At 45.6% G+C, this 57,671-nt stretch carries 51 protein-coding genes, 1 other RNA gene and 1 pseudogene (1 of these 53 running past the window's edge); 24 read left to right on the plus strand and 29 right to left on the minus strand.

Annotated features, from left to right (window positions below; all coding sequences use genetic code 11):
- The 7 genes and pseudogenes from JGK39_RS13950 to JGK39_RS13980 form a co-directional block, all read left to right on the plus strand.
- Positions 1–2,515 (plus strand): annotated as a pseudogene (locus JGK39_RS13950) (Ig domain-containing protein group 2 domain-containing protein); the annotation flags it as partial.
- A 4-nt stretch (positions 2,516–2,519) separates the two neighbouring features.
- The gene (locus tag JGK39_RS13955) at positions 2,520–2,711 is read left to right on the plus strand and encodes a cytoplasmic protein (protein ID WP_293248086.1); all 192 of its coding nucleotides are present in this window, start codon (positions 2,520–2,522) and stop codon (positions 2,709–2,711) included.
- An 86-nt stretch (positions 2,712–2,797) separates the two neighbouring features.
- Positions 2,798–2,971, plus strand: a complete 174-nt coding sequence (locus JGK39_RS13960; RefSeq protein ID WP_293248089.1) for a hypothetical protein — start codon at positions 2,798–2,800, stop codon at positions 2,969–2,971.
- A 4-nt stretch (positions 2,972–2,975) separates the two neighbouring features.
- A complete protein-coding gene (locus JGK39_RS13965; protein WP_293186102.1) occupies positions 2,976–3,230 on the plus strand; it encodes a cytoplasmic protein in 255 nt (84 codons plus the stop codon).
- Positions 3,215–3,616, plus strand: coding sequence for a hypothetical protein (locus JGK39_RS13970; RefSeq protein ID WP_293248092.1), 402 nt, complete (start codon positions 3,215–3,217; stop codon positions 3,614–3,616). The genes JGK39_RS13965 and JGK39_RS13970 overlap by 16 nt, the downstream gene beginning before the upstream one ends.
- Before the next feature lie 321 nt (positions 3,617–3,937).
- Complete coding sequence (locus tag JGK39_RS13975; protein ID WP_293248095.1) at positions 3,938–4,138, plus strand: cytoplasmic protein; 201 nt, start codon at positions 3,938–3,940, stop codon at positions 4,136–4,138.
- A gap of 168 nt (positions 4,139–4,306) precedes the next feature.
- Positions 4,307–4,858 (plus strand): opioid growth factor receptor-related protein, encoded by a 552-nt coding sequence (locus JGK39_RS13980; protein WP_293248098.1) that lies wholly within the window; start codon positions 4,307–4,309, stop codon positions 4,856–4,858.
- Positions 4,859–5,094: 236 nt separating this feature from the next.
- Here the strand turns inward: JGK39_RS13980 and JGK39_RS13985 are convergent, their stop codons facing one another.
- From JGK39_RS13985 to JGK39_RS13995, 3 genes are all read right to left on the minus strand, one after another.
- Positions 5,095–10,554 (minus strand): AAA family ATPase, encoded by a 5,460-nt coding sequence (locus tag JGK39_RS13985; protein WP_293322239.1) that lies wholly within the window; start codon positions 10,552–10,554, stop codon positions 5,095–5,097.
- A gap of 680 nt (positions 10,555–11,234) precedes the next feature.
- A complete protein-coding gene (locus JGK39_RS13990; RefSeq protein ID WP_293248104.1) occupies positions 11,235–12,566 on the minus strand; it encodes an ATP-binding protein in 1,332 nt (443 codons plus the stop codon).
- Between the two features lie 250 nt (positions 12,567–12,816).
- The gene (locus JGK39_RS13995; protein ID WP_293248107.1) at positions 12,817–14,028 is read right to left on the minus strand and encodes an RNA-guided endonuclease TnpB family protein; all 1,212 of its coding nucleotides are present in this window, start codon (positions 14,026–14,028) and stop codon (positions 12,817–12,819) included.
- Positions 14,029–14,260: 232 nt separating this feature from the next.
- On the opposite strand from JGK39_RS13995, the gene JGK39_RS14000 reads away from it, so the two are divergent.
- Complete coding sequence (locus JGK39_RS14000; protein ID WP_293248110.1) at positions 14,261–15,160, plus strand: FtsQ-type POTRA domain-containing protein; 900 nt, start codon at positions 14,261–14,263, stop codon at positions 15,158–15,160.
- A 381-nt stretch (positions 15,161–15,541) separates the two neighbouring features.
- On the plus strand, positions 15,542–16,816 hold the full coding sequence (ftsZ, locus tag JGK39_RS14005) for a cell division protein FtsZ (protein WP_293248113.1): 1,275 nt from the start codon (positions 15,542–15,544) through the stop codon (positions 16,814–16,816).
- Between the two features lie 285 nt (positions 16,817–17,101).
- Here ftsZ and JGK39_RS14010 read toward each other — a convergent pair whose 3' ends face one another.
- On the minus strand, positions 17,102–17,881 hold the full coding sequence (locus JGK39_RS14010) for an MBL fold metallo-hydrolase (RefSeq protein ID WP_293248116.1): 780 nt from the start codon (positions 17,879–17,881) through the stop codon (positions 17,102–17,104).
- A 248-nt stretch (positions 17,882–18,129) separates the two neighbouring features.
- Here JGK39_RS14010 and JGK39_RS14015 point away from each other — a divergent pair, with 248 nt between their 5' ends.
- The gene (locus JGK39_RS14015) at positions 18,130–19,050 is read left to right on the plus strand and encodes a hypothetical protein (protein ID WP_293248119.1); all 921 of its coding nucleotides are present in this window, start codon (positions 18,130–18,132) and stop codon (positions 19,048–19,050) included.
- Between the two features lie 114 nt (positions 19,051–19,164).
- Positions 19,165–19,983: a bifunctional hydroxymethylpyrimidine kinase/phosphomethylpyrimidine kinase gene (gene thiD / locus JGK39_RS14020; RefSeq protein ID WP_293248122.1), complete on the plus strand. Its 819-nt coding sequence runs from the start codon at positions 19,165–19,167 to the stop codon at positions 19,981–19,983.
- Between the two features lie 84 nt (positions 19,984–20,067).
- Here the strand turns inward: thiD and dndE are convergent, their stop codons facing one another.
- The 5 genes from dndE to JGK39_RS14045 form a co-directional block, all read right to left on the minus strand.
- The gene (dndE, locus tag JGK39_RS14025) at positions 20,068–20,448 is read right to left on the minus strand and encodes a DNA sulfur modification protein DndE (protein WP_293248125.1); all 381 of its coding nucleotides are present in this window, start codon (positions 20,446–20,448) and stop codon (positions 20,068–20,070) included.
- A gap of 301 nt (positions 20,449–20,749) precedes the next feature.
- Positions 20,750–22,747 carry a DNA sulfur modification protein DndD gene (gene dndD / locus JGK39_RS14030; RefSeq protein ID WP_293296902.1) on the minus strand — a complete coding sequence of 666 codons (1,998 nt, stop codon included), beginning with the start codon at positions 22,745–22,747 and terminating at the stop codon, positions 20,750–20,752.
- A 289-nt stretch (positions 22,748–23,036) separates the two neighbouring features.
- The gene (locus tag JGK39_RS14035) at positions 23,037–23,600 is read right to left on the minus strand and encodes a GxxExxY protein (RefSeq protein WP_293248131.1); all 564 of its coding nucleotides are present in this window, start codon (positions 23,598–23,600) and stop codon (positions 23,037–23,039) included.
- Positions 23,601–23,727: 127 nt separating this feature from the next.
- Complete coding sequence (gene dndC, locus JGK39_RS14040; protein ID WP_293296900.1) at positions 23,728–25,434, minus strand: DNA phosphorothioation system sulfurtransferase DndC; 1,707 nt, start codon at positions 25,432–25,434, stop codon at positions 23,728–23,730.
- Between the two features lie 34 nt (positions 25,435–25,468).
- Positions 25,469–26,437 carry an HNH endonuclease gene (locus JGK39_RS14045; protein WP_293248137.1) on the minus strand — a complete coding sequence of 323 codons (969 nt, stop codon included), beginning with the start codon at positions 26,435–26,437 and terminating at the stop codon, positions 25,469–25,471.
- A 237-nt stretch (positions 26,438–26,674) separates the two neighbouring features.
- On the opposite strand from JGK39_RS14045, the gene JGK39_RS14050 reads away from it, so the two are divergent.
- The gene (locus JGK39_RS14050) at positions 26,675–27,286 is read left to right on the plus strand and encodes a hypothetical protein (RefSeq protein WP_293248140.1); all 612 of its coding nucleotides are present in this window, start codon (positions 26,675–26,677) and stop codon (positions 27,284–27,286) included.
- Positions 27,287–27,360: 74 nt separating this feature from the next.
- Here JGK39_RS14050 and dndB read toward each other — a convergent pair whose 3' ends face one another.
- The gene (gene dndB / locus JGK39_RS14055) at positions 27,361–28,503 is read right to left on the minus strand and encodes a DNA sulfur modification protein DndB (RefSeq protein ID WP_293296898.1); all 1,143 of its coding nucleotides are present in this window, start codon (positions 28,501–28,503) and stop codon (positions 27,361–27,363) included.
- 441 nt (positions 28,504–28,944) lie between these two features.
- Here dndB and JGK39_RS14060 point away from each other — a divergent pair, with 441 nt between their 5' ends.
- Together JGK39_RS14060 and JGK39_RS14065 are read left to right on the plus strand one after the other, a co-directional pair.
- On the plus strand, positions 28,945–30,537 hold the full coding sequence (locus JGK39_RS14060; protein WP_293248146.1) for a DGQHR domain-containing protein: 1,593 nt from the start codon (positions 28,945–28,947) through the stop codon (positions 30,535–30,537).
- 98 nt (positions 30,538–30,635) lie between these two features.
- Complete coding sequence (locus tag JGK39_RS14065; RefSeq protein ID WP_293248149.1) at positions 30,636–30,887, plus strand: DUF2281 domain-containing protein; 252 nt, start codon at positions 30,636–30,638, stop codon at positions 30,885–30,887.
- Positions 30,888–30,929: 42 nt separating this feature from the next.
- Here JGK39_RS14065 and JGK39_RS14070 read toward each other — a convergent pair whose 3' ends face one another.
- The 12 genes from JGK39_RS14070 to JGK39_RS14125 form a co-directional block, all read right to left on the minus strand.
- The gene (locus JGK39_RS14070) at positions 30,930–31,976 is read right to left on the minus strand and encodes an endonuclease/exonuclease/phosphatase family protein (RefSeq protein WP_293248152.1); all 1,047 of its coding nucleotides are present in this window, start codon (positions 31,974–31,976) and stop codon (positions 30,930–30,932) included.
- Between the two features lie 10 nt (positions 31,977–31,986).
- Positions 31,987–32,457, minus strand: coding sequence for a DNA phosphorothioation-associated protein 4 (locus JGK39_RS14075; RefSeq protein ID WP_293248155.1), 471 nt, complete (start codon positions 32,455–32,457; stop codon positions 31,987–31,989).
- 151 nt (positions 32,458–32,608) lie between these two features.
- A complete protein-coding gene (locus JGK39_RS14080) occupies positions 32,609–32,941 on the minus strand; it encodes a nucleoside triphosphate pyrophosphohydrolase (protein WP_293248158.1) in 333 nt (110 codons plus the stop codon).
- 12 nt (positions 32,942–32,953) lie between these two features.
- Positions 32,954–33,610 carry a Uma2 family endonuclease gene (locus JGK39_RS14085; RefSeq protein ID WP_293248161.1) on the minus strand — a complete coding sequence of 219 codons (657 nt, stop codon included), beginning with the start codon at positions 33,608–33,610 and terminating at the stop codon, positions 32,954–32,956.
- A complete protein-coding gene (locus JGK39_RS14090) occupies positions 33,600–35,666 on the minus strand; it encodes an AAA family ATPase (protein ID WP_293248164.1) in 2,067 nt (688 codons plus the stop codon). Before JGK39_RS14090 ends, JGK39_RS14085 begins: the two co-directional genes overlap by 11 nt.
- A complete protein-coding gene (locus tag JGK39_RS14095) occupies positions 35,663–35,908 on the minus strand; it encodes a hypothetical protein (RefSeq protein ID WP_293248167.1) in 246 nt (81 codons plus the stop codon). The genes JGK39_RS14090 and JGK39_RS14095 overlap by 4 nt, the downstream gene beginning before the upstream one ends.
- Positions 35,909–36,289: 381 nt before the next feature.
- Complete coding sequence (locus JGK39_RS14100; protein ID WP_293296896.1) at positions 36,290–37,693, minus strand: DNA phosphorothioation system restriction enzyme; 1,404 nt, start codon at positions 37,691–37,693, stop codon at positions 36,290–36,292.
- A 61-nt stretch (positions 37,694–37,754) separates the two neighbouring features.
- The gene (locus tag JGK39_RS14105) at positions 37,755–38,324 is read right to left on the minus strand and encodes a Uma2 family endonuclease (protein ID WP_293248173.1); all 570 of its coding nucleotides are present in this window, start codon (positions 38,322–38,324) and stop codon (positions 37,755–37,757) included.
- A 24-nt stretch (positions 38,325–38,348) separates the two neighbouring features.
- Complete coding sequence (locus JGK39_RS14110) at positions 38,349–38,792, minus strand: hypothetical protein (protein WP_293179265.1); 444 nt, start codon at positions 38,790–38,792, stop codon at positions 38,349–38,351.
- Between the two features lie 198 nt (positions 38,793–38,990).
- Positions 38,991–39,374: a hypothetical protein gene (locus JGK39_RS14115; protein WP_293248176.1), complete on the minus strand. Its 384-nt coding sequence runs from the start codon at positions 39,372–39,374 to the stop codon at positions 38,991–38,993.
- Between the two features lie 23 nt (positions 39,375–39,397).
- Positions 39,398–39,494, minus strand: an RNA gene (ffs, locus tag JGK39_RS14120) — signal recognition particle sRNA small type.
- Between the two features lie 23 nt (positions 39,495–39,517).
- Positions 39,518–39,784 carry a YciI family protein gene (locus JGK39_RS14125; protein ID WP_293248179.1) on the minus strand — a complete coding sequence of 89 codons (267 nt, stop codon included), beginning with the start codon at positions 39,782–39,784 and terminating at the stop codon, positions 39,518–39,520.
- Positions 39,785–39,912: 128 nt separating this feature from the next.
- Between JGK39_RS14125 and JGK39_RS14130 the strand changes: the two genes are divergently transcribed.
- Positions 39,913–40,494 (plus strand): 2'-5' RNA ligase family protein, encoded by a 582-nt coding sequence (locus tag JGK39_RS14130; RefSeq protein WP_293248182.1) that lies wholly within the window; start codon positions 39,913–39,915, stop codon positions 40,492–40,494.
- 322 nt (positions 40,495–40,816) lie between these two features.
- Here the strand turns inward: JGK39_RS14130 and JGK39_RS14135 are convergent, their stop codons facing one another.
- Positions 40,817–41,503 (minus strand): ComF family protein, encoded by a 687-nt coding sequence (locus JGK39_RS14135; RefSeq protein ID WP_293248185.1) that lies wholly within the window; start codon positions 41,501–41,503, stop codon positions 40,817–40,819.
- Between the two features lie 73 nt (positions 41,504–41,576).
- Between JGK39_RS14135 and JGK39_RS14140 the strand changes: the two genes are divergently transcribed.
- Both JGK39_RS14140 and JGK39_RS14145 read left to right on the plus strand, forming a co-directional pair.
- Positions 41,577–44,021: a putative PEP-binding protein gene (locus JGK39_RS14140; RefSeq protein WP_293248188.1), complete on the plus strand. Its 2,445-nt coding sequence runs from the start codon at positions 41,577–41,579 to the stop codon at positions 44,019–44,021.
- A 221-nt stretch (positions 44,022–44,242) separates the two neighbouring features.
- Positions 44,243–44,689, plus strand: coding sequence for a hypothetical protein (locus tag JGK39_RS14145; RefSeq protein ID WP_293248191.1), 447 nt, complete (start codon positions 44,243–44,245; stop codon positions 44,687–44,689).
- Positions 44,690–45,090: 401 nt separating this feature from the next.
- Here JGK39_RS14145 and JGK39_RS14150 read toward each other — a convergent pair whose 3' ends face one another.
- Both JGK39_RS14150 and JGK39_RS14155 read right to left on the minus strand, forming a co-directional pair.
- On the minus strand, positions 45,091–45,378 hold the full coding sequence (locus JGK39_RS14150; RefSeq protein WP_293179249.1) for an RNA-binding protein: 288 nt from the start codon (positions 45,376–45,378) through the stop codon (positions 45,091–45,093).
- A 477-nt stretch (positions 45,379–45,855) separates the two neighbouring features.
- Complete coding sequence (locus JGK39_RS14155) at positions 45,856–46,074, minus strand: hypothetical protein (protein WP_293150155.1); 219 nt, start codon at positions 46,072–46,074, stop codon at positions 45,856–45,858.
- Between the two features lie 14 nt (positions 46,075–46,088).
- Between JGK39_RS14155 and JGK39_RS14160 the strand changes: the two genes are divergently transcribed.
- The 4 genes from JGK39_RS14160 (at position 46,089) to egtD (ending at position 49,825) form a co-directional block, all read left to right on the plus strand.
- Positions 46,089–46,229 carry a hypothetical protein gene (locus tag JGK39_RS14160; protein WP_293150157.1) on the plus strand — a complete coding sequence of 47 codons (141 nt, stop codon included), beginning with the start codon at positions 46,089–46,091 and terminating at the stop codon, positions 46,227–46,229.
- Between the two features lie 34 nt (positions 46,230–46,263).
- Entirely contained in the window at positions 46,264–47,052 is a 789-nt protein-coding gene (gene egtC / locus JGK39_RS14165; protein ID WP_293248194.1) for an ergothioneine biosynthesis protein EgtC, read from the plus strand.
- Positions 47,024–48,436: an SUMF1/EgtB/PvdO family nonheme iron enzyme gene (locus JGK39_RS14170; protein ID WP_293248197.1), complete on the plus strand. Its 1,413-nt coding sequence runs from the start codon at positions 47,024–47,026 to the stop codon at positions 48,434–48,436. Before egtC ends, JGK39_RS14170 begins: the two co-directional genes overlap by 29 nt.
- 345 nt (positions 48,437–48,781) lie before the next feature.
- Positions 48,782–49,825, plus strand: a complete 1,044-nt coding sequence (gene egtD / locus JGK39_RS14175; protein WP_293248201.1) for an L-histidine N(alpha)-methyltransferase — start codon at positions 48,782–48,784, stop codon at positions 49,823–49,825.
- A gap of 322 nt (positions 49,826–50,147) precedes the next feature.
- Here egtD and JGK39_RS14180 read toward each other — a convergent pair whose 3' ends face one another.
- The 4 genes from JGK39_RS14180 to JGK39_RS14195 form a co-directional block, all read right to left on the minus strand.
- A complete protein-coding gene (locus JGK39_RS14180; protein WP_293248204.1) occupies positions 50,148–50,759 on the minus strand; it encodes a hypothetical protein in 612 nt (203 codons plus the stop codon).
- Positions 50,760–51,162: 403 nt separating this feature from the next.
- The gene (locus JGK39_RS14185) at positions 51,163–51,477 is read right to left on the minus strand and encodes an RNA-binding protein (protein ID WP_293248207.1); all 315 of its coding nucleotides are present in this window, start codon (positions 51,475–51,477) and stop codon (positions 51,163–51,165) included.
- Positions 51,478–51,936: 459 nt separating this feature from the next.
- On the minus strand, positions 51,937–52,785 hold the full coding sequence (locus JGK39_RS14190) for a hypothetical protein (RefSeq protein ID WP_293248210.1): 849 nt from the start codon (positions 52,783–52,785) through the stop codon (positions 51,937–51,939).
- A 328-nt stretch (positions 52,786–53,113) separates the two neighbouring features.
- Positions 53,114–54,796, minus strand: a complete 1,683-nt coding sequence (locus JGK39_RS14195; protein ID WP_293248213.1) for a tetratricopeptide repeat protein — start codon at positions 54,794–54,796, stop codon at positions 53,114–53,116.
- A gap of 848 nt (positions 54,797–55,644) precedes the next feature.
- Here JGK39_RS14195 and JGK39_RS14200 point away from each other — a divergent pair.
- The 3 genes in view from JGK39_RS14200 to JGK39_RS14210 are tightly spaced (at most 7 nt apart) and all read left to right on the plus strand, a layout consistent with a single transcriptional unit that may run on beyond the window.
- Positions 55,645–56,463, plus strand: coding sequence for a hypothetical protein (locus tag JGK39_RS14200; protein ID WP_293248216.1), 819 nt, complete (start codon positions 55,645–55,647; stop codon positions 56,461–56,463).
- A 7-nt stretch (positions 56,464–56,470) separates the two neighbouring features.
- Positions 56,471–57,097 (plus strand): IS607 family transposase, encoded by a 627-nt coding sequence (locus tag JGK39_RS14205; RefSeq protein ID WP_293248219.1) that lies wholly within the window; start codon positions 56,471–56,473, stop codon positions 57,095–57,097.
- A protein-coding gene (locus JGK39_RS14210; protein ID WP_293248222.1) for a transposase crosses the window boundary here: on the plus strand, positions 57,018–57,671 show its 5' portion. 555 nt of this gene lie beyond the right edge of the window; the window shows 654 of its 1,209 coding nt (coding positions 1–654); the start codon lies at positions 57,018–57,020; the stop codon falls past the right edge of the window. Before JGK39_RS14205 ends, JGK39_RS14210 begins: the two co-directional genes overlap by 80 nt.

The following is a 57,671-nucleotide window of genomic DNA, read 5'->3' on the forward strand; positions in this document are numbered from 1 at the left end:
GAATGAACCCTGCGGTCTTCCTGGTTTTAAGCCTGATACTGATGTCGATAAGGTCAATCTTTATGTAAGCGTTTTTCCGCAAGGGAAGGGCTTGTTGCCCGATGATAGGTGGGATGGGTTAAATTCGGCTGGCGACCAAGATTACAATCCGAATCGGGTTCTGACTGCTGAATGGAACAATGGTATCTGGACTTGGGATGGCGGCACTAAAGCTGGTTCTTCTGAGGAGTTTACTCTTTCTAATGACCGAATGTTGACGGCGGGTCAGGAATATCATTGGGCTGTGGAAGCTGTGACGAATGGAGAGGAAAGAAAAGTTGTTACCAATCAGTTTAAAACTTTACTGCCGGCTCCGATGACTGGTAGCAATACTTTCAGTAGCGTTACGGTATTAACGCGGGGCTTAGAATCTCAACCTAATTTGATAGATCGCCAATTCGAGCAGATGGCTTCTCACCTGACTAAAGAAAATGGTTTGGTCATGCGTTACGATCTGGCCACTAACAAATGGGGGTGGCTGAATTTTGATGGCTCCACAACCTTCTCCCCTCCAAGTCATAAATTTGGCGCACCACTGATACTAATCCCTGGATGGGAACAGTCGCCAGAAGCAACCGCATTTAACTCTGGCTTTACTGAGGCAGCCGCAGATGCCTTTTTTGCTTCACTGGTAGCTTTAAATCAAAATTTGGTAAACACCCTTTTCAATTCACCTATGCACTTTATGGGGTTTGGTCAGGGTGCAGCGATCAACAATGAAATTGTCCAGCGTTTGGGGAGTTATTTTCCCTTCGCTGGTGGTACTAGCCTTGTAAACCGCGACCTCCAGATGACAACGATCGATCCTCATGCTTTCGACCCAAATGAGTCGGTAGCCTCCTTAAACAGCTTCCGCGATCCAGAAGTGCGAATCTGGGAAAATGTTACCTATGCCGATAACTATTATCAAGACGTTCCCGCTGTAGATACACAGGAAATTAATACCCCTGCTGGTCGGCGAATTGCGGAGGCGGATTGGAACGTACACCTTGGTGGTTCTGATGACTCGATCCGGATTGGATTTACTGAAAATAGCACGCATCGAAGGCCTCACCAAGCTCTAACTTGGTATGGAGGAACAGCTAACCTTAGCGGAAGTCAAATCCCCTCAAAGAATGGAGAGAAGATTTACCGTCGGCTTGGAGATCTGGAATTAGATAGTTCAGGGAATCCAACCACACCTACGTGGTACACACCCGACCATACTAATGCTAATTTTACTCACGGTGAACAACGAGCTCCTTGGGAAGGTATCGGTACTGGCTGGTTTTACTCGGTACTGGGTGGTGGCTCTCAATTACGCCCCTATGATGCTAACGTAAGTAACCGTGTCCCCGTAACTGAGGACAATACCTACACAGACGAAATTATAGGTAACAAGATGCGAGGTGACTATGCAGTTCCCACCCTTTTCAATGGTAATTTTGACGCCAGCAAACGTTTTACAGATCAGAGCGTTCCAGGCTGGTCTTTTTACAACTCTTTAAGTGTATCCGACAATCCTAATGTGTCGCAAAGACATCTGCATGAACGGGATGAGATTGATACCTTCTTAACCGAAGAGCAAAGAATATTAAACTACGGTTTGGCGGGAAAAAACTATACCTTGAAGATGGGAGGAACCGATGGACCTAAAGAAATAATTCATAATCTCTTTCTTGTCCCCGATCAAAACAGCTTACACGATAGTTTGAAGTTCGACCTGCACGTACCCCAAGACCAACTCGGTGCGGGAAGAAAAATTACGGTTTCTATGCAAGCAAACGTAGCTGGTTACGAACAGTTTACGTCAATAGGAACTATCGATTTAGAGCGAGGAGTATCTGGAATAAATAGCTCTCCGGAGGATCTCGACAGCAACATTCGCAAGATCGGTTATGGTACTGAAGGCTTGGAAACTTTCTACCTAAATCTTCCGGAAGAACTGCGCGGTAAGGCAGCTTTACTCAAGTTTGAAATCAATGACGGCACTGTTTACCTTGACGATATTTCTTTTGGCAAGAAGTGGGAACCTTCTATGACTCTCGCTGAGGCTGAAGAATATATAAAAAATAGCGACTACAGCGGACGCGTGTTCCATCATGGAACTAACCCAGATGGTGCTGCTAGTATTGCGGGGGCTGGTGTAAATCCCGCTAGGTTCACAAGAGGTTTCCTCGGAATAGGTTTTAATGTGACAAATCGGGAGGAGAGGGCTAGGGATTTTAGCAGCGATGAGAATGGCAATCCAAGGGTGGGTCCGGTATTAAAGATCCTGCTGAACGTAAAAAACCCCAAAGTTTATCAGGATTTAATTGAATTTGATAAGGAGGTAGCTAATTACGGTCTGGAAACTGGTCTACAAGAACCAGAACGGACTGTTAGATATGCAGAGTATCTCAAATCTCAGGGGTATGATGCGATCTCGACTACCTCAACAAGCATGCAACATCATTTAGTTTTCGACCCCAAACAAGTAGTAGTTGTTGAGGATTAATCAAATGGCTGAATATGGAGGATGCCGTGCCTGCCGTCACTTGTTTTATGGCGTGTATATAGACGAGATTCCAACTTGTCGCGCCTTCCCTGAAGGAATACCACTAATGATTGTCGTCGGAAATATAGAACACACAAAACCTTTACCCGACCAAGACAATACAATTGTTTATGAACCAGCCGAAGCAGCCAAGTAGGCAGTACCCAAAGGCTAACTCGGTGCGGGAATAAAGATTATGCTGAACGTAAAAACCCCAAAGTCTATGTTAGTGTGGAGGAATTTATGGCTCACGTAAATAATTATGGTCGGGAAACTGGTTTACAAAAACCAGAACTGACTGTTAGATATGCAGAGTATCTCAAATCTCAGGGGTATGATGCGATCGCGACTACCCCAGAATTCATGCAATATTATTTAGTTTTCGACCGCAAACAAGTAGTTGTTGTTAAGGAGTAATCAAATGGCTGAATATAAACGATGCCTTGACTGCCGTCACTTGTTAGATGGCATTGTAGACGAGATTCCAACTTGTCGCGCCTTCCCTAAAGGAATACCACTAATTTTTGTCGTCGGAGGTGGAGAACATATAAAACCTTTACCCGACCAAGGCAATACAATTGTTTATGAGCCAATAGAACACACAAAACCTTTACCCGACCAAGACAATACAATTGTTTATGAACCAGCCGAAAAACCTTTTTGGCAGACGGAGTGACAACCGAGTCAAAAGCCCCATCGGTAGCGGATTTGGTAGATCCTGCTTACTTTAACAGAGGATACTCATTGTTTGGACCGGGACTTTATTTATCAAATGATATAAGGGTAGCCGAAATCTACAGCACCGATGATGCCGTATTAGATATAACGTTAAATGTAAAAACTCCCCAAATATATTCACATGATTTTGCCTACAAGTCCAGCTTAGAAAACTACCGTTTAACTAATGGTTTACAGTTGTCAGACCAAGAGTTAATTAATCAATATGCAGAATATTTAAAATCTCAAGGTTACGATGCTCTTCAAATAGGAAATGCTCTAGTTCCTTGGAGAAAAAGCATCCTAGTTTTTGACCCAAAACAGGTAGTAGTTGTTCGCCCATAATCTTCCAATGAATAAAAATCAAATGAGCAAATATGAAGGTTGTCGTTGTTGTCGGCATTATTTAGTTGAACTAACTTGCAGTGCCTTTCCTGAAGGAATACCTCTGGTAATAATATCAGGGCAAATTCAACATACTGAAATTCTACCCAAGCAGGGAAATACAATTGTTTATGAGGCAATTAAAAAAAGTACAACAGACCAAATGGAAGAGTAAAAATAAAATTGGCTGGGCAGAGCCAGACGCTAAAAACGTAAAAAATGATACGATCTGTAAAAGTTTAGATTAATTTATAGATCGTATTGTTGTTAAGGAGTAATCAAATGGCTGAATATGGAGGATGCCTTGCCTGCCGTCACTTTTTTTATCGCGTGTATGTAAACGAGATTCCCACTTGTCGCGCCTTTCCTGAAGGAATTCCACCAATTATTATCGTCGGAAAAGAACATACAAAACCTTTACCCGATCAGGACAATACAATTGTTTATGAACCAGCCGAAAAACCTTTTTGGCTGACGGACTGACAACAAGAGTCAAAAGCCCCATCGGTGGCGGATTTTGACTCTTGTTATTGGCGAGGAAAATATAGAGGAAAACAGGAGGATGAAGGTTGGTATCTTTTGACCAGTGTCGGCACCTTAAGACAATCGATCGATATCTTCAAATGTCAGTAAATCATTTCCAAGGAATTAATGAGTTATTTAAGCGAATCAAATCCAATTTTAGATTTTTATCTCGACCAGCAGCCAAATTCGCAAGGCCGGGCGATCGAGGATATTTGGTCGTGGGATTACCAGAAGTTAGAAGCGATACACGACTACATTCAATGGCTGTTTCCGCTGACAGAAAAAAGTTACTTTAATACGAGCGATCCTACTTTGAATGAGCGGGTAATTCAAGCTTTTAGAACAAGCGATGAATTGAGAAATCGCTTAATTAAATCTCTCAAAGTCATGCTGGCTTTTTACGGGTTGGAATGCCGCACAGAAGAAAACGCGGAAATTGTCATTGCCAAATCTGAGGAATATTTGTCGAGAAGCCGAAAGTGGATTGAAAGATTGAATCACAATTACCTGCGCCTGACTAGGATACTGAAAAGTTTGACAATTTTGGGATTGGAAAATTATGCTTTAGCTCTTTTTAATTGTTTGGATGAGATATATAATGAAAACAAGGAAATTATTGGTTTAACGACTTATAAGTATTGGAAAAACGCTGTAAAGCGAAGTTCAATAACAAATTGAGGACAATACTATTTTACCTCGATTATTTTAAGTAATGAGTTCAAGGAGACAAGATTATCCATATGTTACTGGCAGAATTACTCGATAGTTATAATGCTGGCGATCGCAATTTCGCCGGGTAGCTCAATATGGTATTTCTACTGAGTTAGCCCGAGCTAACTTAAGCAACATTATTTTAAGTGGAGCTCACAGACTTGATTGGAGCCGACTTAACTAATGCTGATTTAAGTGAATGACTAAAACTGAGATTTAGGCGCTACCCCGTCACAAAGACGCCGATCGCGATCGCTCACATTAGGATTAGTTCTGAGATAATCCCCCACCCAATCGCAGCCCCTCACCAGCAAATCATCAAGATCCAAATTCCACCTAGCAGAAGCTAGAATTTTCCCATCCGGGCTAAAACTCAAGCCCATCACACTATCCTTGTGACCGGTCAAAGTTTTCAGCAAAGTCCCGCTGCGGCTCCACAGCTTCACCTTATGATCGTAACTGCCCGAAGCAACCAACAAACCGTCCGGGCTAAAACCCACGCTAGTCACGCTGTCGCTAGAACCCTTCAGCAGCGTCGCCACCAAAGTTCCGTCCACCTTCCACAGCTTCACCGAATTGTCGTAACCAGCCGAAGCCAGCATTTTGCTATCAGGACTAAAAGCAACCCCCAACACAAAACTATTGTGAGCCCCTTCAAACGTCCTCAACAAACCACCGTCCCGATTCCACACTTTAACAGTACCGTCATCGCTTGCAGAAGCCAGCATTGAGCCGTCAGGACTGAATGTCACCCCAGTTACCCAACCTTTGTGTCCCGTCAAAGTCTTAATCAACCTGCCGTGTCTCGTCCAGAGTTTCACAGTCTTGTCCTTGCTCGCCGAAGCGATAATCTCGCTGTCGGGGCTAAAATTCACGCTCATCACGCTGTCGCCGTGTCCTTCGAGGGTAAACAGCACAGAAGGCGAACACGGAAATAGCGGCGCCGAAGGACAAGGGAGACTATTACTCGTCGCATCTTTGTTCAGACTCCAGACTTTCACCGTTTTGTCGTAACTCCCAGAAACCAGTAGCTGTCCGTCGGGGCTGAAACTGACGCTGGCGACTCTCTGAGTGTGTCCTTCCAAGGTTTCGAGCAAAATCCCGGTGCGGCTCCAGAGTTTGATAGTTTTGTCCGTAGAAGCAGAAGCCAGCTTTTGACCGTCGGGGCTGAAAGTAACGCTTTGCACCCGGTTTTGGTGTCCGTCAAGGGTTTTGAGCGGCACATCGTCGAGCCGCCAAAGTCGGACTGTTTTGTCAAAACTTGCCGAAGCTAGAGTTTTGCCATCCGGGCTAAAACTTACCTGAGTAACTCGATCGGCGTGTCCCTCAAAAGTTCTGAGCAAACGACTGTCCGGTTTAATATTGCTAGCATCCGTCGGGCGTTTGTCGCCAACACCGGCTAGACTCCAGAGTTTGACTGTCCCGTCTGCGCTTCCCGAAGCAAGTATTTTGCCGTCGGGGGAGTAACTGACACCAAATACCCACTTGCTGTGTCCCCGCAAAGTTGTTAGCAGTTCGCCCGCCTTTGCCTTGGCTGATTTTTTTCGGGCTGGGTATTTTATGGCAGCGATGCTCCAGATTTTGACTGTTTTGTCTTCACCGGCACTGGCGATCGTTTCACCGTCTGGGGAAAAACTGACTGTGTATACTTTGGAGGGTTTTTTGTTTTCGCTGTGCCACAAATTAGCGATTAACCTGCCGTCAGAGTTCCACAGTTTGACAGTACCGTCATCGCTGGCGGAGGCGATGATTTTACCGTCGCGGCTGAAGCTGAGCCAATTTATGGGAGCTCGTTGTTCGATCGTTTGCAGCAGCGTACCGTCGGTTTTCCAAATTTTGATAGTTTTGTCTGTGGATGCGCTGGCGATCGTTTGACCGTCCGGGCTAAAAGCAACGGCGGTAACACTGTTAGTATGTCCCGTTAAAGTGGTCAGCAAAGTGCCGTCAGTTTGCCAAATTTTGACAGTTTTATCTAAACTTGCCGAGGCGATCGTTTTATTGTCGGGACTGAACGCGACACAGGAGACGCTGTTAGTGTGTCCTTTGAAAGTAGCCAGCAAACTGCCGTCGCGCCGCCAAAGTTTCACGGTTTTATCTACGCTAGCAGAAGCTATTGTTTGGCCGTCTGGACTGAAACTCAGACCCCAAACTACGTCACCGTGTCCCTCCAAGCGGTTGCGTTCTTTGACGCCATAAACTGCCTGCTGGAGGGCAGCAGCAATCAGAATTTCGGTGTCCTTGAGCGTGTGCATTTCTTGGGAGTGTTCGATCTGTCTCCACTTTTTACCCGCTCTCAAACTTTCGAGCATGGCGTCAAATTTGTTGTTTGAGAAATAAAGTGCTTCTGAAGCTGCTGTGAGGGTACTGATTTCGGCTCGCTGAGTTTGAGCGACAGCTAGTTGTTTTTGACCGACTGCCCGCCACCAAAAGTTGACGGCGGCGATGGTGGAACTCGTTAGCAATAGGACGCCGATCACTGCTACTCCTAGCATTTGTTTGAGAAAAGTATTGGCTCGGTAGAGCTGTGCTTGACTCATCTTTTTGTCGGCTTCTGCTTTGTGGAGTCTGGCTTCTAAGCCGAATCTTTGGCGGATCGGCCGCACTAAATAGTCGTGTACCAATTGATAGCGGTCTTCGGGCGATTCCCGCAGCAGAAATAGCAAACCGTGACCGACTAAAATGTCTAAAATTAAGTCGAGGTTGTCGGTTTTCTTTTGTCCGCTTTCTGGTTCTTTTGCGAACTGTCGCTGTAGGGAAACTCTGCCTCTGCTGCCGATCGCCGATAATTCACTTTCGCCCCCATCTGCCGGCTGCTGGCCTGTCACTAAGGACAGTTCGTGTTTGGTTTTAATCAGCCTCACGCCTCTTTCATCGGTGAGGGCAAACAAGATTTTCCAAGCTGCGTCTTCGTTAACCAGGCCGCAGTCAGAGATAACTCCTTCGAGCGATCGCTTCACCAATTCTGCTTTGGGATTGGCGCCCAATTGCTGGTATTGTGCTAGAGTGGTAATACCTTCTTCTTGCAGTTGCGCTCCCACTACCTGCAATTCGATCGGTCGCACTTCTTGCAGTTCGTCTGCTAAATCTTCCACGAAGGCATCGATCAGTGCCGGTTCTAAATAATATTCTGCCCGTTTCGTTAAGTGTCCGATTACAGCCCGCGCGTCTTTGATCGAAAAACTTCGCAGTTGGTAGCGGATGCTTTTGTCGAGAATATTATTGTTAATGGCGTCGAGATCGGGGAAGCGATCGCAGTCGAGCAAATAGTGCAAGTAATCTTCGCGCAAGCACAGAATTATCTTGACATAAGGCAGGTTCAAAAACAAGCGCAAAAAGTTATAAAAAAGTTGTCTTTGTGCCACTGAAGTCGAAACAAAGAAAAATTCTTCAAATTGATCGAAAATTAGCACAGTTAACAAATTATTTGTGGCATTTTCGCGCAACTGCTCTATAAGAAAAGAAGAAGTTTCCGAGCAGCCTTCTGGGGAAATAGAGCAACTGCTTTTATGGATTTCCTGTACTCCTTGGGCGATTAATTGCGTTTCATCTTCGGCTTGTTTGTCGTACAGCGCGCTGTTCAAAGCCTTTTCTAATTCCACCAGCCAGTCGGTGTAAACTTTGATAACTACGGGCAAGGCATCCCGCGCGCCCGGAGTAATATTTTTTAAAGCAGGTACTAAGCCGGCATTGACTAGAGAACTTTTCCCGACTCCGCTGGGCCCGTGAATAATAGTTAATTTATGGTCGTCCCTGCTAATTCTTTCGAGCAATCTATTGATATCTTTTTGGCGGGAATAAGCTGTCATTTCCGCTGCGATCGCAGCTTGATTTTGAGCTGAGGGGCTCGAAGGATTGACCGCTTGACGCTGCTGTTGCAATTGGCTGGCTCCGATAAAAGCTCTAAATCCGTATTGATACTCGATCGATCGCTGGGTTTTTTTAATCCGGAAAGCTTTGAGATACTCTCCCTGCTCGAAATAAACCGTTTGCAGTTCTGTCAAAATATCGATGTAAAGTCGGGGATCGTACTTGGGTTCGCTTTGAGTTTGAGCCAACTCCAAGGAATGAACCGCCGCTTCCCACTGGCCTAGCTCCCGCAAACTGCGAGCTAACAGTAAAAGATACGAACTGCGATCGGATTTGGGATGTTGGATTTTAGATTTGGGATCGTTGCTGGACTCGTTAGTACCCACGAATTCTGGATAATTTCCCGCAAATCCCAATCTCAAATCTTCAATCAACAATCTTAAATCATTAGGTGTTTGATCCAAAATCGCCAAGGCTAACTCGGCTAGCTGGCGGGCTTGACTCCACCTCGACTGTTGCAGGGCAACTTCAGCCAAAAATCCGTAATCTTGAGCTAGTTGGCTGGCAGTACCGTAAGTGAAGTGCAACTGCAAAGAATTTTCAGCTAATGCTTGCAACTCTCCCCAAGCTTTCAGGCGTTGCAAGACTTGTCCGAGGTGTGCTGTTACCTCAGCTACCAATTCCGGGCGATCGGCAAGGGAGAAAGCATTTCTAGATTGTTCCAGGCTAATCCAAGCTTGTTCCCAGTGGTGGCGGTTGGCTACCGGATTTCTGGCTGCTTGCAAGCGGTGGCACAAAGCTATGTGAAACAGCACTATGCCTTCTCTCTCTAAAAATAAAATGTTGGGGACAGGATTCGACAAGGAGGAGCAGAGGGTCGATCGATTTTCGGCATATTCCCAGTTTGCCAGTTCCCAGTTGCCGGTTTGCTGCTGCCAAAATATTAAGCTTTCTTGGTAGTGAATTAATGCTGTTTCGGTTTGGTCGCTGACATAGTAATCTCGACCCAGAACGAATTGCAGGCTGGCTTTGAGGGCAGGTTCTAATTCTTGACCGCGATTGTGTAAATCTCTTAAAGCTAATTCTAGTTCTCGGCGCGACAAAGAGCCGATCGCCAAATCCAGGGTATTGCCGGGACTCAAGGGCGAATAGGAGTGGACATCTAATTGTCGTCCGTTTTGGAGTTGAGAGTTAAAGGTGAGAAAGCGTTCTCCAGAGCTGATTTGAGGCTCCAATGCCGGTTTTTCCCAGTCGGTTTCGCAGGTGTAAAAACCCGATCGGGTGCCGGCTGTACTGCTGCCGAGTTCTTGATTGATTTCGCCTACTTTAAATATGGTATCGGCTTGCTGTGCCAGGAAATTAATTAATTCGTCAACAGCCATTTCAAATTTAATGGTGGCGGCGGCCCAACTTTTGAAGTCCGGGGCCAGACGAATCATTTTGGTCACAATGTCATCTGTTACCCACAAAACCACCGGGCAGGAAAAATTTTTGCGAAATTCGTCTCGCACTTGATTGGTAGACGCCATCAATTCGTCGATCGCAACTACTGTTTCTAAACCAAATACCATTAAAGCCGAGGGGGAACCTACAGCCGAAGCCCCGCTAGGAAGGAGCGTGTTTGCCTGGAGGGTAGTGTAAAGGGTTTTGACGGATGCTGGCAGGACGAGATCTTGAATTGGAACTGCGGACATTTCTCGCAGCCGCTGGGCTATTTGCTGGCGCAACTGCTCGTAGTTGCAGCGCACCAAAATTAGCGAAAATTGCTGCTGAGACATGGCGATGGATCTTACCAGAGTTTTGAGCGATCGCTCGTTGTATCTGGCAGTTTCTTGTTGTTTAAGTAGATCGGTCATGCGTGCACCCCTCTTGCAGAAATCAATTACCTAACGATTGCCGATCGTGACTGAAACAGTATCTACTTAGAGATGCCCGTATCGGTCTGGCGCTTTATATCTGTAGGAATACGTAGTTTTTCGTACTTCTACTATGAATACTTACATAGTCATCAGGTTTAATCTAAAAATATCATAGCTCTCAATCTCAGAGAATGGGAAACTTGACAATAAAAATTAAACCTAGATTAAATATTTTTTAATCAGCTACAGATAAATTCCTCCCAGTCATAAAGATCCGACCGCGAAATTATGGATTATATCGGCGACTACCTATTAGCAAACGATAGGTGTATCTGTAGCATCTATTTAGCCGAAAAGCAAAAAAAAATGATCGCGGAGGATCCATCTAGAAGAAGAGCAACGGATAAATACATAGCTGCACGGTCTGGCATGGCAGAGGCGAAAGTTGAGATTGGGGACAGTTATTGGGTGGTTGCAAATATTTACAGGGCAATAATATTGACCGCGTACAGACCGCATCAAACAGAAATCAGCCAGCGGCGAAAACCGCTGACTGCGTGCTATATTCGATTGTAGGAATTAGGAGTTTTGAGCGGTAAATATTAAGTTAAAGAGTTTCTAATTCACTCGCCACAAATCATTTTTAGAGTCGATGGGAGCGAGTTCAAAAATCCCAACTATTCTTGGTGAGTTCGCTGTTGCCACTCCTGATATTTTTTGGTTTCTGCTAAGGCTGGATTGATACCAAACCAGCGACCTTCTCGATCGCGGTATTCAAAGACAAACATACTTCGCAACAAAATTTGAGATTCTTCTTCACCGGTTACACTTTGTCGGTTGACGACTTGAAACAGCAGTTCCCATTCCGTGTCATTGATGGCTCCCAAAAGGTCATCGCGATATTCTTGAATGACGCTTTCGAGGCATTCGCTAGAGAAGGGAGGATCTTCATGTTGCAAACAGCTATACAAAAGCATCAGTAGATTGCGAACATGGCCGCCGCTAATCCGGCAGAGCCTGTCTAAAGTTTCGGGAGAGTCAAAGACTTTGGAAATCAAATCGATGCGTTGAAGGGGAGCAACTGTGGGGAAAGCTCTAGCCAATACGAGCTGCCGCAGCAGTGCCATTCCTTCGATGTGATCGTCGCCCGATCGCCTCAGCACCGGTACCATCGGCATCACCTTGGGTTTGACTCCAAATCGACTGGCGAGACGGCCAAAGTCGTTGGAAAAAATCAAAGTCAGGGGAATCGTGTAGACGACGTGGCAATTGAGTTTTTTCAACTGTTCGCCGCGGTCTAAAAACAGGTATTCTGGCTGGGTGCGTCCGCTGGGCTTGAGGGAGGCGTCGAGGCGATCGAGATTGTCAACGATGACTGCGAGGCCTTTTTTGCCTTGTTGCTTGAGTTCGGCGTTAGCTCTGTCGAGGAGTTCTTCGTTGATCGACTGCAAGATGCTGTTGGTGCGGGGTTCGAGATATTGCCTCAGTTGCGATCGCAGTTTGGGAGAATCTTTAGTTTTAGCAGTAACTCGAGCAATGCCTATAGATAACTCCGCTTCTGCTGACAAATCTATGGGAGTCTGCAAAAATTCTGCCACTTCTGCAAACAGATTTGTAAAATAGCTCGGTCTGAGTTTGATTCGGGCCGATTCCATAGTTTCGCTGACTTGGCGGGCTATGCTCAGCAAAATATCGCTGATGTCTACATCGCCCATGTCTAAGTCTTGGGAAGACTCGAAGTAGACGACGCAAAAACCATCTTGCTCTAGCTCAGCTTTGAGTCGAAACAATTCGGTAGATTTGCCGCAGCCGATATGCCCTGTAAATAGCTGACAGGTTGGCTCGTCGGGGGAGATGCGGGTGATGGTTCGCTGTAAAGATTCAATGATTTTGCCGCCCCGCACGGAACCAAAATCGATGTAGTATTGATAATCTCCTGGGTCTCCCGCGACAAGGGTCTTACTCGGGTTGCAGGCTTTATAGAATCTGTCTAATTCGAGTGCGATCACAATTGAAGCCGGCTAAAAGTTAAAAAGTTAATCGAAAGTCTAAACTTTCTTTTGTTGAGTTTAGTTTGATTTGTCACCATTTGCCGTGTGGGGTAATGCCCTAAATACCCAAACAACCTCTATCTGCTAATCAACCGGACGGCGCGGGAATTTGGAATTTTTAATTAAGAAATTTTAATTACCTAACTGAATCGGTGAATTTACGGATATTTGCCCTGCTTATGGGTAATTTCGCGGGGATCTGGGTGAACTACTCATCGTCAAGCGGGATACCGCTATGACGGGAGCTTCCAACTTCAAGCGGAACAGCATCCAGCAAGACCGAAATCTTACCAGGTTGACTTACATTCCGTCCATTGGCAGTAGCACTGGTTCCCAATGCCAAAATCCGCAAGGCTTCATCTCTAATATTCTTCGCCGCGTTCACGTCTCTATCGTTACGGCTATGACACTTAGGACAATCCCAATGACGAACATTCAAAGGCATGGATGATACCTTGTGGAGACAATTATTGCAAGTCTTAGAGCTAGGAAAAAAGCGGTCTACCTCGATGTAGACCTTACCTAGTATCTGGGACTTGTACTTTAACATTGTTCCAAACATTCCCCATCCTGCATCGCTAATAGCTTTTGCTAGACAGTGATTGCATACCATACCTTTGATGTTGAGATTTTCTACTGCAATAACTTGGTTTTCGTCTACTATCTTGCGGGACAGCTTGTGCAGAAAATCTTCGCGCACTCTTTTGATTTTTGAATGAACTTTGGCTACTAATTTTTTAGCCTTTTGTCTGGTGTTACTCCCCTTTTGTTTATGATTTAGTTTCTGTTGTTTACGCTTCAGATTGCGGCTATGCTTCTTGAGATGTTTGGGGTTGACATACTTGCTGCCATCACTGGTAACACAGAAATCTATCAGCCCAACGTCTAAACCTATCGCCTTGCCTGACGCATCACTTTCAGGGGTTTCTTGTCCACGATCTACTGAGATTGAGGCATAGTATTTACCATCAGTATTTTGAGAAATAGTAACGGTTTTGATGATGCCCTCTAGCGGTCGATGAATCCGACAATGTACCTCACCGATGATCGGCAGCTTGATGAAACTATCGCCTACTTTAACATTCTGAGGGTAACTAATAGACTGTCTTCCATGCTTAGATTTGAAGCTCGGAAAACCGCCTCGCTTATCAAAGAAGTTTTTGTAGGCAGTAGATAGATTTAGCGCCACTACTTGAAGTGATTGAGAATAAGCTGACTTTAACCAAGTATATTCTTTTTTGAGGCTTGGAAGCAATCCTTGTATTGCACCTCTACTCAGTCCTTTGCCAGTATCTTTATAGGTTTGCTGGCATAGATTCAAGCTGTAATTCCAGAACCAACGACAACAACCGAAAGCACCCGCAAAATACGTCTGCTGCTCGGCTGTTGGGTAGATTCGGAATTTATAGCTTTGATACATTATCGGCAATCCACATCTCTGCTAATATATCAGAGATGCTAGGGAAATACAAGAAATTTGCGATACCCTGAACCCAACGACTGCGTTTATCCGCTCGCCTAGTCGAAGGGCGAGCGAATAAACTCCGCCGAAGGTTTCGCTGGGTACAACTCACGCGCCTTTCATCCCCTATTAACCGACTACGGTATAGTGGGAGAATTCCCGTCTGTCTAGTTAAATTGTCAAGAGGTAGATGGCTAGTTTTGGAGCGGTTTCTCAAAAAGAGTTAGGGCGCAGGCGCGAAGAGTTGCGGCGGCAGCGCCGCGCTCGATCGGCAGCCCTGCTGTGGCAAATGCTGGCTGCCTGCGCGATCGCCGGCGGTTTGCTGTGGTGGATTGCACAGCCGGCTTGGTTGATTGCTCGATCGGAACAAGTGAAGGTGGAGGGCAATCAGTGGCTGTCGGACAAGGCGGTGCGCTCTTTGGTGCCGCTGTCTTACCCGCAGTCGCTGTGGGGAATTCAACCGCAGGCCCTGGCCCAAAAGCTGGAGTCAACCGGGCCGATCGCCAAAGCAAAGGTGACTCGCAACTTGTTTCCGCCTTCTTTGACGATAGAAGTGGCAGAAAGGCTGCCGGTGGCGGTGGCGCAGCCGGCTGCGGTGTTGAAATCTAGCGACAAGGAAAAGGTGGGGTGGCTGGATGCTCGCGGGGGTTGGATGCCGTCGGATAGTTATAATGCTGTGCGATCGAACTATGGTGCGATCGAACCGGGCAGCGCTGGGGGATCTGGACCCCAGCATTCTTTGCCCACTTTAAAAGTCATCGGGCCTTTGGAACTGTATCGCGCCTCTTGGCCGAAGTTTTATCAAGGACTCAGCGGCTTGACTGTGAAAGTGTTTGAGATTGATTGGCAAAACCCAAATAACTTGATCTTGAAAACAGAGATCGGTACGGTACACTTAGGGCCGTACAGTTCCAAGACGAGCGAGCAGCTTAAGGTTTTAGACCGAATGCGACAATTGCCAAAACAGCTTTCTTCAAGCAAAATAGCCTACATTGACTTGAGAAATCCTGCGGCCCCGATCGTCCACTTGCCAGAACCCCCTCCTAGTTTGGAGAGTTCAACTACCGCACCAACTCCGGCTCAGAATTGAGCCTGTGTCTGCCAAAGGTAGAAGGTATCGGCGACGATCGACAATCAGAATTTTTACCTCTGGGCATCAATACGCAGGAGTGGAAATCAGGGCACTTTTTTGATACCGATCTGCACCGGCAAAAAAATTGATAACTTTGGGTTCGATCCGATGCGTGCGGGGCTAGTATCCATTTTTTTCATTTTGCCTTGCCCAGAAGTGCCTCCTGCACAAGCACCTAGATGGGGTATGCAAGCTATGGGCGAGCAACAGCGGCCAAATCCGAGATTGCTAACATTGAGCCTCGATCGGTGTTAGTTTTTCGCGCAACATAGCCTATAGTTGATCGTGAATTGGCGTTTAGTTAAGTTAAGAAGCTGTAATCTACTATCCCCGACTCTAATGAATCTTAATAATAGTCAGGGGTCTGACCAAGACAGTCCCCCTTCGGAAGAAGTAAAAAATTTTCCGGTGGCCCTCGATTCCGCCAATCCCTTTAGACGCAAGTCTGGTTATGTAAATGTAGATAGTATTGATATCGATCCTATGGTCAATCCCAAAGACATAATGCCCAGCAGTGCCGCCAAAATCAAAGTAATTGGCGTCGGCGGTGGTGGCGGCAATGCCGTTAACCGGATGATTGCTAGCGAGGTTTCTGGCGTAGAGTTTTGGTGCGTGAATACGGATTCGCAAGCTCTGGTGCTCTCAAATGCTCCGAAACGCTTGCAAGTCGGGCAAAAGTTGACGCGAGGTTTGGGCGCAGGGGGCAATCCGGCGATCGGACAAAAGGCTGCCGAAGAGTCTCGCGACGAAGTTGCTAATGCTCTCAATCACGCCGATTTGGTGTTTATCACGGCCGGCATGGGCGGCGGTACGGGCACGGGCGCGGCTCCAATTGTCGCTGAAGTGGCTAAGGAAATGGGCGCTTTGACTGTGGGCATAGTAACGCGGCCTTTCACGTTTGAGGGACGGCGGCGCACCAGCCAAGCTGAAGAAGGAATCGCCGCTTTGCAAAGCCGGGTGGATACGCTGATCGTGATTCCTAACGACAAGCTGCTGTCGGTGATTTCGGAACAAATGCCTGTACAAGAAGCTTTCCGAGTTGCTGACGATATCCTGCGCCAAGGGGTTCAGGGTATTTCTGACATCATTACAATTCCCGGTTTGGTGAATGTTGACTTTGCTGACGTGCGGGCTGTAATGGCGGATGCGGGTTCGGCTTTGATGGGTATCGGCGTGGGATCTGGCAAGTCGCGGGCTAGGGAGGCTGCAATGCAGGCGATTTCTTCGCCGCTGCTGGAGGCTTCGAGCATTGAGGGCGCTAGAGGTGTGGTGTTTAACATCACGGGCGGTACAGATATGACGCTGCATGAAGTTAATGCGGCGGCTGAGACGATTTACGAAGTTGTCGATCCGAATGCCAATATTATTTTTGGAGCGGTGATTGACGAGCGGCTTCAGGGCGAAATTAAGATTACTGTGATCGCTACGGGTTTTTCGGGGGAAATTACCTCGCCTCCGCCTGCGGGGCGCATGCAAAATGTGAATGCTCCTTGGCGGGCTGCAACTGCGCCGGTGACTCCCGCTCAACAGACGCCCGATTTGAAAACGAAACCGCCACAGGATTTGGGATTGGATATTCCTGAGTTTTTGCGTAACCGCCGCCCAACCAAATAATTTTAGATTTGGGATTTTAGATTTTAGATTTTGGATTGTGGATTGTCGATAAATCTCCAATCTGAAAAATCTAAAATCTATGAGATCTGGGATTTGGGATTTTAGATTTATCTAAAATCTAAAAAATCTAAAATCCCCAATCTAAAATCTAAAATCTCTTGAGATTTTAGATTTGGGATTGGGGATTGTGGATAAATCTAAAATTTCCCATCTGAAAAATCTAAAATCTCTTGAGATTTGGGATTTAGGATTTTAGATTTATCTAAAATCTAAAAAATCTAAAATCTAAAATCTAAAATCTAAAATCTCTAGGGTTTGTCCGGGTTCGGGTTCGAGTAGCTGGGTGGAGAGTCCCGAATTGGCGAGCAAATCGCGAAATTCGGGGATGCTGCCGATCGACTTCACTAACATTGGTAAAATACCGGTGGCTCGGATATCTCCTGTGGTTGTCGGTACAAAAAACCGAGGTTTTAAGGCTTGAGCAAGCTTCAGAGCTTCTTTTGGGCCAATGATGATTTGTCCGAGGAAGGGGAAGATTTGACCGATGACGGGGGTAATTGCTACGTCTACGGTGTCTATTTTCTGTTTGACTTTTTCTAATGGCGGCAGGTGCGGCTCGTAATAAAGTGTCTCGCCGCTGCTTAAATCTTTGAGTAAATAGCCGTTTTCTTCTTGTCCCGGCTGAATTTCGGCTCCGGGTACGGCGGTTGTTTGTAATATTTCTTTAAATGTAAACTCTTGCCAATTTGCTAAAGATGTGATATTGGTGTAGCCTAAACTGCTGAGGACTTTGGCGGCGGTGGGTGAGGCGATCGCGGGAATTGTGCGATCGAGCTTTTCGAGAGTAGGTTTGTGACAGTGGTCGTCTAAGCCTTGGGAAATGAGGAGGAGGTCGATCGGGGGTAAGGTGCTGGGAGTGAAGGCGACGGGCGTGTTGTGGTAGGCGGTGAACAGCCAAGGTTGACCGTAAAATACGAGGGGATCGACTAGCCAGGGATCGACTAAGATGGTTTGGCCTCCGATGTGGAAGATCCAGGAGTTGAGGTCGATGCGGGTGAGTTTCATATTTATTTGCAATAATTCTTTACTTTATTTTAATCATAGCTAATTTGGTTGGGGATTTGGAACTGTTGAATCAGCCACAGGCGAGACGCCTGTGCCACCTACAGATTCAGCCACAGGCGCCACAGGCGAGACGCCTGTGCCACAGATTCAGCCACAGGCGAGACGCCTGTGCCACCTACAGATTCACTGTGACATAAATGTTATAGTTGAGGATAATTGAATCATTTAACGATACAAGCTGGCTCAAGATGGAAATCAACCAGAATCCGCTCGAATTTTTAACTATAAAAGTACAACAAACTGTTGCCGAAACTCAAAACTTAGCTAACGAAATTGCTGATAAAGTTCAAGAAAATGCAGCTTTAGTAACGGGGTGGGTAGAATCAGCGCCAAGTTCAATTGTTAGCGCTGGGGCGATCGCCACTGAAGAAGCTTTTAAAGTCGCGCACAACATCCGTTTTGAGAATCTGCCCAGAAATTTGCAATTCAAATTTGCTAGGGCTGGCGTGCGCGACGGAATGCGGAATGTGGAAGAAGCAGCAAAAGTATTTGAATCCATCCCCGCCCAAATTCGCGCCCAAGGCCCGGAAGCAATTCGCAACTTTTGTCAAGATAAAGATTGGAGTCACATTCAAGCCCGCGTCAATGGAGGCTCAAGCGAAGCTGCTAACGGGATTTTTGAATATTTTTGGGTGAATCGCGCCCGCGGTGGTGCAGATATGACTGCGGAAGAATTAGCAGTCGCTAAAAAAGTTTTAGCGGATGCTGCTTTTAAAGCAGCCGTTGCGGAAATCGTTGGGGCGGCAGTTAAAGGGGCGATCGCAGCAGCAGTAATTGAGTTAGTATTTTCGATCTTAGAAAACTCGCTGTTGTGTGTTGAAGGCAAAATTACCCAGTCAGAGTTAGTAGAAAAAGTCGCCGCCGCCACTGCTAAAGCTGGTATTGCTGGCGGTATAATTACGGGAATTTTGTTAACACTCTGTATGATATTTCCCCCAATTGCTGGGGTTTTAGGTGCCGCAGCGGTGCCTTTGGCGGTTGCAGGTATTGGTTTTATGGGAGTTCGCGCTTGGGAAATTTTTTGTCACGGCGATCGACTATTTGGTATTACGGAACAAGCGCAAAAATTTCTGGGAATGACAGAAGCGGTAAGTGAAATTAAATCCTAACAATAAAATCCGATCGACGGTTCGTAGTGTGGACTTTAGTCCGCAGGTTGAGAGCGGACTAAAGTCCACACTACGAACGATCGGACGCGAACATACCTGAAAACTGCTGTAATTATGCCGGAAATCAAGAAATCAAAAATACCAGTTGCAATGACGATCGCAGGATCTGATAGTGGTGGCGGGGCCGGAATTCAGGCGGATTTGCGGACTTTTGCGTTTCACTGCGTCCACGGTACGAGCGCTCTGACTTGCGTAACGGCTCAAAATACTTTAGGTGTGACCCGGGTCGATGCCATGGCTGCGGAGGCGGTGGCGGCTCAAATTGAGGCGGTGGTGGGTGATATTGGGGTGGATGCCGTCAAGACAGGGATGTTGCTGAACCGGGAAATTATGGTGGCGGTGGCTTCACAGGTTGAGGCTTTGGGAATAGGGAATTTGGTTGTCGATCCGGTAATGGTATCGCGATCGGGCGATCGACTGATTGACGACGGGGCGATCGCATTTTTGCGGGATAATTTAATTCCTTTGGCTGCTGTTGTAACTCCCAATCGGTTTGAGGCTCAAATTTTGAGCGGTTTGAAGATTGAGTCTGTTGATGATATGCGATCGGCGGCGGAGAAAATTCACAGTTTGGGCGCGAAAGCTGTTTTAGTCAAAGGTGGCGGGATGAAAGGGGATTTGCGGGGAATAGATGTTTGGTTTGACGGTACGCGGTTGGATGTGTTGAAAACTGAGACGGTGAATACTGGGAATACTCACGGGACTGGATGTACTTTAAGTGCTGCGATCGCCGCTAATCTAACTTTGGGTAAAGATTTGTTTACAGCGGTGACATTGGCTAAGAATTATGTGACAACTGCCCTGAAATATGCTTTAGATATTGGAGAAGGTCAAGGGCCTGTGAGTCATTTCTTCCCGCTGTTACTGAAATAAATTGTGAACCCATCCCTTCTCTTCCCTTCTTCCTTCGCGTCCTTCGCGCCTTCGCGGTTCGTTTAATTTCTCAATTTCTCAGGCTCAGCGAGCGATCGCCACCAAATCTTCAATCTTCTTAATATTAGGATCGCCAGCCAAATAGCCAATACCTCGGTGTAAGTGGAGGCGAAACTGTTTCGCGAGAGTTTCTTTGTCCGTACCCAAATTATCTTGGTAACAGCGCTGCTTGAGCGCAATTATCAAGATATCTGCCATGTCGCCGCCAAAAACATCCCAGCTTAGTTCCACATTGCTGTCGCTGGGAATCGGTACTGGGGATGGGATGCTGGGCTCGGCGAGCGATCGGCAAAATCCCCACCTGCACAGGACGTTCCACCGATCGATTTTAGTCGATCGTTTCAGTTTAGATAGTTGGTCTTTGGCGGTTTGAGAGAGGCAAATGCGATCGACTGGTGGTTCCATGAGTTGAGAATTGTTTGATATTTTGTGTTTGATATTTTGTAAATAGTGTTAATATTTGGGAGGCTCAGCCTCTAAATTTACGTTTTTTGACACCGTTGTCAAACTAAAATTTACAAATTTTTACACGGCGCGGGCTTGATTAATTCAGCGGTTTTTGGTATTCTGATTTTAGTAGGATTTATCCTTAATAATGGGATGGTGGCAAAAATAAAATTTTCGCAACCATCCCATTATGCTATATATACTACCGCAACTCCCCGGCAAAAGTCAAGGGGGTTGCGGAAAATTTTGTCGCTATTTTTTATGCCCAAAAATAACCAGGTTCGACGGTAGTTTGGCGTTTGGCGGAGTCATAATTGAGGAGGTAGCTGTGGGCGATCGCCTCTAATTCTTGCAGCTTATCATATTCTGTTTGGCTAATCTCCGTGTCGGTAGAAAGCAGGATGACTTGGTGGCTGGCTGAGGGAAAATAGCGTTCGACTAGGTTGTTTCTGTGGGATGAGTCGAGGCGGCCCAGGGGTGTGTCGATCGCGACTGGTAACTGTCTCCCGGATACTCTGGCCAATCCCCACAAAAAGGCGATCGCCAGCAGTTGTTTTTCCCCAGCCGAAAGTCGGTGTTTGGGTACCAGTTTGCCTTCTGGATCGTAAATTGAGAGGCTAAATGTGTCAGTGTCGATCGCAACTCTGTGCACGAGGTCGGTTTTGTGCAACAAATAGCGAAAACAGTCGGTAATTTCTATTTCGAGTTTGTTGAGTTTTTTGAGGGTGAGTTTTTCTTTGAAGAGTTTGAGGGTATTTTGTGCTTTCGCGATCGAAGCGATGACGTGTTGGCTGTTTCTGATGGTAATGTATTCGCTGCTGTAGCTTTCTAGTTGTTTCTGGGTTTTGGCTAATTCTTTGTCTAATTCTGCGATCTGGCGATCGGCTGATTCCAAGGCTGCGGCTGCAATGGCGACTGCTTTTTGAGCATTCCTGACCTCTGATTCAAGTTTCTCGTAAGCTTCGGGGGAAGCGGCTGCCGCGAGTTCTCTGTCTGTGAAATCGATTTCTGTTTCGATGTGGGTGATTTCTGCTATTTGTTGGGCGGCTAGATTTTGCTGGGCTGGGATTTGGTAGCTAAGGAGATTTTCTAGTTGCTGGATGTTGTCGTTGTCGGCGTTCAGCCAGGGCGGGGTGTCGGTTCCAGCTTGCTGTTCTAGTTCTCGATCTTCTTGGCGGATAAAGTCTTGAATTTTATCTAGCTGTTGGGCATTTAACGAGATTTCGGCGATATAGTTGAGGAGGCGATCGCTTCTTTGTTTAATAACATTTTGGGCAATCTTTGCTTGCTGCTGGCTGGCTTCGGTTTCGGCTTGGGTTTTTGCTTCACTTAGCAGGGGCGCAATTAGGGCTAGGGGTAGGGTATTTGATGCCAACTCCATCATGGCTATACGGGTTTTGTCTGCCCGATCTTTGTAGTCGTTTAGCTGTCTGTCTAGTTGACTGCGATCGGCAGCAATTTTTCCGCCTTGATAAATAAACTTGTCTGATGCTTGTTGCTGGTTTTTTTGAGCTTTTTCTAATTCGTTTTTAAAGCTGGCTTGTTTTTCGATCGCCAAGTCTTTCTCAGCAGTAATTTCCTGAAAAGTTTGTTCAATTTTCTCTAAAGCAGCCAAGTCTTTTTTGCCAGCAATTTCTTTGCGCTTGCGGCCGGCTAATATTTCCAAATCCACTGCGAGGCGTTCTGCTAATTCTAAACCCAACAAAGATTTAATCGCCCCGACGACAAACTCGGGCGGAGTTTCGAGTTCGGCGAGTTCTTTTACTTGTTCGCCGTCAAACAGAAACAGGTTGGATATTCCGACTGGCAAAAGAGTTTCGATGTATTCGTCCCAGGTGTTGGTAATCGCTTTGTCCGACCACCAATCCTTGACTATTTCGCTATATATGAGAATGCTTAAGCTATCTTTGATATCGAGTTTTTTCCAGTATCTAACAATTTTAAATTGAGTTAATTGGTCGTCTTGGACTTGTTCAAAAGTTAGTTCGACGCGGGTATCTTCTAATGGGGGAGTGTGGCGGTTAATGGATTGATTGAGGAAGTCGCTGTAGCTTAAATTGCCTCTGGTGGAACATTGGGCGCGGCCGCCGTAGAGGGCGAGGCGAATGCCGTCTATGAGGGTGGTTTTGCCGCCGCCGTTCATACCGCCAAATAGGATGACTGGGCAGGCATTTCCGTCTTTTTCGGGGCGGAGATTGATGGTTTGGGTGCCTGCATAGGGGCCGAAGTTTTTGAGTACGAGTTCGAGGAATTGCATTGTAAATGTTGTTGGTGGTTGGTGGGTTATTGGTGAGGGATTTGGTAATCGATAGTTGGTTGGTGGGGGGCGGTTAGCAGCGGATTTTGTAACGGATTTAACGGATGGGTTGCTGGTTGGTGGGAAAATATTAGGAAGGGATTAGATGTGATAATTAATCAGTGACTAACCATCCGTTACATCCGTTACCGAATCCGTTGCTAATCATCCGTTACATCCGTTACCGAATCCGTTGCTAATCATCCGTTACATCCGTTACCGAATCCGTTGCTAACCGCTTCCCCCCTTCCTACCAATCAATTACATCGGTTGAATCTTCCTCCTGGTTTTGGGGCCCAATGCTGGGAGGTAAGGGGAGTTCGGCATCTGTTTCTTCATAGGATCCTGAACTTCCCCTCATCCAGCCTCTGCCACTTGTTCTGGGCCGCCACAAGTAAGGTTGAATGTGTTGTTGCCAACCTTGTACAGATTTTGGTGGGAGAATGCGGTGATATTCTAATTTGCTGCGCCCAAAGTTTATAAATAAACCTACTTGTGCTCCTGTCGCTGCTAAGTAAGCTATGATTTGAGCTTTATCTTTGTCGGTCATTGGATAATTTACGGCTTTATCCTCTACTACAATACATTCATTGACCCAATGGTCTAGATAGAGGATTCCCATCCAGACTTGACCGTCGTAAATTTGTTTGGGATATTCCATTTCTGTTGTAATACCGGATTTCAGCATTTCTGCATCAAAGGCTCTTTGGTAGTGTTTTTCTCTTAAACCTTTTTGCGTCCTTCGGTGTACTCTCATTGCACAGCCGATGATGCTGTATGTCATATCCTGATGGGGAATATTAGGATCTATCATGGTCGTAAAAATTTGGTAATTTAAACGATGAGGGTTTGGTAATGCTGCGGTTAGTTGACAACCATTATATGCGATCGCAGAAAGTGGCTGTCAACAAGTTTGGGGTTTAACCGCAGGCTAGCGCGCGCTAATCTTTGCTATTTTTATCTCCTACATCGGGAGTAGAATATTTGATATCCGCCCAAGATAGCTGCTTCCCTTGATTGCTGTTGCTTTCAAGTTCTTGTTTGAGTTTGGCAATATCGACGGTCTCGTTTTTGGCGGAATTGTTGGTTTGGGCGATCGCATCTTTGACTTGCTGAATTTTCTCAGTCGGATTTGCTTTCACAGCTTCCACCGCAGTTTTTAAGTTGCGCTGGTAGTGGGCGTTACCAATAGCTTCCTCCTTCGATCGCGAACTGGTTTCAAAGCATTTGTCCAAATCGGCGTAAATGCCTGTACGGCGGGGTTTTGTGTAATATTGGCGTTCTGTATCGAGGAGTTTTGCCATCAATTCGAGGTGCATTTCGTCCTCGCTGCAAATTTCTGCGATCGCAGTCCATTCGTCGCTACCGAGGAGTTTTCTTTCGGCGGCTGGGCGGGAATCTGCAAAAGGTTCGCCCGTGACTTCTTCATAAATGCGGGGCAAAGAGTCGTCAAATTCGTGCTTTTGTTCCAGCCAAATGCGGCGGATTTCGCTAAGTTCTTCCGGGGTAATTAAGGTAATGTCGCGCATTTCTAGGGGTGCGGTTTTGCGGATGTGGGTTTGTGCTTCCAAGACTCGTCTCAGCCAGTGTTCCCGCCAAATTTTGGTGTAGGGCCCTGGGATGGGTTCGACGGAGGTTTTGTCGTCGCCCATGTTGCGTTCAAACAGTTCTACTCTACCGTAGATGCGGCGGAAGTCTCTTTTCGGGCGATCGTCTTTAATATCTAATTCGTTGCGAATATCCAGGAGAGGCTGCATCCATTCTTTTTCCTCATCGTTTTGAATCATTGCCTGCATAGATTTATCTTGGTTTACCATTGTGCAAACCCAGCAACCAAAGCGAGAACTGCCACAACTCGGCGTAGAAGTATCGACAACTAAAGGACATTCATTGTCTGCTGTTGCACCTCGATACATAGTAAACAAATCTTTGTTGCTATTTTTCCAAGGATTTGACCACTGATTCAAATAAATCCAAACTTCATCTGTTCGCCAATCTTCAATCGGACTATAAATTAGAGAATTAGGCAGACTAGGACTCTGATAAAGTAGAGATTTAATGGAATTAGAATTATCATTTAAATGATCGCTCATGCGACCGATTTCATGTTTCTCCATTGAAAGAGCGCGTTTAATACTTTCAGCTTTGCGAGTACCCAATATCAAAATCACTTCCCCATTAATTCTCACCACATCACGAACAAACCGATTAGAAGGAAGGATTTTTAGGCGTTCAGTACACCAGCGAAACCCATTTCTCGGTGCTGGGTAGCCTTTGCCCATCAAGTTTACCCAGAAAGTATCTTTAATATCTGGATAAAGCAGATGAGGTTCTATTGGGAGCTGTTGTTCTATGGCAGCAGACTTCATCTGTTTCAATGAGTGACGCACCCAAGTAGAAACTATCGGGTTTTCTACCAGTGTATCAGTTGTAATTACATAGATTGTTTTCGTTCTTTTTTCAGGTGGCAACTCTGCGATTGCATACCAGATAAGCTGCACTACGGTAGTGCTATCTTTGCCGCCGGAATATCCTACAACCCAAGGTATATCATCTAAGCAATATAAGTCCTTAATTTCTTTACTTAATTTTTCTATTTCTTCCACTAAGGCTGGAACATTACGAGGTGAAACGAGTGGTGCTTGCATTACTTTTGTCGTGTTTGTAAATTTAGTGAGGTCATTATGCTCTAAATACATTCAGCCGATGCCACTGTAGCGATTCAAGTCTTGGTAGATATTGGTCTAAAGTTGGCAACAGAATATTTTCACTATGAAAGTCTTTCATAGTCCTGGCATTTGGCGATTCCTCTTCTAAGTCATTAGCGACGATAATTCTATAATTGTCATCTATAGCAAACCAACCCTGGTCAAAAGCCCAATGATGATTTTTACACAATGATATCCCATTATTAATTTGATTGTCATAAAACTTTGAAAATGGCTTAATGTGTGAGCCATCTACAATATTTTGACTTAGATTTCTGATGACTTTTAATCGACAAAATGCACATTTGTAATCATATATATGTACTACGGCTTTCCTGAAAACAGCATTTCTAACAGCCGACTTGGTTAAATAGAACCTCGGTTCTGAGTCAATATTCCCTGCTGTGTCTGATATTTCTGTTTCTGTCAGAACAACATTTTCAAAGTCTTGATTGACTTGCAAAATATCTCCGAGATCATCCTTATTTGATGAAAACCATACAGCTACCAGTGTATCTATTAATTCCGAGCGAGAATTTTGATCTTGGAGTAAATGGAATAATTCACGATCCCAACTCGCGTATTCTACAGCTTCTCTTAGCTTGTTGGTTGTTTTAGGTTTTGAACCATTAAATCCCGACTTAAGTGTGTTATGCCAGAATCCATCGCTTTCCAAATGCCAAAATGGATAGTGCAAACCACGCTGGTGAGAGTCAGAACCTAAGACATCCCAATACTTGTTAAATGTTTTCACCAAATCATCTGAAACATAAATTTTATTATCTTTAATTATTCCTTGAGCAATTAGGTCGATGACTGACAATAGTAATATTGGCTTATGATGAGCGTTGCCACGTTGGCGTGTACGACTGACATTAAGATCCGCAAAACATTTGCGATAATAAGCTAAATTCTTATTTTCAGACTCTTCTCCCCTACTCATTTTGTCCTCCAGTTCTAATTAAATACAATCTCACCTCAAATTTTACACTATTTGAAACAGAGAGTTAAGCGCCCAATGGCACAACCATAACGCCGCAATCAGAAATTTAAGCATTGTCAGCAGACTAAAAAGTAATTTCCCGATCTAAACAGGAGATAATGATATCACTATCCGCGTTCATCCGCGTGCATCTGCGGTTCAAAAAATCATCTTTCCCACCCCCCAAAAAAATCTAATATGTCCTACAGCGACTTCAAAACGATCGACCAAGCCGTCTCAACCCTGGATCTAACCGTTGAAGACATTCCCCACTTATTCAGCCAAATTTCCCCGATCGCACCTTCAGAACGCCTGAAGCAAACCCTAGACGAAACCTTAGACTTAGCCTCAAGTATCAGCACCGAAAAAGCTCGGTCGGAATTAATCATCACTCCCATTCTACTCGAAATACGGCGCACTTTTAACAACAAAATTGGGTATTTTTCAGGCAACACATTTAATGTCGAAGAAACCAAAGGATTAACCGGTGCTTGCGACTTTCTCCTCAGCGCGTCTAGCAATCAATCATTGGTGACTGCCCCAGTTTTGACATTGGTCGAAGCAAAAGACAACGATATTAGAATAGGATTGGGACAGTGCGCGGCTCAGATGGCTGCGGCTCAGATATTTAATGCTCGCAAAGGGCAAGAACAATCTGCGATTTACGGAGCAGTTTCAACGGGTACAAACTGGAAATTTCTAGTTCTAGAAAATCAGTTGTTGAAAATTGATTTGACTGAATATTTTATTACTCAGCTAGACCAAATTCTGGGGATTCTTGCAGAACCGTTTCGACGGTATTTTACTTAAACTCACAGCTAGCTTTTATTAGACATCTGGTAAAAAGCAGGTTTTGAACAGGCAGGATGCCTGTTCCACAAGAATTATGCCAGATGTTTATTGTGGCACGGGAGTCGCGCCTGTGGTGCACCTGCGGTTTCCAAACCCAACCTCACTTTCAAATAATCAGTCATCCAACTAACACTCGCCCTCGACTTAGAAATTCCCCCTTTCAACAAAATTCCTCCCTCCCAATCAGGATTAGAAATCGACCAATCAACCTGCTGCAAAAGGCTCAAATGTTCCTCCCAACGATCGGGAAAAACCGATCGCAAAACAGCCCCAACTTCCCCCAAACTCTCCAGTACCACACTGTGACAGTGCACGCAATCCCGGCGCATTTCCCCCGCCGCAACTTGCTTGTGCAGCACTAATTGCCAATCTGGAATAAAACTGCTGACCGCATTCCAATAACTAACCGCCTGTTGTATTTGTTGAGCAAGTTCTGCCTCTTTTTCCTGTTTTGTGGCGCGGTAACGAGGGGGTTTCGCGTGTTTGCTGCTGTGGATGTTGGACAGGAAAGCCATAATAGCACGATCGATCGCACTTAGCGCAAACAATTTCGGCGATCGCCCGTTCAAACTCCCCCTTTCCATCTCAGTCAAACACCGGAACACCTCAACCTGCTTAACAACCGCCTTCAGCACAAAAGCCGAATCGCCCCGGTGATTGTAAAGTACGCTTAGCGACGACTCCAAAGGAACCTGAAAATTGTTCAAATCGGCAAACTTTTGCTGCGAATTTTCCAACCCAATATCCAGAAACAAAATCAGCGCCACCGTCTCGTATCCCAACTGCGGATTTTCCTGCAAAGCCATCTCAAAAGCCGCGCGCCGGTGCTGTCCGTCATTAATAGTAAACTTAGCATCCATCGGCACTCGCAAGCAACCGATTTTGCGTTCCTGGGCATCATTTCCCACTGCTTCAAAAGTAATATCCGCATCAATAGAAGCGGCGATCGCCCCACAAGTGTAATTTCCCGAATTCTTGACAAAATAATCAGCAATTCCGGGAATTCTAGCATGGTTAAGCGCGCGTTTCGCCCGCAGAGACGGCGGCAATTCTTCAGAATCTAAGGGGAACAATTTCGGCAAAAAACGCACCGGACACATCGATACGTAATATTCGCGACCCGCTTGAATTCCCCGGATGACCGGCAAAATGTATTCAAAGGAAGGAGTAAGCATATTTTTTTCTGAAGCCGCAGATAAATATGAAGCAAGGGCGCGAGGCAATTAATTCGCTAACCCGAAAGTCCGCCGGGGGTTTAAACCCATCGCTAACCCGAAAGTCCGCCGGGGGTTTAAACCCCCGTCTCATAGCATAAGTCGGTTAAAACCGACTGAAAATCTCGAAATTTATCCATATTCAGTCGTCTTTAGACGACTTTCGCTATGAGACAGGGGTTTCAACCCCTGTCGGACCCGGATAATAGCGCGCGATCCCAAACGCACCCGGATCGAGTTCGACCGATCGCCAACCATCTATTGACAAATCACACATTTTATGGTAATCGCATTTGGTAGCTATTTTTAGTATTTCACAAACTTTTTTTAAAAACAACACTTGACACAAACTTTAACATATGATATTTTTGGAAAAACACCCAAATAATATAAAAACCATCAATGACTACCAATCCAGCGGCTGACCTCGCTATTCAATTTTTGGAAAAAGAAAATCGCGAAAGACAGGAAATCGCACTTTTATTAGATAATTATTTAGGAAAGGACGATCGCATTTTCGTACAAAAAACCCAGATGGGAAACAGCGAAGCCTACATCGGTTCAGTCACCCTAGAATGGTTAGACTCCCGCGTCCGTTTCGCCTCGCAAATGCCGCTTTTCCGGCAAAAGTTCGATCTCCAAACCAACAACATCGTCCGCGACGACGAAACCATTGACGAAATTATTCAGCGCCCCTTAGATTGGTCGCGCCAAACCGCCCTCACTCAATATTTAGCAGCCAGAAAATCGCACAAATTCCCCGCCGTTTTAGTAGTAGTCAGTCCCCCGTGGGTAGACAATCCTCACGCCCAAGAATGGGATGAAAACGGCGCAGCAACTAAATCAGCCGCTGAATTTATATCCTTTGATAAAAACGGGAATTTAGGGCTGTTGGATGTATCTCAAAAAGTCTCGATTTTTGCCTTAGACGGACAGCACCGGCTGATGGGAGTTCAAGGTTTAATGAGTTTAATTAAAACCGGAATCCTGCAAAGATACAACAAAAATAAAAAACCTGTGGGCGATGCAATTACTCTCGAAGATTTAGCCCAAGAGTATCAAATTGACCCCGAAACAGTGTATAAATTAGCTCACGAAAAAATCGGGATTGAGTTTATCCCGGCGGCTGTGGCTGGGGAAACTCGGCAGCAAGCACAGCGGCGCGTGCGATCGATCTTTGTGCACGTTAATCTGATGGCGGTAACGCTAAGTCAGGGACAGCTAGCATTATTGAACGAAGATAACGGATTTGCGATTTGCGCCCGCAAAATTGCCGTCACTCATCCCTTATTAAATGAACAAGAAGACAGAAATCCCCGCGTTAATTGGGACAGCGCCACAGTCGCAGCCAAATCAACGGTGTTGACCACATTGCAAGCGCTGCAAGATATGGCCCAACGGTATTTAGAACATAAATTCCCCCATTGGAAGCCGGAAAGAAAAGGTTTAATTCCCATGCGTCCGGAAGATGAGGAACTGAAAGAAGGAATAGAAGAGTTTCATAAATTGTTCGATCATTTAGCAACTTTGCCCAGCTATCAAAGAATTGAAAGCGGCGAAGAAACTGCCGAATTGCGCCGATTTAGTTTTGAGAAGCCTGGTGGCGAGGGAAATATTTTGTTCCGTCCAGTCGGTCAAATTGCTTTAGCTAATGCTTTGGGAATTCTAGTATTTAGAAAGAAGCTTTCGCTGAAATCTGTTTTCGACAAACTTCGCAAGTACGATGTGGATGAAGGATTTAGCCACATGGACAATCCCGAGTCTGCGTGGTACGGGATTTTGTACGATCCGAACAAAAAGCGAATGCTGGTTTCTGGAAGGGAGTTAGCGGCGAAGTTAATTGTATATTTGGTTGCGGGAATTGAGGACGATATGGATCGAGCTCATTTGCGGCAAGCGGTGGCTCAAGCGAGGACTTTTGAGGATAAAGCTGTTAGTTTTAATAGCAGGTTTGTGCATCCGAAAGAGGTGGGATTGCCGCCTGTCCTTACCTAATTTTTATTGGCCAAAAAGTCCACAGCGGGGAATACTGATAAAGCAGGAAGCAAATAGATTTTGTATAATTGAATCTGCACCTTACCTAGAACCAGGTTATGACCATCGCTGAACAGATTTATGCGATCGCCAAAATCCTTCCCAAAGACCAAGCTAGTGAAATCCTCACTTTCGCTGAATTCGTCTGTGCTAAGCATTTGAGCGCGAATCAACAAACAGACACCGTAGACTCTCCGATTCCTTGGGCTGAATTTGTTTTTTCCCTGGCTGGAACTTGGGGAAAAGATTTTCCATCTATCGAGGATATTCGTGCTGAATCTGGACAAGACATTTTGGGGGAGAGCTTGTAAATGTATGTTTTTAATAATATATAACACTTCTCACAATCTGACTTACTTTAACAAAACTAATTCTGCTCCCACAGGCAAATGATCGGACTCCGTTGCTTCCAAAACCGAACTCGATTTAGCACCCCAATGCTTGGAATACCAAATATAATCAATCCGACAAACGGGATAATTTAGTCTCAAATTCGAGCTTTTTACTAAGAACTTAAGTTCCCAACCGTGAGGCCAGGTAAAACCAAACCCAAATCCAGATTTTCGGAAAGAATCTTGCAGGACTTTCTGCACGTTATAATAGTCTTTAGTTTCGTCTGTCATATTGAAATCGCCCGCGACAATTACTGGCAGAGTTTCTTGCTCGACTCGCTGCACTAAATCTTGAATCTCAGGCGATCGTTTGCCATATTTGTAAATGGGAATTTTGAGAAAAGGTAATATGTTATATCTCTTAAACCACGGCCCGGTAGCTTGCATATTATAAATGACTATTTCTTGCTGGTTAAATTTAATAATTGCCCGCTGCTGTGTTTCTGGATGGCCTGCTAAGTGCAGTATTTCGCTGGAGACAATGGGATATTTACTGAGAATTCCTACCGGGGGAGTGCCAATTTGATAGGGATACTCTGCTTTTAACCAAGTGAAAGCTCTTTGAGTATGTTTCTGCACGATTTCTTGTAAAAATATAAGATCTGGTTTTTGCTGGTCAATCAGTTTAAATAAAGTGGGTGACTGAGTTTTATGCCAGCCGACGTTATGGGATAAAATTTTGAGGCTAGGCTGTGAATCTGTGCTGGTGATTGGTGCTGGAGAAAAGTATTTGATGTGCAGCCAACTTATGAGGAGAATGCAGCCGATCGCCGAAATAACCGAGAACCATCTTTTTTTGATAATTGAGAATCCGACGATGGGAAGCAGGAAAATCGGAAATAAAATTAAGGGCAGAAAAGTGCTAATCAAGGCAATAATTGATATTCGTTCCCCAGAAAATATTTGAAGCAGGAAATAGCAGATAATAAATAGTGAGTAGCTGTAAGCGACAATTGTTACTGATTGCTTGAAAACTCTTTTGATGATATCTGTTAGTTTTTGCTGCATTGGGAACCTCTTAAAATAAAAATTTGCTTAAATCGAATTCTTCATGCGATCGATGTTTATTGTCCCTTTCGGAGATTAAAAACAACAAAAGGCGATCTGTATAATCGGCCGCACCCCGAAACTCTTCTCGCAATATTTCTAGTCCGCCGTTAGCATATTCTTCAAAAATTCGCAAGCGTTCTGCTTCCGATTGTTCGTCGAGATGGGAGAGGATTTGGGGATTTTTGGTTTCGGCGATCGCAATTAGCTTAATTGCCATATCGTAACCCCTGGATACAAAAATATCAACGTCAATCGCACCGGGTTCGCGTTTGGAAATTTCCCCCAAGGGCGATCGCTTTTTTCGATAATTTCCCAAGGCTGCGGCGAAGGCGATGACATCGGCGTAAGTCTGAAATGGCCCGGAGTTGTTATCCGATAAAGTTAAGGATTTGACTAAATCGGCTTTGTCTTTAGCAATTCTAATTTTGTTAGCAGCCATTGGGATGAATATGTAATTTTTAACAATTATACATCTGGTAATAACTTAATAATCTCAGAAACCCGGTTTCTTCCTATATTGTGGATTCCTCAACTCAAAACTCATAGAAACCGGGTTTCTGGCCCCATGCGTCAGCCCGAAACATATCAACTCAGAAACCCGGTTTCTTTGTCCGCAATAACATGATTTTTTTGGTAAAACCTCCTCTTGTTTCCCGGCGCTTGGCTTGTGCATTCAAAACTCGATCGCCCGAAATGCCATAACTCAGCATCAGCGCATCTATCACCTCATACAAATCAGCCAATTCCGCCACCAAATTATCCTTGTCAGCCTCAGCCACTTCTGTCGCTTCCTCAATCAATTTCTGCCGCAAAGCTTGACGGTATTCTGGATCGGACAAAATTACAAAATCGCATTCATTCCCGCTTTGGCGAATAATTTCAGGAATGCGATCGCGCACCAACTTATGATACTCTTTCTCCATGTCAAACTCCTTTCAACCTTGACTAAAACTTTGAATTAACCAGCGACTAATTTCGCCATCATCTTGAGTTTGACTGCGATTCAAAGCTTCCTCAACTAACGCAATTTCTAGCCCAGGTAAAACCCGCGACTCTTGAATTCTGCCACTACCTCCGCCATTAATCGCAAATCCAAAAACCTCCTGCCTATTCGCACGATCCACCCAATATTCGCTAATTCCTGCATCTTCATAAAGCAAGCGCTTGCTTCCTAAATCATCGTTAAAAGAAGACGCACCAATTTCTATTACTAAATTAGGTGGATCGTATCGATCCAAATTAATAGGTGAATTGTTGTTTTTAGGAGGCACTCTCAAATCTGAACCGATGTAGTAAGCTAGATCGGGTTGAAACTCACGAATACCTGCTTTACGAAAACTGGTATTTGCAAACTGAACTACTCGGATATTTCTCAACGTAGCAAACAGAATAACCACATAGGAAACAATGGAATTATCGCTGCCGTGCAATGGCCCTACTGGTGACATTTCTACCCTCATGTGTTCTCGATCGTAATAAAACTTGCCTTTTTCCCAAGCTGAATCCTCAGCGAAAGCTAGAAACTCTTCCCACGTCGCTTTCAGCCAAATATCCGTTTCCAAAACCTGCGTAATTGCCGAATTAGAAGCCATAATCCACCTCTACTATTTCCGTATATTCAAATTCATTCGGGCTGCGTTTAACTAAAGGATAGCGCATCCCGCCGAGGTCGATCGCATCTTCCTCGCAATCAGCCTTCGGAGAATTGTACACCAGCACGTATTCCTTACCGATCGCACTTTCCATCTCTCGGGCTACTTCTCCGCGCCACTGAGTTTTCGTTACCAAAACTATGAGTTGATTCGCCAATTTTGGCAACTTATTCGCGATTTGTTTGCGATAAATCTCGTCCAAACTGCCAAAGGGAGAATCCATGACAATCGGAAACGTACTGCTATCCGGGCCCATCAAAGTATTCTTTTGACTCCACTCGCGCACGCCCTCAATAATTCCGCCGATAAATGACAAACTGAGGATTTGATTTTCTCCGGTAGAAGCGGCTACTAAAGATTCTTTTCCCGAGGTATTTTCTACTAGCGTTAGTTCGTATTTATCGCTCAACTTGGGGATGTACGGAGTAAAAGAAATTTGACTGAAAATATCTTGCACTCGCTTTTCTAAGTGCGAACAAAACTGTTTTTCTAAGCGCGATCGCACTTCTGTCAGGCGATCGATCGCATCCTGAGTCGCAGCAATCCGGCGCTGGGCCAATACTTGCCTTTGCTCGTTCAGTTGCTGCTTGTCAATTTGCTTGTCCAAAGCCACCACCTGCACATTAAAACTCTCAATCTGCTGCTGGTTAGAGCCTGTTTCCCGGTGCAATTCACCAATTTTTGCCTCAATTTCATCCAAGCGCTTTTGCAAGCGGCTGACATCGCCGTCAGGGAAGTTTTTCAGCTTGCTGTGAATATCGTCTAACTGATTTTCCACCCGAGAAAGTTCGGCTCTATCGCGACTGATATTGTCTTGTTGGCGGTCAATTTCTTCCCAAAAATCAGCCACTTGTCTGTCAATTTCATTGACGCGATCGCTAATTCTGATTGTAGTTTCTTCCACATCGCCAACACCCGCTTTATCTATCCAACCGCTAACATTTTCGCACGCTTCAGAACCCTCCACTAATAGGGCACCGCAGATGCACCGCTGCTGCGCTAATAACTCTTCCAAAAACGGCCGCCCAATCCCCGAAAGCAACTGACCTTTTTCCCGCAAATTACCAAAAATTAAGTTAAATTCAGCCGCTGCATCCGACAGAAATACCGCGTAACCGCGCCCAGAAATTGCTCGTTTTAGGGAATCAGAAGCCTGACTATTTTTTTCTTTAAATAAACTTCGTTGGGTTTCTAATTCGTCTCGCAATTTTTGCAATTCAGCAGCACCATTGCGTTCGAGTAAATCAGCATTAACTGCTTGTTTTAATTCAGCTTGATGATTTAATTCGACCTGAATTTCTACTTGTCTTTGTGAAATCTGCTCGGCTTCTTTTTGAAAATTTTGTTTTTCTTTTAAAAGTTTTTTTATTTCGGAACCACCAATCAGGATTAAATCTGTTTCCAGAGATTTTTTAGCATCTATTAAATGTTTGATAGAGCGATTCAGCACCTCTACTCCCAGCAATTCTTTGGTGGCTTCGGCAATTTCGGCTTTCTTATTGTGCCGTACAATTTGCTCGATTCGCTCGCCATCAAAAAAGAAATATTGATGCAAACTTTCTGGCAAAATTCGTCCGATAATATCATCTGGATGCTGCGCTGTTGGAATCCAGCGACCGTCATCTTTGGCTACTTGCAGGAACAATTCGCCTTTGATGTGTTCTACTGAATTTTCAGTTTTATAGGCGCGACAAACACGCCGGGCTTGGTAGCGTTTGCTGTCATGTTCAAACACAATTTCTGCCCAACAACCTACAGCTTTTCCCAGTTCAGCTTCAGCAAGAGCGCGCTTGTTTACTAATTGTTCTTCCGCAGCAAAAGCTGCACTAAATTTTCCGTACAGCACCCAGGTAAAGGCATTCATTAAGGCTGTTTTTCCCGAACCGTTGTTGCCATGAATTACTGTGATATTTCTCTCGCCCCAGGCTAGCTTTATTTCGGGACTTTTGCCATAAAATTGCCGAAAATTGCAGAGAACTATTGAAAGTAATTTCATATAATTGCTTCCTTAATGATTTTCAAAATGTCATCGCTAATATAGCGCGGAGATTTCATGTAAAGTTTATCTTTTTCCAGTTCCAATACCTGCTCGATAATTTGTCGGACTTCCGGCGGCGCGCTGGTAATTGGTTGCTGTACGTCGCTCAAGTCTTTGTCCGCGTGATAACCGGAACGCTTTTCTGCTAAAATGGCGATCGGTACTGGTGCGATCGCACTATCTTCATATCTAAAAGCCATAATCAGATTTTCATTTAGATTTTCAGTCATAGGAAGAAGGAAGAAGGAAGAAGGAAGTTCGGCAACGAGCGGTGTACGGGATGTAACGGATGTAACGGATGTAACGGATAGAAGGAAGAATGCTTATAGAGTTTGCTTTTGAGTTATCTGTATTTGACGTTTAATTAGGTGGATTTACTTATTTCTTTACCCAAATTAAAAACTACAGGGCTTTTGCATGGCCTAGAAACCCGGTTTCTACGAGTTTTGCTCTCCCCTCACGAGATATTTAGGAAGAAACCGGGTTTCTGAGGTCGCAAGTGCGATCGCAAACTCAACTAACCACTCAAACTGCAATAAAATAATTCTATCTTTTTAAGATAAACCGAACCTGAATAAATGTCAAATATCTAACAGCCCGTAACGCCTTTGAATTTGCAGCAATTTCACCCTAGCTTCCCCAGCATTGTCAGCTAAATCGGCAAATTCTAAGAAGCGCTTCAACTCTTTTCGCAGCAGATTTCGCTCAACTTCTAAGGTTTCTCGACCCAAATCTGGAGGCAAAACTATCATGTCAAATAAAGTTGCCCTTTCCTTCCCCGGATGCGGCCGCAAAATGCGGCCCCGGCGCTGAACAAACTGGCGCGGATTGCTGCTGCTTGCTAAAATTACAGCATGGCGAATTGCTGGAATATCAACGCCTTCATCCAAACAGCGAATTGCTACTAAACCTTGCAATTCTCCGCTTTCAAATTGTTGGCGCAATCGTTCTCTTTCTGCTACCGGAGTCGCCGCCGTATAAGTGTTAACTCGGTAGCCTAATTCTGAACCCAATAATTTCGCGGTTTCTGTTAGTTGGCGGTTGTTGCTGCGGCGCGCACCTGATTCCATCGCACCGTCGCCGCAGTAAAATAATGTATGGGCTGTGTCGAGACGGTGCATCATTAATTCTCGCAACGCTGTTAGTTTATTAGCTGCCGCCCCAATCAACCTAGCCCGCTGCATTAATAAAGTTGTTAAAGCATCATTTTGTTCTACTTTTTCCTCGCCCCACAGCGCCCAGCCAATTTTTTTAGTTAAGTAGGAATATTTGCGGGTTTCGGATGCGGTCAATTCGACTAAAATCGGATAGTATAAATAATGTACTAATGCTTTTTGGCGGATGGCGTCGGCTAAGGTGAGTTCCGGCTGCAAAACAGGGCCGAAATAATCTAAAATAGCTTCGGTTCCTTGTTCGTCGAAGTGTCTTTCTGGGGTGGCGGAAAGGGCGAGGCACAGTCCAATATTTCGCGGCAAACTTTCTCCTAAACGGGGCGCGCCTAAGTTGTGAACTTCGTCTCCAATAATTAGGGTTTTTTCGGGGAAATAGCGGATTTGCGATCGCAAGCTATCCAACATTAATGTAGCGTTAGTTGTGATAATTGTCAGAAATAGTCCCTTGCCCGTTAGCGAAGCCCTCGAAGAGGCTCGCACTTCATACAAACCCGCCGCTAGCTTATTTTGCCAACTGCGGGCGCTATCAAAGGCCAAAATAGGTTTTAAACCAAATTTCTCCGATTCGCGCGCCCACTGATTCACCAGATGGCAGTACGGGCAAATTACGAGCAGGACTTGCAGGTTAATTTTATTGTACAATTCAGTGGCGATCGCCAGCGCAGTAATCGTCTTGCCGCTACCCGTCGCCATCTTCAGCGTACCGCGTCCCTGATTGGCAAACCAATTATCAACCGCCTGTTGCTGATACTGCCGCAATTGCAGCGATGGCGGCATCCTCGGAAACCCAGATTGCGAATGATTAGCCGCCATTGCGATTCACCTTTAAATGCCGTTAGATGCAACATTACCCCGATTCAACTGTAACTCATTTCTAACTAAAAATTAACAGCTCAAACAAATTTGCCGCCGACAATTGCAAATCCGACAGCACATCAAGTACGGGTAAAACATCTTCATTCTCTTTAATCTCAGGTTCCTGCTGCGGTTTAAAAACCATTACCAATTCTTCTTCCGGGTCTATCAGCCAACCTAATTTAGTATGATTCTTGAGGCAAAACAGAATCTTATTAATTACGCGAGTTGAACTTTGCTCCGGCGATAAAATCTCAATTGTCCAATCCGGTGCAATTTCAAACCTATTTTCAATTTTTCCCTGAGAATTCAGAGGAATGCGCGACCACTCGAATACTGCGATATCTGGAACAATAGAACGTCCATCAAAAGAGCAGCGCAATTCTGGAAAAGCATAAGCCAACTTCTGAGGTTTGCCAACTTGATTGATAACAGATGGAAACTCGAATTGTAACGTGCTGTGTTTTCCTTGGGGCATAGCTTTTTGATAAATTTGACCGTCAACATACTCGCTAGCCGGCTTAGTTTCTGGAAGCAGCAAAAACTCTTCCAGGGAAATCTTGGACGGAGACTGAATTGACGTTAGCATAAGCGATTAAACCCTCAAAAACTCTTAAAAATTAACATCGCCGTCAGTTTCCCAATCAGGACAACTGTCCGATTCCACACCAGTAGGGTGCATCGCACAAACCAACAAATTTCCGCCGTAAACTTGACCGTGATAGTTCATACAACCGCGACAAACCGGATGCTGCGTTGGCGAAGGGTCTACATAAGTCACAAACGATGAATCTATCTCATCAAAATCAGGCTCAAAGTCCCGGCAAATTTCGATTATTGGTTCGAGAAATTCATTTAAATAACCATCAAATTCATTTAAATAACCATCAACTTCAACAATCAGGTTATTTTGTACTTGTTCTGTAAACTCTTCCGAAATTTTTGCCAAAACGTCCAGCATTTCGACAAACTCTTCGCCGATATCGGTGAAAAAATGCTCTACTTCAGAAACAGCATTTTCCATTACTTCAAAAAAATCTTTAGACCAATCTTCCATGAATTTGACAGCTTGCTATTGCAAAATATTTAACAAATAAGTGCAGTCAGCCTCAGGCGAAGCGATCGCACCTACTTTCAATTCTATTACCTATTGCAGTATATCCGCCCACATCTGACAGAGAAGATATTCAAAAAGGGAACTCAAGATTATTATCCTGAGTTCCCTTCATGCTTTGCTGTGGGAGCTTTTTGCAGCTTAATCGCGCTTGAGCCGCCGCAATTCATCTTGTAAATTCTGTACCTGTTCGCGGAGCTTGTCTACGCCGCCGGTGTCTTTAGTTTCTTTTGCAGAAACTTCTTCTTCCTCAGAAACAATTTCAATCCGCCGAGGTTCAGCCGGTTTTTTGTCCCCAGCCGCTTCTACAGGCGGTTGCTGCTGCTGAGCTTGTTGAACCATATCATCAACAAAGCGGCGGGCTTCTTCTGTTGACATCTCACCGCGCTTCACCAATTCATCTGCCAGCTTTTGGGCTTCAGTCCGCAATTCAGTTAACTTGCTGCCAGCTTTTTCACCAGCGTAGGAAGCTAGCCCGACACCAAGGTAAACTGCTTTCTGTAAAATATCTCCGAAACCAGGCATAGGAACTACACCTCATAAAACAGGGTGAACCGGAGACCACGCCTATTACAAGCATCCCGTGTTGCTGCTACCTTCCGGTCCTGACAAGATTTGGGCGTTGGAATCGCGTGGGGCCAGTTCATTTATGAGTATAGCACAGTTATTTATTCTTCAACCACACACCAGTGATAAATTTCATAAACAACGCAACCGTTCTTCACCAGGGGGTCTTCAGCGACGATCGCCTTTGCCTCATCCATCGAACCCGCCTCAAACATCAACATACCGCCGCCCCGCCTCGCCCAGTAGCCAGTTTTCGCTCGGTGTCCTTTAGAAATCAAATCTCGGACATAAGCTCTGTGAGCTGGCACGTACTGGTCAAAGACAGGCTTTTCGACAATTCCCTGCTCAATTTTGACAAACCAAGGCATTTTAAATTTTAGATTTTAGATTTTGGATTTTGGATTGTAGATTGGGAATGGGGTTTTTGGTACGGCGCAGTGAGTAAATACTCGATCGCCCGTACTCCACCGTTCCTTCCTCACTGCGATGCTATCCTATGAACCCGTCAAAACAGCGATTTTTTATTGCTTTAGTGCCCCCTCCGGATCTTCAAAACCACATAACTCAGATTAAACTGTATTTTGCCGAACACTACAACAGCCGCGGTGCGTTGAACTCGCCGCCCCACATCACGCTACAACCTACTTTTGAATGGCCAGCGGCGGATGTTCCCAAATTAGAGGAAAGCTTGAAGCGCTTTTCGGCAAACCGGCAGCCAATTCCCGTTACTCTATCAGGTTTTGCAGCTTTCGCGCCCCGCGTCATTTACGCCGGTGTCGTCAAATCGCCCCAATTACTGGAGATGCAAACAGATTTGATGAGTTATGTCGCGGCAAAATTGGGAATTGTCGATCGCATTTCTCAGACTCGCCCATTTGTACCGCACATGACTGTAGCCTTTCGCGATTTAACAAAGGAGAATTTTCAAACTGCTTGGCTGGAATCCGCAGCGCGCGAACTCCACTTTGAGTTTACCGCTGCGGAGTTAACTTTGTTAGTGCATGATGGCAGTCGCTGGAATATCAGCCAGCAGTTTCCGCTTGGCGCTGAACCTGCAACAATTATAAATCAATTCTGAAAACTCTTCCTTCTCTACTCTTTCTTCGCGTACTTCGCGTCTTCTTGCTTTCGTTTATCCCCAAAAAAATTGTTATAGGTTCGTAGTGAGGACTTTAGTCCGCAGGATTTTAGAAGGACTAAAGTCCTCACTACAAACCTGGTTATAGGTTCGTAGTGAGGACTTTAGTCTAGTGAGGACTTTAGTCCGCAGGATTTTAGAAGGACTAAAGTCCTCACTACAAACCTGGTTATAGGTTCGTAGTGAGGACTTTAGTCCGCAGGATTTTTAGAAGGACTAAAGTCCTCACTACGAACGTGTTTAAATTTCAATGTAAAATAGATTAGCGATCGCGCCGAGGGGGACTGGCAAGTGCCACAGTTCCGTAAACCGAAATTCCCGACTCTTTCAGAGTTTTAATTGCCGACTTAACCGTAGTACCGCTAGTGTAAATATCATCAACTAACAAAACTCGATCGCGCGGGAGACGGCGCCGAAAATCTTTCCCCAAAATTAAAGCATCTTTCATTTCAGCTTTTCGCTGCTGTGCTGTCAGAGCGAATAAAGCCTGAGTATTTTTCACCCGCTCCAAACCGTGCCGCTGCAAAGGCAAACCAGTCAGCTCGCAAAAACTTTCCGCCAAAAGTTCCGCTTGGTTAAAACCGCGTTCCTTGACCTTTGATTTGTGCATGGGAATCGGTACAACTGTTAAATTGTCAATAGCTAATTCCGGAAAACTCAGCCAAGATTCTGCCAGCCAGCCGCCGAGAGGTTTCGCTAATTGCGGGTTGCCTTCATATTTTAAAGCTGCGATCGCCCGTTTGAGAGTCCCGCCGTACTCCCCCCACACAAAAACACGCTGCTGTGAATCCCAACATCGACCGGGATCCGGTAGCTGACAGCGCTGAAGTTGCTTGTAGCAGTACCCGCAAAACTCTTCCGTGGCCGATCGCTGACAAAGAGGACAGTTAGACTTAAGAAATAGATTGAGAAAAGATTTGACCAATCCCGTCCATTTTCGCTTGTTCATCCTAAAATTGTGGTATGTGATTAATGGGAAAAACTATCAAAATTAAATCAGTTTCCAAGGACAGGCTCCCAGCGTGACAAACTTCTACTGGCTAGACAAAATTCAACCTTCAGACCGAGATGCAGTCGGAGAAAAAGCATTTTATTTGAGCTGTTTGCTTCAGAAAAATCATCCCGCTGTACCGGGTTTTGTCGTGCCGGCTACAACATTTTCGCAGTTTTTAGAGTCGATCGACTGGCTAGAACCGCTGTTTGCTGACTGGCCCCACTCTTCGCTACACTTGAATGTCGATGAACCCAAACAACTGCAATCGATCGCCCGCAGCATCCGCCACCAAATCCTCAGCGCCAAACTGCCAGATACACTGCTCTCTAGCCTACAGTCTGCTGTTGCCCAACTCAACTCCCAAGCCTTAATTTTTCGCCCTTCCCTGACTTCGTGGAACCCGAAAACAACCGGAATCCTGGAATCTCACGCAGTAGGCGCCGAACCACAAGCCATTGAGGCCGGACTCAAACAAGCTTGGGCAGAAATCTTCAGAGCCCGAAGTCTATTTTACTGGCAGCGGTGCGGCATGAAGATACAGCAAATCAATCCCGCAGTTTTGGTGCAGCCAATCTTCCCAGCCATCGCCGCAGGTGAGGTGAAAACTAACTGCGGTGCAGCCTGGGAAATCCAAGCCACCAGAGGTTTGGGAATGTCCCTCGCTCGGGGAGAAACCATCCCCGATTACTATCAAGTGCAGCCGGAAACAGGGGCGGTTAACTTCCAGCGGCTCGGTTACAAAACATTAGCGTACCATCTCAAAGCGGACGAGGAGAAATCGAAAAAAAAACCGCAGGTAGAGAATTGGAAAAGCCGAAAAATTACCAATTCTGCATTGTTAATTCCCGATTTTGCTGGCAGTTGCGTGGAAGTTTTGGCGCTGGGAGAGAAATCGCAAACTGAATACGTTTTAGACGAATTGCAACTGCAAAAGCTCATTGAATTGAGCAAAAAAGTAATCGCCGAATTTGAGTCGGATTTAATCTTGGAGTGGACGCTCAACCAGACAGCAAACAGTGGCGAACCGCAGTTTTATTTCACTCAACTTCGTCTTTTGCCACGGGAAAAAATCGCGCCGGCACCGGAAAAAGCGATCGCCCAAACCAGAACTCCTGCTATCCTCAAAGGTTTGGCCGCCGCCTCAGGAAAAGCCGAAGCAATTGCCCAAGTTATGACTAATTCCCACCCCGAAAACGCCCAATTCTTAGCCGGAAGCATTTTGGTAGCCCGCACAATCGATCCGAATTGGCTGCCTTGGTTGAAAGTTGCTGCTGGGATAGTTGCCGAACAAGGAGGCATGACAGGCCACGGTGCCATTTTAGCGAGAGAATTGGGGATTCCCGCTGTTGTGGGAGTTACCGGGGCGACTCGGGCGATCGCCTCGGGCGATGCGGTGTTGGTAGACGGCGATAGCGGGGAAGTTTTTGCCCTCGCCCCACATCCGGCGATCGACACCGCAGACAGCAACCCCCTTCAGGAAACGCCAAACAATGCGGATACTTACAGTACAGCAGCAAAAATGTCAATAGCTAATTATCAATCTTCAACATCAGAGCGATCGACCAATCCCGCATCCTTACCGCGAGGGACACAATCTCCCGAATATGTTTGGGGCGCGCCCACAGCAACTCAACTGCTGGTTAATGTCAGCCAAACAAGTTCGATCGATCGCCTCAGAAATCTGCCCATCGACGGCATCGGATTGCTGCGATCGGAATTGATGGCATTGGAAGCTTTGGACTGTCAAAACCCCAAAATTTGGCTGCAACACGGCCAACAATCGGAATTTGTCGATCGCATGGCAGATTGTCTCAGCTTATTTGCTGCTGCGGTGGCGCCGCACCCGGTATTTTATCGCTCTCTCGACTTGCGCGATTCAGGAGCTCACGGCAGTTTCAGCGATACCTTTGAACCGGAGTTATTTGATTGGGAGTTGTCCGTACTTCAAAAAGTCTGCGAGTCTGGCCATACAAATGTCAATTTAATTTTGCCTTTCGTGCGCTCTGTGGACGAGTTTGTCTACTGCCGCCAGCGCTTAGAAACTATTTGGAAAAATCGGCCCGATCAATTTCAAATGTGGATTATGGCGGAAGTTCCTTCGGTGTTGTTTTTATTGCCAGATTACGTCAAAGCCGGAGTTCAAGGAATTTCCATCGGTACCAACGATTTAACTCAGTTTCTGTTAGGCATTCACCGCAACTCCCAACAAATAGCAGGTGGTTTCAACGGGCGCGATCGAGCAGTGATGAGGGCGATCGAGCAATTAATCCAACAAGCCAGGGCTGCGGGCATTCCTTGCTCGATTTGTGGCGATGCTCCAGCTTTGTATCCCGAAACAGTTGAATCCTTGGTGCGGTGGGGGATTTCGTCTATTTCGGTGAATGTCGATACTGTAGAACAGACTTGCAGGGCGATCGCCCGTGCGGAACAGCGCCTGTTGCTAGATGCCGCGCGAGCGATCGTTAACAATTAACCAGCGTCCCCCGAACCCTGCACAAAAATTATTATTCCGATCCAAACAGCAACAATATTTAACCGTGATTACAAAAACCCAGTTTCTGCATAGATATATCGCCTTCCATCCTTGAGTTGTTCAGTGATACCGCATTTGGAAACCTAAACTCTCAATTAAAAACATCAGCTTTTCAAGCTAGCATAGAAATATCACCCACACTTGACCCGGAGGTACAAAGAATGAAATTAAAAATTATTGCAACCGCAGCAATACTCGCCGCCCTCGGCTGTCTGCATCCCCATCCAGCATTATCTCAACCTGCAACTGACGGCGGGACAAAACCCGGATTCTGGCAACCTCAAGCACAGATTGACAATACTCGCAACATTACCCTGACACTGTTAAATGAAACCGGATTAAACCTAGAATACGGTCAATCAGGTGTCGCCTTGTCATCCTTACCAGTTGGAGCTAGCAAAAACATCCTGGTTCGCGTCAGCAACCGCACCGGAGACATTGCCAATATTCCGATTAATGTCAAAGGAGGAACCACAACTTTGAAATACGACTATAACGTTGATGCCAAGGAAAACATTGTGACGGTTCGCATCAGCACATCAGACGGCCGCACTAGGCAAGATCGGTCAGTTTATATTGATGAAAAAGGGCGAATTTACTCTTTCTAAGACTGACGCTAATCAACCCGGTTTCTCTTGATAAATCTTGCTTAGAGCAGCTAGGTATCCGTTTAACAGTTGACCGCTTGACAGTTGACCGCTTGACAGTTGACCGCTTGACCTGGGACAGTTTGATAGCGACCTGTACCCTTAAGTCCGAGGATTGGAGTAATGAATAGTCTGATTTTAATTTCTCCCTCAAAGACGGGCGGGCTTTCAACCAATTCTTTCTGGTAAGAAATCGGGTTTTACGCCTCCGGTGCGTAAATTCTGTCTGGAAAAAGTCCACGTTTTTGTGCAGCGGATTTGACATCGCATCTCCCAAATCAACTGATGCTAGCAATTCGGCGCTACTTGCACGCTGGCGCATCAGGTGAGTTCCGAGAGGATGTCAACCGCCGCATCGCGAACTAATATCCGCTGTTCCTGTTCATACCTGGGCCTCGATTTCCCTCTTCTTTCGGTTTAGCTTTGTTCACTCGCAAGGGACGCCCCATCCACTCTGCACCGTCTAACTCGGTAATTGCAGCGTCTTCTTGGGCATCTTCCATCATCTCGACAAATGCAAAGCCGCGCATCCGACCGGTTTCCCTGTCGGTAGGTAAGACAACTCGCTTGACTGTGCCGTACTCTGCAAATACTGATTTCAGGTCTTCTTCGGTGGCGCGGTAGGACAAATTTCCAATATAGATAGTCATGTCGATCGAACTAAACTTGTTGTGCTATACTTGACAACTCCACTGCCTGAAGGCAAGTGAATTCTTGGGCTGAATGTTGCCTCTACCAAACAAGTTGATTTTGGTCTTACACTTTCATACTAGCCAGAGGAAATATTCTCATATTTCCCAACTGATAGGCTATTCCTCAAGCGTCAATTTCGATGTGTCCCACCGTATTTAATTGCTGTACGCTCTTACTGTGTGGACTTTGCCATTGACAGACAGAGATTTAGGGATAACGGAGTGTCGCTTGTTTCCTGCGTTCCCAAAGTCAACGACTTAATTTTGATTATAACACAATAACGCCGTAAACGGCGGGGTTGAAAACCCACGATTTCTTGATAAATTTTACTCTCTAGTGAATTCTCGCTGACAATCGGGCGATCGCCTTTGAACTAAAAGGGTTTGCCGCACCGACAAACCCTTTCTACTGACTGCAATAGTTAGTCCTTTTGCTTAGTCGATCGAGATCGACTGAGGCCCCGTGCTTTTAGCATTGGTGGCTTCGGCTGCGGGAGGAGTGTAGGAAGTTGAACCGGCTTGCTCATCGATCCAGCTTCTAACGGGATCTTCGTGAAGGTTGAGTCGAAGCAGGCCAGAAAAAAATCCGCCCGCAAAGGCTATAGGCTGTTGGATCAATTCTTTGACCACTGGGATGAGTTCGTCGAGGAACATTCAAGAGTCTCCTTGTGCTGCTGGGGTTCTATCTTTACTGTACCGTTTGTACGGAGATGCTGGCAGCAGACTGCAAAAAAAGGGCGATCGAGCCTGTTAAAGATGGGCAAGCTCATGCTGCAAAAAACGCTTGCCGGAAAATTGTCGGCAAATGATTTACAATGCTAATCTGTTTGTTTACAAAATTTTATGTGCCGTTTGCTTGGCTACCTCGGCGAGCCGATTTTACTCGATTCTATTCTGTACAAGCCGGAACATTCGCTAATTGTGCAGAGTTACCAGCCCCGGGAAATGACTTCGGGCTTGCTCAACGCTGACGGTTTTGGTATTGGTTGGTATCACCCGCACCTAGATACTGACCCGTTTACCTATAAAAATATACAGCCAATTTGGAACGACATCAATCTGCCGAGTATCAGCCGATACGTTGAATCCGGCTGCGCGATCGCCTATGTTCGCAGTGCAACTTCAGGACAAGCTATAGATTTGAGCAACTGTCAGCCGTTTGTGCGCGATCGCCTGTTGTTCGTGCACAACGGCTTTGTGCAGAATTTTCGGAAAAGTCTTTACAGACCAATTCGCGATCGGCTGTGCGATACCGTTTATCAATCAATTAACGGTACTACAGATTCAGAGCACCTCTTCGGCTTATTTGTCAATGAATTAACAGCCGGCAATCTGACTCTAAAAGTAGCTTTGCAAAACTCCCTAAAAACCTTAGCTGAGTTAGCAAGCGTTCACCAAGTAGAATTTTCAGCTAATATCATTATCAGCGACGGACACCAGCTCGTTGCCTCTCGCTTTGCTTCCCCAAAAATCCCTCCTTCCCTTTATTGGCTGCAAGACGATCTAAATATCCCAAATTCTGTCATCATTGCTTCTGAACCTTTATTTGCTGGGAATTGGCACGAGTGTCCAGAAGAGAGCATTATCAGTACGGGAGTAGACGGTGATATCCAAATCTATCCAATCTTGTAGAGAGGCAATTTATCACGATTTGCAACAGTGCCGCCGCGGCACTTTCCAACTATTTGCAGGCATCGATTATGATACTTTTTGCCGCCAAGCTCATCCTGATTTCAGTCCGGTTGGCTGGCATTTAGGTCACATTGCTTATACTGAGGATTTGTGGCTGTTGCAGCGAGGTGCTGGGTTAAAGCCTGTTTTTCCTGAGTATCACCAACTGTTTGCTGCGGATATTTTGCCGAAAACACAACGAGTTTTTTTGCCTGCGTTACCAGAAGTTGAATTGTATCTGGATGCGGTGCGAAAAAAGGTGTTAGATTATTTGGAATTTGCGCCGATCGCACAACAGGAACGTCTCTGGCGGTTTATTATTCAGCACGAAAGCCAGCACTGCGAAACTGTTGCTTTTGTGTTGCAAATGCAAAGGAAGGAAGAAGGAAGATTGGCAACGGATTTTGTAAGGGATGTAGCGGATGTAACGGATAGAAGGAAGGAGGAAGAAAGAAGATTAATTACTGATTGCCGATTACCAATTACCAATTACCAATTCCCAATTACCAATTCCCCAGAACCAATTCCCGATTCCCCAGGACCAATTACCAATTCCCAATTACAAATTACCCATTACCCATTACCCATTACCGATTCCCCAGAGATCGCAATTGGGGGCGGGGAATTTTATATGGGAAGCGATGCTGCTGAGGCTTTGGATAACGAGCGATCGCGCCACCTGTGTTATTTAGAAGCATACGCGATCGATCGCTATCCCGTCACTTGCGGTCAATACCGAGATTTTATGACATCCGGCGGCTATCAAAACCGCGATTGGTGGTCTGCGGAGGGCTGGGAATGGCAAAAAGTTCATTTAGTCGATCGCCCGCTTTACTGGTCAGAAAATCCAGCTTTCAGCAACCATCCAGTTTGCGGCGTCAGTTGGTACGAAGCCGAAGCCTACTGCAACTTCGCCGGGAAGCGCTTACCATCGGAAGCCGAATGGGAAAAAGCAGCCAGTTGGGATCCCACAACTCAGACAAAACTTACCTATCCTTGGGGAGAAGCACAGCCCAATGCCAGCCTGTGCAATCACGGCAATCATCTTGCCAATACCTCCCCCGTTGATGCCTTTCCAAAGGGAGCGAGTGCAGCGGGCTGCTGCGATATGTTGGGCAATGTCTGGGAGTGGACAGCTTCAACCTTTGACGCCTATCCAGGATTTGAAAGTTATCCTTATCGGGGATACTCTGAAGTTTATTTTGATGGAGAGCACCGGGTTTTGAAAGGCGGGAGTTGGGCGACTTTTCCTCAGGCACTGCGATCGACTTTTCGGAATTGGTACTATCCGGGCGTGCGACAAATTATCGCTGGTTTTCGCTGCGCTATAACTACAATCACATAGGTTCGTAGTGAGGACTTTAGTCCGCATAAAATTAGAGGACTAAAGTCCTCACTACGAACCTGTAAAATTTATTTCTTTAAACATAAATTTTATTTTTCGTAATTTTTAGACAATATTTGTTTGTTAAACACCAAAAATTTTTCCACATAAAAATAGTAGCTTAAAAAAGGTTTGTAAATGATTTAATAATTTATGTTGATATTTGTTGAATTTTAATTTGCGGATGCAGCTCGCCATTCGGTGAGAAAATACAGAACGGAGATCGGCATGAAAAATCCGGCTTGAGCGCGATATCTGGCAACGCGACTGCGTGCTATACCCATTTGTGCATCTTAATTTTACTCTATGAAATCCCCAAGACTTTCCGACAAGACAAACCCAGCATCAACCAAAGAAAACCGGCTGCACTTAGAGCGGCTGGTGAGCGCTGCGGCACCGACACCCGCAGAAATTAATGCTGGCAGGGATGTCGTTAGCGGGTTGACTCAAAACCCCAAAACCCTGCCTCCCAAGTATTTCTACGACGATCGCGGATCGAACCTGTTCGAGTTGATTTGTCAGTTGCCGGAATACTACTTGACGCGCACTGAGACGGAGATTTTACAAGGATGTGCGGGGGATCTCGCCCGTTTGACAGGCCCTTGCGAAATCGTCGAACTCGGCAGCGGCAGTTCCACCAAAACCAGGATTCTCCTCGATGCTTACAGCCAATTGGAATATCCGCTGCACTATTTGCCGATCGACATCAGCCCTACTATCCTAGAAAGCAGCGCTTGTCAACTCTTGGCAGATTATCCATCGCTCCAAATTCACGGACTTGTCAGCACTTACGAATTAGCCTTAGCTAAAATTGCCCCGTCACCCTTGCCAACCCGAATAATTTGCTTTCTAGGCAGCACCCTCGGCAATCTCAACCCTCAAGAATGCGATGTATTATTCTCGCAAGTTGTCGGTGCATTGCAGCCTGGAGAGTATTTTTTGCTAGGAATTGACCTAGACAAATCTAAGGATATTTTAGAGCCGGCCTACGATGACAGTCAAGGAGTGACCGCAGCCTTTAATTTGAATATGCTGCGGCATTTAAATCGGAAGTATCAGGGAAATTTTGATTTAGCGCAGTTCGAGCATTGGGCTTTTTACAATCAAGAACAATGTCAAATTGAAATGCACTTGAAAAGTAAGAAAGCGCAAACAGTGAACTTGCGCGCGCTCGATTTAACGGTTGAATTTGCCGCCGGAGAAACTATCCGCAGCGAAATTTCGCGCAAGTTTAATCTCAATACTGTAAAGGCAGAACTTTCGCAGCGCGGTTTAAAGCCGGTGCAAGTTTGGACAGATCCAAATCAGTGGTTTGGCTTGATGCTTTGTCAGTTGACAGTTGACAGTTGACAGTTGGTAGAAAAGCAGTTGCCAGTTAACAGTTGGCAGTTAACAGTTAACAGTTGGTAGTTAACAGTGGGGAGTTGTCATTAGTTAGTGCGAGGGAAAGAAACCGGGTTTCTACGATTTTTGGCAACAGAAACCAGAAATATCACAAGAAACCCGGTTTCTGAAATGGTGAGTGTATCCATTAACTTCTGAATTATTACTTTAGGGCTCATATATGAAGTCAACAAACTAAAGCTGTGCCTACTACGCCCCCCTACTTCTCAACTACAACTGACAACTGTCCACTGACAACTGTCCACTGTCCACTATCAACTGTCCACTGTTAACAAATTGGCCGCTGTCCGGGTTTTACGGCGTGAATGTACTCGCTGCCGGATGTCGGCCATCCCCGCTTGTAATAGGCTTCCTCGGGCTTCCCCCAGCCCAACTGCAACAAAATTTCGAGAAAATCCAACTTTTCCCACTTTGAGAGACTCGCCCATTCTGTACGCTGGGCTACAGCTTCTACGTCGATCGGCTCGATCGATCGAAAATCCTTCCCGCTGTTAATGCTTAAATATAAATCCATCCCCGCAGTTACCCGCCGCCAGAAGTCCAACATCGCAGTCTTAGCAGCCTTCAGCGTCATCAGATCGATCGGTAGAGCGATTAATTCATCATCCACTGCCGGATAGCGTAGAGTATTGCCTTTAACCGCCATTTCCCGCCAGACAATCCCAGAAACTTGATGTTCCCGCTGGTATTCGTGCACGGCGGCCTTAAAATTTTGATAAGCAGTGAACTTCTGGACGCCCTCAGATGTGAGAAAGCGGTCAATCACGGGGTTACCTGTAGCGGGAGTTTGAGTCAAATTGAGGCGCCGCCCGTGCAAGCAGGCTTGGCGCTCTTCTTCGAGGATCTTAATGAGTTCCGCCGTGCTGTAGACCTTGGGCATCTTTATTCAAGCAAAATCAATATCTTTGCTGGTCTGGCTGGTTTTCTTGGCTAGTTGTCACTAAAGATTGTTTTTTTGAGCAATATCACTTTTGCAGTTATTCTAACTTTTCTTTGTGCTTAATTCTAGTTTGACAGTTTACAGGAGTTGGGCCCACAAATCCCGAAAGCTTCTTGAAAAAAGCAGTTAATCACGATACAGAATTGCAAGTTAGGCTGTCTGCTGCGCGGCGGGCGTACCTCGTGGCATTTTTCCCGAACAACAAAGCCCCCTCACCCGAAGGGAGGGGGCTAAACTGAGTTAAAGGTTTGGCAGTTGTATTTAGCGAGTCGAACAACCCGAAAAAAAAGCAGCATTCGCACTTGCTGTCAACTACCAAAACTCAAATTTTCAGTCTCAAAGCTTAGTAGCGTCGTGAAGAGCGATTGTTGTCGCCCCAGCCGCCGCCGCCACCCGAGGGGCGTTTGTTGTTGTTTTCGCGAGGTTTGGCTTTGTTGACTTTCAAGTCGCGGCCCATCCACTCAGCACCGTCGAGGGCTGCAATGGCTGCTGCTTCTTCTGCTTCGCTGGCCATTTCGACAAAAGCAAAACCCCGCATTCTGCCTGTTTCCCGGTCCACTGGCACTTGGACGCGGCTTACAGTACCGTACTCGGCAAATACTTCGTTGAGGTCGTCAGATGTGACCTCATAAGAAAGATTACCCACGTAAATCGACATAAAATCTCCAGAATCTATTAGGGTGCAGAGACTTAGATTCGGAGAGACGCTTGTAAATAAACACCAACAAACTACGCAACCGAATTTAATTCTTGAAAAACTACTATAACATGAAGCCAGCAGAATCAGCAATTGCCTGTCCTAATTTTCAATTTAGGGTGCCGTCGGGCCATCTCCCACTCCAAGTATTCTTGATAACTGACATATTGCACTGTTGGCCTCATTATCTTGGTTTTTTGCTGTGCGATCGAGCTGAGGGTTGAATTTTTTCGTTGCGGTTAGCAGGTAGATTGGGTTTTATTGAGAATATTGCTTTCGATTATTTATAACTGAGATCGGGCACTTTTCGGGTTGGATAGGTATCCTGCCTGTAACACCAGAGATAATTTTTTTTAGCCTCTGATTCATGGGTTGACTGAATTTCTAATCTCTGATATCCCGTCGCCCATCGCATCGCATTTAGCGCCCTGTAATGGCGACCCAAAAATAATTCTCAAAAGAGTTCTTAGGAATATCTACGCGCATTTTTCTACCCCAAGTATAAACATCAAAGCTAACGCGAGATCGATCGCCCTTTCGATCGCTTCCCTCATCAATTGCGACATTTCCCAACAGCGCCACCCAGTGACTCGGATAAGGGATCAGCGGCGGTTTGTTTTGCAGCATTCCCTCAGCAGTAATTAAAGCAAAAGCAAATCCCCCAGCTTTGAGCGCCTCATCGGCGGCCCGCAGCGCTGGAATATCGCCACTGAAATAAGCGTAGTGAGATTTTACATCGCGGCCTCCCAAAATTTCTCGCGCCCAACCGGCGATTTCCCAAGATTTGGTCATCCCGCTGACGTTGCGGACAATTTCTGGGGCGTTGGCTTCGATGGGAAATATCAAATTTTCTGATTCCCGCAGCGCCGATAAAACCATCCAGTCTACTTGAGGCATCCGCAAATTACCTTTGCTTTGCCGCAGCGTCATTGAGGGAGAAATCGATCGCCTGGATTGAGTGCGAAAACTGCCGGTTTCCCAAAGACGGCGGCAGATTTCAACGTAGCGGAGGGGGCGGCGCGTCAAGAGTGCAAAGGTGACGGCTGCAGGGCCGCAAAAAGGCTGTCCGCCTTGATTTACTTGAAAGGGATCGTGGATGCGCGATCGCATTTCGGCGATGATTTGGCTTTTGTTTAAAGCTGGCCAAAAGCTGAGCAGGTTCGAGCATTCAAATTCGGAAATTGCCTCATCTGCTTGCTGTAGCGAATTTTGGTTTGACAGTTGGGAAGTGGAATTCGCAATTGCGATCGAATTGTCTGATTGTGTCATTTTTGCGATAAGTCGGATCTGTTAATATTTGCCGATAATTAATTACTTGTGCGATCGCACTCTATCGGGATTGATAAATATTATTTTAGGGCTTAGTTAGATTTTTTTGTATGCCGCAGAGGGCGCAGAGAACCCAGAGAAAGATAGAAGAAGAGATATCTCGGTAAGTTTTTCCTGATTTCTTCTTCCTTACTTCCTTCGGTGAACTGTCAACCGACTAATGACTAATGACTAATGACCCTTCGACAAGCTCAGGGCAAGCTAATGACTAATGACTAATGACTAATGACTAATGACTAATGACTAATGACTAATGACTAATGACTTCTTACCATTTTCCTGAAATTGCATCTTTGAGTCTCAATTCTTCTCGACTTACTAGAGCTTCGTAGTAATCTGGTTTGATTTCTAGCGCCACTCCGTAAGAACTAATTGCATCTTGAGTCCGCTGCAATTTTTGCAAAACGTCGCCGCGCTGCGCCCAAGCTTCCCAGTTGTGGGGCTTGAGTTGAATCACTCGATCGAAAGCGACAAGTGATTCGGCATAGCGCTGCATTTTCCCCAGCACCAGGCCTCGCTGCACCCAGCCTTGATAGCTGTCGGGCCAGATAGTAATTGCTCGATCGTATGATGCTAGACTTTGTTCGTACTGTTCCAAATTTGACAGGGCGTTGCCGCGTTTCAACCAAGCTTCAAAATTGTCTGGCACGTTTTGAATGACGCGGTTGTAAGCTGCGACGGCTTCTTCGTAACGCTGCAATTTTTCCAGGGCTGCCCCTTGCTGCAATCCTACTTTTGATGTAATGTCTGTTTCTGAACTGAGAGAGATTACTTTATCAAAACAGGCGATCGCTTCTTCGTATTGATCTAATTTTTCTAGGGCTTCGCCTCGCAAATTCCAAGCTTCTAGAAAATTTCCTTCAATTTGGAGGGCATTGCTGTAAGCGATTATCGCATCTTTGTAACGTTCCAATTCTGCTAGGGCCATACCTCTGCCCAGCCAAGCTTCGGGGAAATTTGGATTAATTTGAATCGCTCGGTCAAAGGCATGGATCGCGCCTTCATAATCTCTTGATTCTGACAGTGTTTGACCGCGCCCGATCCATGCTTCGGGATAAGCGGGATTCATTTGAATTGCCCGATCGAAACAAGCAATTGCCCCATCGCGCCACTGGTGTCTCAGGGCCATTCCTTTGTACAGCCAAGCTTCGGAATCGTTGGGTTGCAGTTGCAAGACGCGATCGTAAGCTGTGACTGCTTCTCCATATTTGTGCAATTTTGCCGAAGCAATGCCCCGATTGAACCAAGCCAGAGTGTTTTGTGGTTGCAGTTGAATGGCGCGATCGTAAGAAGTTACAGCTTCAGCGTACCTTTCTGCCTTCATCAGAGCCAAACCTCGGTTCAGCCAAGCTTCCCAATTAGTTGGGACGAGTTTGAGGGCGCGCTCGTAGGCTGCCACAGCCTCAGCGCAGCGATCGGCTTGCAGCAACACGCTGCCTTGCCTGTACCACATCGCGGGCAAATTTGGATGAAGTTGAGTTGCTTTTTTGTAACAGGTTGCTGCTTTGTCCCACTCCTGCAATTCTTCTAAAACTCTGCCCTGTTGATACCAAGCTTCGTGCTTTTCTGGATTGATTTCAATTGCTTTGTCGAAAGCCGCGATCGCCTCTGGGTGATTTTGCAAACTTAACAGTGCTGTCCCGCGCAGCATCCAAGCCCAATATTCTTCGGGATTAATGGCGATCGCCCGATCGCAACAGGCCACCGTTTCAGCCCAAGAGTGCAGTTGCTTGTAAGCTTTGCCCAGATTCAGCCACGCGCGGGCCCAATCCGGCTTAATTTGCACCGCTTTTGAGTAGCAAATGATTGCCGCTTCGTACCTTCCCGATGCGTAGTGTCTGTTGCCCCGATCGTAATCTGGAAATGCTGCAAAAATTCTTAAAATCGGGGGCAGCAGAGCTGGTTGGGGGTTTGAGGAGTTTTCCGTGGTAGAAGTCGAAAAATCTGGCATACGCCTTGCACGTAAAAAGTTAGTGGGATAACAAGCTGGCGGTCTTATATATTAACTTATGCTTTTGTTAAATCGCTGCTGTTTTGAGACAAACTTAGCATATCAGGTCTGCTGCAACTAATTATGTTTACTTAACTGTGATGTATAAAATTATGCACCGCTCCCACTTTGCGTATACCGCTGTAAAATACGGTCAGTCGATTTTCGATTAACTCCACAGATGAATCAGGGAGCTTAAACCAGAGTCTAAAATTTTGATCTCTCCACTACGAGTGTCGGAAACTTGTATCGGTTTTTGGGCAGGGTTTACCTTCCCATCATCTCCAAAAGTGCTTCTTTCTATAAAACCTATTTGATATCTTTTATTCAACAATAAAGCGGACAAACAAGCCGTCTCCGATAACTCAATAGCCACAAGATGAGAAATCATGCAGCGACGATCCCAAAAAGCTGAAATTCATCTGGAATAAAGCTTGTGGCAACGGCAATAGATGTCAAATTGGTTCTATAAAACGGTGTTAATTTTCCCAGAATTCTTCTAACCTCTGCGCTACGAGATCTGAGTTAATAGAGTCTATCCTTAAGAATGGAGTGTGTTAACTTTTATTACAACAACCCTACATCTTGTCTGATAAGAGGTCATAATCGCTCTTAACATCGAGTTGCTCGGGATCGCAATGATTAGAGTTGTTAAATATTATGCAATAAAAGCAAAAGAATCGAGAAATTCATTCAATTCATTGCAAAACTTATTTTTTTCAAAGAGCTAAAAGGAGTTGGTTTGGCCAATATCAAAATTAAGGCGTGTTAGACGTTGATTTGGACAAGAAAGTTGAGGGAAGAGTTTCATGATGCCACTCAATTTAAGAATTCGATCTCACAAGATCGCCATAGTATTTATGGCCTCCTTACTAATCAACGTACTTGCTATCAAAAGCACGTACTCTCAGCAGAACTGCCAAAATGTGCAAACTTCAATTCAGATTATCGACGAAACGGGCGGCAGGCAGATTTCTGGCACCTCCTCCGTTGACACTTTGCAGGAGTCACATTTCAAGAACTATGTAACGACCATTTCCAAACATATCTCTGCCAAGATTGACGAAATATCGCAGTGCCACGGAGATTTGAAAAGTTCTCCAGAAGTCAAGCTTTTTTTCGTTTACCGTCGGCTCGTCAAGACTGCGCCCTTAGCACCGTTCAATTTAGAGCGTACAGAATCTAATGATGCCAGGCATTTGGATAGTCCTTGGGTAAAACTCACGTTCAGCCATTCGCCCACGATCGTTGTGCGTGCCGTGTTCCTCTGGAGCGAACGACAGTTTCTGTTCGATCAAGCACTGATGTCGGGCATACGCGCCTCGCCCACCAATCCTCTGCTTCCGATTGATGAGCCGATCTTCGAGCAATTTGTAAAAGATTACATCGACTCTGTGCTGCTTGTACCGTCTCCAGAAGCCGTATCTGCCAGCCCAACCAGTATTTCAAAACGCTTGCCACCAGACATCTTTTGGCTGTTTAGCAATGCGTTGCAAACTACACGCGGTCCTTTCTCCGCGATCGTGGCCCGTGCTCTTAGCTCCGCTGTTGGGAAGGCAGCGATCGGTATGCCTCTAATCATTAATTTATTAGACAAGACTGAACAATGCGTACATGGTGAGCCATAATACTAATATGGCAAAGTACGTGAAACCAAATGAAGCAGCTAACACTTTGGGAGTTTGCCTCCGAACCCTCAGACGATGGGAAGCAGAAGATAAAATCAACACAATCAAAACACCGTCAGGTCAAAGACGGTACGACATCGAAAAGTTCATCAAAAAAGAATCAGAACCAGAGGGAGGACGCGCCACTGTTATCTATGCTCGCGTCTCTACCAGGCCACAAAAGACAGACCTCGATCGACAAATTGAACGATTATCAACGCTCTACCCAGGCGCTGAAATTGTTAAGGAAGTGGGAGGAGGACTCAATCTTAGGCGGAAAGGACTCATCACCCTTTTGGGACGAGTTCTGCGAGGTGATATCGCAATTATTGTGGTTGCCCACAAAGACCGACTTGCAAGATTCGGATTCGACATTATCGAATGGCTTTGTGAGCAATTTGACTGCAAAATCGTGGTTCTCAACCAAATCAGTCTCTCTCCACACGCCGAACTCGTTCAAGATATCGTCGCAATCCTCCACAGCTTTTCAAGCCGACTTTACTCCATTAGAAGGCTTGAAAACCAAATCAAGCAGGAGTTACAAGTCGAATCCAAGGCACAAGAAGGAGAAGAAGTCGCCCAACAAAACACTTAAGATTCGGGTTTATCCTGAGTTAGCGCTGCACCAAAAATGGAAGTCTTGGCTATCAGCATCGCGTTACTGCTACAACAAGGCTATTGCCACCTTGAAAGCAGGCGAAAAAATAACCAGTGCTTATTCTTTGAGGGACTATGTATTAGGGCTGAACTTACCTGATTGGGTTAAATCTGCACCGTCTCATCCAAAAGAAAATGCTATTTTTGACGCTTGGGATGCCTGGAAACAAGCCAAGTCTGTAAAAGGAGAAGCAAGTTTTAGAAGCTGTCGCCAACCATCACAGTCAATCAAATTCCACAAGGTTAATTTCAACGGCGAGACTTGGTTCCCATCCTTGGTTAAAGGACTTAACTTCAGGGCTACAGAACCAATTCAAAAGACCGAGTTTGCAACCCAACTTGTTAGAGACAAAAAGCGATGGTTCGCTTGTATCCCAATAATAGAGGAGGCAAAAACGAAGGAACTAGACAAGGTAATTGCACTTGACCCTGGTGTTAGAACCTTTTTAACTGGCTACGACGGCGACTCATTTCAAGAGTTTGGCAAGGCAGACATTGGACGCATTCAAAGA

Source organism: Microcoleus sp. PH2017_12_PCY_D_A, from assembly GCF_020738565.1.
Classification (GTDB): domain Bacteria; phylum Cyanobacteriota; class Cyanobacteriia; order Cyanobacteriales; family Microcoleaceae; genus Microcoleus.

Bases quoted from the DNA above. Each gene is read 5' to 3' on its own strand.
- JGK39_RS14125 (WP_293248179.1), bottom strand. From the start codon at position 39,784: ATGCCTTGGTTTGTCAAAATTGAGCAGGGAATTGTCGAAAAGCCTGTC.
- JGK39_RS14095 (WP_293248167.1), bottom strand. From the start codon at position 35,908: ATGGCTTTTAGATATGAAGATAGTGCGATCGCACCAGTACCGATCGCC.
- JGK39_RS14110 (WP_293179265.1), bottom strand. From the start codon at position 38,792: ATGGAAGATTGGTCTAAAGATTTTTTTGAAGTAATGGAAAATGCTGTT.
- thiD (WP_293248122.1), top strand. From the start codon at position 19,165: ATGCCGGAAATCAAGAAATCAAAAATACCAGTTGCAATGACGATCGCA.
- JGK39_RS13985 (WP_293322239.1), bottom strand. From the start codon at position 10,554: ATGACCGATCTACTTAAACAACAAGAAACTGCCAGATACAACGAGCGA.
- JGK39_RS14180 (WP_293248204.1), bottom strand. From the start codon at position 50,759: ATGCCCAAGGTCTACAGCACGGCGGAACTCATTAAGATCCTCGAAGAA.
- JGK39_RS13965 (WP_293186102.1), top strand. From the start codon at position 2,976: ATGGCTGAATATAAACGATGCCTTGACTGCCGTCACTTGTTAGATGGC.
- dndE (WP_293248125.1), bottom strand. From the start codon at position 20,448: ATGGAACCACCAGTCGATCGCATTTGCCTCTCTCAAACCGCCAAAGAC.
- JGK39_RS14185 (WP_293248207.1), bottom strand. From the start codon at position 51,477: ATGTCGATTTACGTGGGTAATCTTTCTTATGAGGTCACATCTGACGAC.
- JGK39_RS13960 (WP_293248089.1), top strand. From the start codon at position 2,798: ATGGCTCACGTAAATAATTATGGTCGGGAAACTGGTTTACAAAAACCA.
- JGK39_RS14090 (WP_293248164.1), bottom strand. From the start codon at position 35,666: ATGAAATTACTTTCAATAGTTCTCTGCAATTTTCGGCAATTTTATGGC.
- egtD (WP_293248201.1), top strand. From the start codon at position 48,782: ATGAAATCCCCAAGACTTTCCGACAAGACAAACCCAGCATCAACCAAA.
- JGK39_RS14155 (WP_293150155.1), bottom strand. From the start codon at position 46,074: ATGTTCCTCGACGAACTCATCCCAGTGGTCAAAGAATTGATCCAACAG.
- JGK39_RS14150 (WP_293179249.1), bottom strand. From the start codon at position 45,378: ATGACTATCTATATTGGAAATTTGTCCTACCGCGCCACCGAAGAAGAC.
- dndC (WP_293296900.1), bottom strand. From the start codon at position 25,434: ATGCAAGCACCACTCGTTTCACCTCGTAATGTTCCAGCCTTAGTGGAA.
- JGK39_RS14085 (WP_293248161.1), bottom strand. From the start codon at position 33,610: ATGGCTTCTAATTCGGCAATTACGCAGGTTTTGGAAACGGATATTTGG.
- JGK39_RS13995 (WP_293248107.1), bottom strand. From the start codon at position 14,028: ATGTATCAAAGCTATAAATTCCGAATCTACCCAACAGCCGAGCAGCAG.
- JGK39_RS14200 (WP_293248216.1), top strand. From the start codon at position 55,645: ATGATGCCACTCAATTTAAGAATTCGATCTCACAAGATCGCCATAGTA.
- JGK39_RS14205 (WP_293248219.1), top strand. From the start codon at position 56,471: ATGGCAAAGTACGTGAAACCAAATGAAGCAGCTAACACTTTGGGAGTT.
- JGK39_RS14065 (WP_293248149.1), top strand. From the start codon at position 30,636: ATGACCATCGCTGAACAGATTTATGCGATCGCCAAAATCCTTCCCAAA.
- JGK39_RS14145 (WP_293248191.1), top strand. From the start codon at position 44,243: ATGAAATTAAAAATTATTGCAACCGCAGCAATACTCGCCGCCCTCGGC.
- JGK39_RS14035 (WP_293248131.1), bottom strand. From the start codon at position 23,600: ATGATAGATCCTAATATTCCCCATCAGGATATGACATACAGCATCATC.
- JGK39_RS14045 (WP_293248137.1), bottom strand. From the start codon at position 26,437: ATGAGTAGGGGAGAAGAGTCTGAAAATAAGAATTTAGCTTATTATCGC.
- egtC (WP_293248194.1), top strand. From the start codon at position 46,264: ATGTGCCGTTTGCTTGGCTACCTCGGCGAGCCGATTTTACTCGATTCT.
- JGK39_RS14015 (WP_293248119.1), top strand. From the start codon at position 18,130: ATGGAAATCAACCAGAATCCGCTCGAATTTTTAACTATAAAAGTACAA.
- JGK39_RS13980 (WP_293248098.1), top strand. From the start codon at position 4,307: ATGAGTTATTTAAGCGAATCAAATCCAATTTTAGATTTTTATCTCGAC.
- JGK39_RS14190 (WP_293248210.1), bottom strand. From the start codon at position 52,785: ATGACACAATCAGACAATTCGATCGCAATTGCGAATTCCACTTCCCAA.
- JGK39_RS14050 (WP_293248140.1), top strand. From the start codon at position 26,675: ATGTCCTACAGCGACTTCAAAACGATCGACCAAGCCGTCTCAACCCTG.
- JGK39_RS14105 (WP_293248173.1), bottom strand. From the start codon at position 38,324: ATGCTAACGTCAATTCAGTCTCCGTCCAAGATTTCCCTGGAAGAGTTT.
- JGK39_RS14080 (WP_293248158.1), bottom strand. From the start codon at position 32,941: ATGGAGAAAGAGTATCATAAGTTGGTGCGCGATCGCATTCCTGAAATT.
- dndB (WP_293296898.1), bottom strand. From the start codon at position 28,503: ATGCTTACTCCTTCCTTTGAATACATTTTGCCGGTCATCCGGGGAATT.
- JGK39_RS13975 (WP_293248095.1), top strand. From the start codon at position 3,938: ATGGCTGAATATGGAGGATGCCTTGCCTGCCGTCACTTTTTTTATCGC.
- JGK39_RS14115 (WP_293248176.1), bottom strand. From the start codon at position 39,374: ATGCCTGGTTTCGGAGATATTTTACAGAAAGCAGTTTACCTTGGTGTC.
- JGK39_RS14070 (WP_293248152.1), bottom strand. From the start codon at position 31,976: ATGCAGCAAAAACTAACAGATATCATCAAAAGAGTTTTCAAGCAATCA.
- JGK39_RS14135 (WP_293248185.1), bottom strand. From the start codon at position 41,503: ATGAACAAGCGAAAATGGACGGGATTGGTCAAATCTTTTCTCAATCTA.
- JGK39_RS14075 (WP_293248155.1), bottom strand. From the start codon at position 32,457: ATGGCTGCTAACAAAATTAGAATTGCTAAAGACAAAGCCGATTTAGTC.
- JGK39_RS13955 (WP_293248086.1), top strand. From the start codon at position 2,520: ATGGCTGAATATGGAGGATGCCGTGCCTGCCGTCACTTGTTTTATGGC.
- JGK39_RS14195 (WP_293248213.1), bottom strand. From the start codon at position 54,796: ATGCCAGATTTTTCGACTTCTACCACGGAAAACTCCTCAAACCCCCAA.
- dndD (WP_293296902.1), bottom strand. From the start codon at position 22,747: ATGCAATTCCTCGAACTCGTACTCAAAAACTTCGGCCCCTATGCAGGC.
- JGK39_RS14060 (WP_293248146.1), top strand. From the start codon at position 28,945: ATGACTACCAATCCAGCGGCTGACCTCGCTATTCAATTTTTGGAAAAA.
- ftsZ (WP_293248113.1), top strand. From the start codon at position 15,542: ATGAATCTTAATAATAGTCAGGGGTCTGACCAAGACAGTCCCCCTTCG.
- JGK39_RS14130 (WP_293248182.1), top strand. From the start codon at position 39,913: ATGAACCCGTCAAAACAGCGATTTTTTATTGCTTTAGTGCCCCCTCCG.
- JGK39_RS14010 (WP_293248116.1), bottom strand. From the start codon at position 17,881: ATGAAACTCACCCGCATCGACCTCAACTCCTGGATCTTCCACATCGGA.
- JGK39_RS14000 (WP_293248110.1), top strand. From the start codon at position 14,261: ATGGCTAGTTTTGGAGCGGTTTCTCAAAAAGAGTTAGGGCGCAGGCGC.
- JGK39_RS14100 (WP_293296896.1), bottom strand. From the start codon at position 37,693: ATGGCGGCTAATCATTCGCAATCTGGGTTTCCGAGGATGCCGCCATCG.